At 70.6% G+C, this 56,315-nt stretch carries 51 protein-coding genes and 2 pseudogenes (2 of these 53 cut by a window edge); 35 read left to right on the top strand and 18 right to left on the bottom strand.

The genetic code is table 11. From position 1 onward, the window contains the following. The 3 genes in view from OG788_RS13160 to OG788_RS13150 are tightly spaced (at most 6 nt apart) and all read left to right on the top strand, a layout consistent with a single transcriptional unit that may run on beyond the window. Window positions 1-1,120, top strand: partial view of an ABC transporter substrate-binding protein gene (locus OG788_RS13160; protein ID WP_406370898.1) — the 3' portion only. 206 nt of this gene lie to the left of the window's left edge; the window shows 1,120 of its 1,326 coding nt (coding positions 207-1,326); its start codon lies beyond the left edge, outside the window; it ends in the stop codon at window positions 1,118-1,120. A gap of 6 nt (window positions 1,121-1,126) precedes the next feature. Further along, window positions 1,127-2,482 carry an ABC transporter permease subunit gene (locus tag OG788_RS13155; RefSeq protein WP_406370896.1) on the top strand — a complete coding sequence of 452 codons (1,356 nt, stop codon included), beginning with the start codon at window positions 1,127-1,129 and terminating at the stop codon, window positions 2,480-2,482. Next, entirely contained in the window at window positions 2,482-3,321 is an 840-nt protein-coding gene (locus OG788_RS13150) for a carbohydrate ABC transporter permease (protein WP_406370895.1), read from the top strand. The genes OG788_RS13155 and OG788_RS13150 overlap by 1 nt, the downstream gene beginning before the upstream one ends. Window positions 3,322-3,437: 116 nt before the next feature. On the opposite strand, the gene pgl is transcribed toward OG788_RS13150, so the two are convergent. Genes pgl through tkt form a run of 5 tightly spaced genes read right to left on the bottom strand, consistent with a single transcriptional unit; the run spans window position 3,438 to window position 10,049 of the window. After that, window positions 3,438-4,220 carry a 6-phosphogluconolactonase gene (pgl, locus tag OG788_RS13145; RefSeq protein WP_406370894.1) on the bottom strand — a complete coding sequence of 261 codons (783 nt, stop codon included), beginning with the start codon at window positions 4,218-4,220 and terminating at the stop codon, window positions 3,438-3,440. Further along, on the bottom strand, window positions 4,217-5,284 hold the full coding sequence (gene opcA / locus OG788_RS13140; RefSeq protein ID WP_406370892.1) for a glucose-6-phosphate dehydrogenase assembly protein OpcA: 1,068 nt from the start codon (window positions 5,282-5,284) through the stop codon (window positions 4,217-4,219). The genes pgl and opcA overlap by 4 nt, the downstream gene beginning before the upstream one ends. After that, window positions 5,281-6,804 carry a glucose-6-phosphate dehydrogenase gene (gene zwf, locus OG788_RS13135; RefSeq protein WP_351546345.1) on the bottom strand — a complete coding sequence of 508 codons (1,524 nt, stop codon included), beginning with the start codon at window positions 6,802-6,804 and terminating at the stop codon, window positions 5,281-5,283. Before zwf ends, opcA begins: the two co-directional genes overlap by 4 nt. A gap of 4 nt (window positions 6,805-6,808) precedes the next feature. Further along, complete coding sequence (tal, locus tag OG788_RS13130; RefSeq protein ID WP_356470355.1) at window positions 6,809-7,927, bottom strand: transaldolase; 1,119 nt, start codon at window positions 7,925-7,927, stop codon at window positions 6,809-6,811. A gap of 34 nt (window positions 7,928-7,961) precedes the next feature. Beyond that, window positions 7,962-10,049: a transketolase gene (gene tkt, locus OG788_RS13125; protein ID WP_406370890.1), complete on the bottom strand. Its 2,088-nt coding sequence runs from the start codon at window positions 10,047-10,049 to the stop codon at window positions 7,962-7,964. A 355-nt stretch (window positions 10,050-10,404) separates the two neighbouring features. Between tkt and OG788_RS13120 the strand changes: the two genes are divergently transcribed. The 4 genes from OG788_RS13120 to OG788_RS13105 all read left to right on the top strand — a co-directional run bounded on the left by OG788_RS13120 (window position 10,405) and on the right by OG788_RS13105 (window position 13,966). Then, entirely contained in the window at window positions 10,405-11,358 is a 954-nt protein-coding gene (locus OG788_RS13120) for a heme o synthase (protein ID WP_406376738.1), read from the top strand. Between the two features lie 144 nt (window positions 11,359-11,502). Next, window positions 11,503-11,859, top strand: coding sequence for a hypothetical protein (locus tag OG788_RS13115; protein ID WP_351546337.1), 357 nt, complete (start codon window positions 11,503-11,505; stop codon window positions 11,857-11,859). A gap of 144 nt (window positions 11,860-12,003) precedes the next feature. Next, window positions 12,004-13,110 (top strand): amidohydrolase family protein, encoded by a 1,107-nt coding sequence (locus OG788_RS13110; protein ID WP_356758005.1) that lies wholly within the window; start codon window positions 12,004-12,006, stop codon window positions 13,108-13,110. Between the two features lie 91 nt (window positions 13,111-13,201). Next, window positions 13,202-13,966 carry a nucleotidyltransferase domain-containing protein gene (locus OG788_RS13105; protein WP_406370888.1) on the top strand — a complete coding sequence of 255 codons (765 nt, stop codon included), beginning with the start codon at window positions 13,202-13,204 and terminating at the stop codon, window positions 13,964-13,966. Window positions 13,967-13,990: 24 nt separating this feature from the next. Here OG788_RS13105 and OG788_RS13100 read toward each other — a convergent pair whose 3' ends face one another. The 4 genes from OG788_RS13100 to OG788_RS13085 form a co-directional block, all read right to left on the bottom strand. After that, on the bottom strand, window positions 13,991-14,998 hold the full coding sequence (locus OG788_RS13100) for a COX15/CtaA family protein (protein ID WP_406370886.1): 1,008 nt from the start codon (window positions 14,996-14,998) through the stop codon (window positions 13,991-13,993). A 58-nt stretch (window positions 14,999-15,056) separates the two neighbouring features. Then, entirely contained in the window at window positions 15,057-15,827 is a 771-nt protein-coding gene (locus tag OG788_RS13095; RefSeq protein WP_406370884.1) for an ABC transporter permease, read from the bottom strand. Between the two features lie 228 nt (window positions 15,828-16,055). Continuing rightward, entirely contained in the window at window positions 16,056-16,976 is a 921-nt protein-coding gene (locus tag OG788_RS13090) for an ABC transporter ATP-binding protein (protein ID WP_406370882.1), read from the bottom strand. Between the two features lie 11 nt (window positions 16,977-16,987). After that, window positions 16,988-17,824, bottom strand: coding sequence for an aminoglycoside N(3)-acetyltransferase (locus OG788_RS13085; RefSeq protein ID WP_406370880.1), 837 nt, complete (start codon window positions 17,822-17,824; stop codon window positions 16,988-16,990). A 161-nt stretch (window positions 17,825-17,985) separates the two neighbouring features. On the opposite strand from OG788_RS13085, the gene OG788_RS13080 reads away from it, so the two are divergent. Genes OG788_RS13080 through OG788_RS13045 form a run of 8 tightly spaced genes read left to right on the top strand, consistent with a single transcriptional unit; the run spans window position 17,986 to window position 24,620 of the window. Next, entirely contained in the window at window positions 17,986-18,729 is a 744-nt protein-coding gene (locus OG788_RS13080; protein ID WP_356757995.1) for a metalloregulator ArsR/SmtB family transcription factor, read from the top strand. Next, a complete protein-coding gene (sufB, locus tag OG788_RS13075) occupies window positions 18,726-20,150 on the top strand; it encodes a Fe-S cluster assembly protein SufB (protein WP_356757994.1) in 1,425 nt (474 codons plus the stop codon). Before OG788_RS13080 ends, sufB begins: the two co-directional genes overlap by 4 nt. A 58-nt stretch (window positions 20,151-20,208) precedes the next feature. Then, window positions 20,209-21,390, top strand: a complete 1,182-nt coding sequence (gene sufD / locus OG788_RS13070; RefSeq protein WP_406370878.1) for a Fe-S cluster assembly protein SufD — start codon at window positions 20,209-20,211, stop codon at window positions 21,388-21,390. Beyond that, on the top strand, window positions 21,390-21,713 hold the full coding sequence (locus OG788_RS13065) for a bifunctional 3-phenylpropionate/cinnamic acid dioxygenase ferredoxin subunit (RefSeq protein ID WP_261703358.1): 324 nt from the start codon (window positions 21,390-21,392) through the stop codon (window positions 21,711-21,713). The genes sufD and OG788_RS13065 overlap by 1 nt, the downstream gene beginning before the upstream one ends. Before the next feature lie 7 nt (window positions 21,714-21,720). Beyond that, window positions 21,721-22,494 (top strand): Fe-S cluster assembly ATPase SufC, encoded by a 774-nt coding sequence (gene sufC / locus OG788_RS13060; protein WP_351129415.1) that lies wholly within the window; start codon window positions 21,721-21,723, stop codon window positions 22,492-22,494. Further along, complete coding sequence (locus tag OG788_RS13055) at window positions 22,491-23,747, top strand: cysteine desulfurase (RefSeq protein WP_351546307.1); 1,257 nt, start codon at window positions 22,491-22,493, stop codon at window positions 23,745-23,747. The genes sufC and OG788_RS13055 overlap by 4 nt, the downstream gene beginning before the upstream one ends. Before the next feature lie 16 nt (window positions 23,748-23,763). Next, window positions 23,764-24,228, top strand: coding sequence for a Fe-S cluster assembly sulfur transfer protein SufU (gene sufU, locus OG788_RS13050; protein ID WP_151470345.1), 465 nt, complete (start codon window positions 23,764-23,766; stop codon window positions 24,226-24,228). Window positions 24,229-24,281: 53 nt separating this feature from the next. After that, entirely contained in the window at window positions 24,282-24,620 is a 339-nt protein-coding gene (locus OG788_RS13045; protein WP_266765628.1) for a metal-sulfur cluster assembly factor, read from the top strand. Between the two features lie 123 nt (window positions 24,621-24,743). Here OG788_RS13045 and OG788_RS13040 read toward each other — a convergent pair whose 3' ends face one another. Then, window positions 24,744-25,706: an AbfB domain-containing protein gene (locus OG788_RS13040; RefSeq protein ID WP_406370876.1), complete on the bottom strand. Its 963-nt coding sequence runs from the start codon at window positions 25,704-25,706 to the stop codon at window positions 24,744-24,746. A 189-nt stretch (window positions 25,707-25,895) separates the two neighbouring features. Here OG788_RS13040 and OG788_RS13035 point away from each other — a divergent pair. Next, window positions 25,896-26,021 (top strand): annotated as a pseudogene (locus OG788_RS13035) (VOC family protein); the annotation flags it as partial. Here OG788_RS13035 and OG788_RS13030 read toward each other — a convergent pair. Further along, window positions 26,013-27,161, bottom strand: a complete 1,149-nt coding sequence (locus OG788_RS13030) for an oxidoreductase (RefSeq protein ID WP_406370875.1) — start codon at window positions 27,159-27,161, stop codon at window positions 26,013-26,015. The pseudogene OG788_RS13035 and the gene OG788_RS13030 sit on opposite strands and share 9 nt — an antisense overlap. 149 nt (window positions 27,162-27,310) lie before the next feature. Here OG788_RS13030 and OG788_RS13025 point away from each other — a divergent pair, with 149 nt between their 5' ends. From OG788_RS13025 to OG788_RS12995, 7 genes and pseudogenes are all read left to right on the top strand, one after another. Beyond that, a complete protein-coding gene (locus OG788_RS13025) occupies window positions 27,311-27,631 on the top strand; it encodes a DMT family transporter (protein WP_406370873.1) in 321 nt (106 codons plus the stop codon). Window positions 27,632-27,665: 34 nt separating this feature from the next. After that, window positions 27,666-28,211, top strand: a complete 546-nt coding sequence (locus tag OG788_RS13020; protein WP_406370871.1) for a TetR/AcrR family transcriptional regulator — start codon at window positions 27,666-27,668, stop codon at window positions 28,209-28,211. Between the two features lie 120 nt (window positions 28,212-28,331). Then, window positions 28,332-29,321, top strand: coding sequence for a 2,3,4,5-tetrahydropyridine-2,6-dicarboxylate N-succinyltransferase (dapD, locus tag OG788_RS13015; RefSeq protein ID WP_406370869.1), 990 nt, complete (start codon window positions 28,332-28,334; stop codon window positions 29,319-29,321). Window positions 29,322-29,681: 360 nt separating this feature from the next. Then, on the top strand, window positions 29,682-30,428 hold the full coding sequence (locus OG788_RS13010) for a hypothetical protein (RefSeq protein ID WP_406370867.1): 747 nt from the start codon (window positions 29,682-29,684) through the stop codon (window positions 30,426-30,428). Between the two features lie 271 nt (window positions 30,429-30,699). Next, window positions 30,700-32,253, top strand: a complete 1,554-nt coding sequence (locus OG788_RS13005) for an alpha/beta hydrolase (protein ID WP_406370865.1) — start codon at window positions 30,700-30,702, stop codon at window positions 32,251-32,253. 7 nt (window positions 32,254-32,260) lie between these two features. After that, window positions 32,261-33,016, top strand: a pseudogene (locus OG788_RS13000) (transposase). A gap of 46 nt (window positions 33,017-33,062) precedes the next feature. Next, window positions 33,063-33,485, top strand: a complete 423-nt coding sequence (locus tag OG788_RS12995; RefSeq protein WP_406370863.1) for a hypothetical protein — start codon at window positions 33,063-33,065, stop codon at window positions 33,483-33,485. A gap of 572 nt (window positions 33,486-34,057) precedes the next feature. Here OG788_RS12995 and OG788_RS12990 read toward each other — a convergent pair. Beyond that, window positions 34,058-34,567 carry a hypothetical protein gene (locus tag OG788_RS12990; protein ID WP_406370861.1) on the bottom strand — a complete coding sequence of 170 codons (510 nt, stop codon included), beginning with the start codon at window positions 34,565-34,567 and terminating at the stop codon, window positions 34,058-34,060. Between the two features lie 187 nt (window positions 34,568-34,754). Here OG788_RS12990 and OG788_RS12985 point away from each other — a divergent pair, with 187 nt between their 5' ends. The 4 genes from OG788_RS12985 to OG788_RS12970 all read left to right on the top strand — a co-directional run bounded on the left by OG788_RS12985 (window position 34,755) and on the right by OG788_RS12970 (window position 38,719). Then, window positions 34,755-35,324, top strand: coding sequence for a SigE family RNA polymerase sigma factor (locus tag OG788_RS12985; RefSeq protein WP_406370859.1), 570 nt, complete (start codon window positions 34,755-34,757; stop codon window positions 35,322-35,324). Further along, the gene (locus tag OG788_RS12980) at window positions 35,321-36,541 is read left to right on the top strand and encodes a WD40 repeat domain-containing protein (RefSeq protein ID WP_406370857.1); all 1,221 of its coding nucleotides are present in this window, start codon (window positions 35,321-35,323) and stop codon (window positions 36,539-36,541) included. The genes OG788_RS12985 and OG788_RS12980 overlap by 4 nt, the downstream gene beginning before the upstream one ends. 289 nt (window positions 36,542-36,830) lie before the next feature. Beyond that, window positions 36,831-37,388: a SigE family RNA polymerase sigma factor gene (locus OG788_RS12975; protein WP_406370855.1), complete on the top strand. Its 558-nt coding sequence runs from the start codon at window positions 36,831-36,833 to the stop codon at window positions 37,386-37,388. Beyond that, a complete protein-coding gene (locus OG788_RS12970) occupies window positions 37,385-38,719 on the top strand; it encodes a WD40 repeat domain-containing protein (RefSeq protein WP_406370853.1) in 1,335 nt (444 codons plus the stop codon). The genes OG788_RS12975 and OG788_RS12970 overlap by 4 nt, the downstream gene beginning before the upstream one ends. Window positions 38,720-38,949: 230 nt before the next feature. Here OG788_RS12970 and dapA read toward each other — a convergent pair whose 3' ends face one another. Next, window positions 38,950-39,915 (bottom strand): 4-hydroxy-tetrahydrodipicolinate synthase, encoded by a 966-nt coding sequence (dapA, locus tag OG788_RS12965; protein ID WP_406370851.1) that lies wholly within the window; start codon window positions 39,913-39,915, stop codon window positions 38,950-38,952. A 237-nt stretch (window positions 39,916-40,152) separates the two neighbouring features. Between dapA and OG788_RS12960 the strand changes: the two genes are divergently transcribed. Together OG788_RS12960 and OG788_RS12955 are read left to right on the top strand one after the other, a co-directional pair. Continuing rightward, window positions 40,153-40,287 carry a hypothetical protein gene (locus OG788_RS12960; RefSeq protein ID WP_406370849.1) on the top strand — a complete coding sequence of 45 codons (135 nt, stop codon included), beginning with the start codon at window positions 40,153-40,155 and terminating at the stop codon, window positions 40,285-40,287. Beyond that, the gene (locus OG788_RS12955; protein WP_356757969.1) at window positions 40,284-40,946 is read left to right on the top strand and encodes a hypothetical protein; all 663 of its coding nucleotides are present in this window, start codon (window positions 40,284-40,286) and stop codon (window positions 40,944-40,946) included. Before OG788_RS12960 ends, OG788_RS12955 begins: the two co-directional genes overlap by 4 nt. 203 nt (window positions 40,947-41,149) lie before the next feature. On the opposite strand, the gene OG788_RS12950 is transcribed toward OG788_RS12955, so the two are convergent. Then, complete coding sequence (locus OG788_RS12950) at window positions 41,150-42,250, bottom strand: YihY/virulence factor BrkB family protein (RefSeq protein WP_406370847.1); 1,101 nt, start codon at window positions 42,248-42,250, stop codon at window positions 41,150-41,152. A 237-nt stretch (window positions 42,251-42,487) separates the two neighbouring features. On the opposite strand from OG788_RS12950, the gene OG788_RS12945 reads away from it, so the two are divergent. Next, entirely contained in the window at window positions 42,488-43,126 is a 639-nt protein-coding gene (locus OG788_RS12945; protein ID WP_356754052.1) for a winged helix-turn-helix domain-containing protein, read from the top strand. A 19-nt stretch (window positions 43,127-43,145) separates the two neighbouring features. Beyond that, complete coding sequence (locus tag OG788_RS12940; RefSeq protein WP_351546244.1) at window positions 43,146-43,877, top strand: SRPBCC domain-containing protein; 732 nt, start codon at window positions 43,146-43,148, stop codon at window positions 43,875-43,877. A 77-nt stretch (window positions 43,878-43,954) separates the two neighbouring features. On the opposite strand, the gene OG788_RS12935 is transcribed toward OG788_RS12940, so the two are convergent. Then, a complete protein-coding gene (locus OG788_RS12935; RefSeq protein WP_406370845.1) occupies window positions 43,955-45,781 on the bottom strand; it encodes an endonuclease/exonuclease/phosphatase family protein in 1,827 nt (608 codons plus the stop codon). Between the two features lie 408 nt (window positions 45,782-46,189). Here OG788_RS12935 and OG788_RS12930 point away from each other — a divergent pair, with 408 nt between their 5' ends. From OG788_RS12930 to OG788_RS12920, 3 genes are all read left to right on the top strand, one after another. Further along, a complete protein-coding gene (locus OG788_RS12930; protein ID WP_406370843.1) occupies window positions 46,190-47,617 on the top strand; it encodes a hypothetical protein in 1,428 nt (475 codons plus the stop codon). Between the two features lie 214 nt (window positions 47,618-47,831). After that, window positions 47,832-49,289 carry an alkaline phosphatase PhoX gene (locus OG788_RS12925; protein ID WP_406370841.1) on the top strand — a complete coding sequence of 486 codons (1,458 nt, stop codon included), beginning with the start codon at window positions 47,832-47,834 and terminating at the stop codon, window positions 49,287-49,289. A 519-nt stretch (window positions 49,290-49,808) separates the two neighbouring features. Next, entirely contained in the window at window positions 49,809-51,389 is a 1,581-nt protein-coding gene (locus tag OG788_RS12920) for a TROVE domain-containing protein (protein ID WP_351546232.1), read from the top strand. A 211-nt stretch (window positions 51,390-51,600) separates the two neighbouring features. Here OG788_RS12920 and OG788_RS12915 read toward each other — a convergent pair whose 3' ends face one another. Then, window positions 51,601-53,085 carry an MFS transporter gene (locus OG788_RS12915; protein ID WP_406370839.1) on the bottom strand — a complete coding sequence of 495 codons (1,485 nt, stop codon included), beginning with the start codon at window positions 53,083-53,085 and terminating at the stop codon, window positions 51,601-51,603. A 136-nt stretch (window positions 53,086-53,221) separates the two neighbouring features. Between OG788_RS12915 and OG788_RS12910 the strand changes: the two genes are divergently transcribed. Further along, window positions 53,222-53,788: a TetR/AcrR family transcriptional regulator gene (locus OG788_RS12910; protein WP_406370837.1), complete on the top strand. Its 567-nt coding sequence runs from the start codon at window positions 53,222-53,224 to the stop codon at window positions 53,786-53,788. 352 nt (window positions 53,789-54,140) lie between these two features. Here OG788_RS12910 and OG788_RS12905 read toward each other — a convergent pair whose 3' ends face one another. Together OG788_RS12905 and OG788_RS12900 are read right to left on the bottom strand one after the other, a co-directional pair. Further along, window positions 54,141-55,346 carry a TerD family protein gene (locus OG788_RS12905; RefSeq protein ID WP_406376737.1) on the bottom strand — a complete coding sequence of 402 codons (1,206 nt, stop codon included), beginning with the start codon at window positions 55,344-55,346 and terminating at the stop codon, window positions 54,141-54,143. 105 nt (window positions 55,347-55,451) lie between these two features. Continuing rightward, window positions 55,452-56,315, bottom strand: partial view of a zinc-dependent alcohol dehydrogenase family protein gene (locus OG788_RS12900; RefSeq protein WP_406370835.1) — the 3' portion only. It continues 126 nt past the right edge of the window; 864 of the gene's 990 nt are visible here — the last part of the coding sequence; the start codon falls outside the window, past its right edge; the stop codon is at window positions 55,452-55,454.

Here is a 56,315-nt window from a genome sequence, read left to right as displayed (position 1 = left end):
CGCCAAGACGCGGTTCGTCTCCACCGGCGACAACGTCTCCACCGTGATCGGCAGCAAGATCGAGGGCGGCAAGGCCCCCGAGGTGGTGATGGTCCCGCAGGTCGGCGTGCTCCAGCAGTTCGCGAAGCAGGGCTGGCTCGAGCCGCTGTCCAAGAAGGCCGGGGCCGCGGTCGACGCCGACTACGCGAGCGTGTGGAAGAACTACGGCAGCGTCGACGGCACGCTGTACGGGCTCTACTTCAAGGCCGCTCACAAGTCCACCGTCTGGTACAGCCCCGAGGCTCTCGACCGGGCGGGCGTCGAGCCGCCGACGACCTACGACGCGATGCTGAAGGCCGGGCACACGGTCTCCGACTCGGGTCTCGCCGCCTTCTCCGTCGCCGGACAGGACGGCTGGACGCTCACCGACTGGTTCGAGAACATCTACCTCTCCCAGGCCGGGCCGGAGAAGTACGACGCCCTGGCCACCCACAGGATCAAGTGGACCGACCCGACGGTGGTCGAGGCCCTCACCACCCTCGGCAAGCTCTTCAAGGACAAGCAGCTGATGGCCGGGGGCCAGAAGGGGGCCCTGAACACCGACTTCCCGGGCTCCGTCGAGAAGGTATTCGGGCCCGAGCCCCAGGCCGGCATGGTCTACGAGGGCGACTTCGTCGCCGGGGTCGCCAAGGACCAGTTCGGCAGGAAGATCGGCGAGAACGCGAACTTCTTCCCCTTCCCCGCGGTAGCCGGCGGGAAGGCCCCCGTGGTCAGCGGCGGCGACGCGGCCGTCGTCCTCAAGGACGGCAAGAACCAGAAGGCCGCCATGCGGTTCCTGGAGTACCTGACGACCCCCGAGGCGTCCGCGGTCTGGGCCGGAGCGGGTGGCTTCCTGTCCCCGAACAAGAAGCTCGACCTCGCCGCCTACGGTGACGACGTCACCCGCGAGACCGCCAAGTCCCTCGTCGCGGCCGGGGATTCGGTCCGCTTCGACATGTCCGACCAGGCCCCGGCCGCGTTCGGCGGCACCAAGGGCGCCGGTGAGTGGAAGATCCTCCAGGACTTCCTGCGCAACCCGTCCGACCCGAAGGGGACCGCGGCCGAGCTGGAGAGCGCGGCGGCCAAGGCGTACAAGGGCTGATCGCGCATGACCGCCACGCTCCTGAAAGAGGCGAGCCCGCCGCCGGTCGCCCCGGCCGACCGCAGACGGCGGGCCCGGCGCCGCGGCCGGGTCGTCGCCCTCGCCTTCGTCCTGCCCGCCCTGCTCCTGCTCGGCGCGCTCGTCGTCTACCCCGTGCTGTTCTCCGTGGGCCGCAGCTTCTTCGACGCCTCCGGCACCCGGTTCGTGGGCGGTGACAACTACACCGAGATGTTCCGCGACCCCGCCACGATCAAGGCCGTCCGCAACACGGCGATCTGGGTGGTCGTCGCACCGACCCTGCTCACGGGCCTCGGCCTCGTCCTCGCCGTCCTCGTCGAGAAGGTGCGCTGGGCGACGGCGTTCAAGCTGCTGCTCTTCATGCCGATGGCGGTCTCCTTCCTCGCCGCGGGCATCATCTTCCGGCTCGCCTACGACGAGGACCCCGACAAGGGCGTGCTGAACGCCGCCGTCGTCTCCGTGCACGACGCCTTCACGGGAACCTCGACGTACCCGACCGCCCGCGCCCGCGACGGCCAGGGCCTCACCCGGGGCGCCGACGGCTCGTACGGCACGACCGCTCCCACGTCGCCGGGCCACACCGTCGCCCTCGGCCTGGTCGGCGTACTCCCCGAGGACCTGCCGCGGGGCGCGCGGCCCGCGTACGCCGCCGCCCGGCTCCCGGCCGCGTCCGACGAACTGCGCGGTGCCGTCTACCTGGACTTCACCCGCGGCGGGGGAGGGGAGCAGGGCAAGGCCGACCGGAAGGAGAGCGGACTGCCCGAGATGACGGTCGAGGCGGTACGGGACGGTCACGCGGTCGCGAGCACCAGCACCGCGGCCGACGGATCCTTCCGCTTCCAGGACCTCGGCCCGGGCCGGTACACCGTGCGGCTGCCCGCGTCGAACTTCGCCCCGCCGTACGAGGGGGTGTCCTGGCTGGGACCCGCGCTGGTCACGCCGGCCGTCATCGGCGCCTACCTGTGGATCTGGACCGGCTTCGCCATGGTGCTCATCGGCGCGGGTCTCGCCGCGCTGCCGCGTGACGCGCTGGAGGCGGCCCGGATGGACGGGGCGAACGAGTGGCAGATCTTCCGCCGGATCACGGTCCCGCTGCTCGCACCGGTCCTGACCGTCGTCTTCGTGACCCTCGTCATCAACGTGATGAAGGTCTTCGACCTCGTCTACATCATCGCCCCGGGCCCGGTGCAGGAGGACGCCACCGTACTCGCCACCCAGATGTGGCTGGTGTCCTTCGGCGGCGGCAACAACCAGGGTCTCGGCAGCGCGCTCGGCGTCCTGCTCCTGCTCCTGGTGATCCCCGCCATGGTCTTCAACGTCCGCCGTTTCCGAGGGAGTCATTGATGAACGCGCTCAGGCGAGGGCTCGGCAGCAGCCTGGTGCAGGCGTTTCTCGTCGTCGTGGGCCTGGTGTGGCTCACCCCGCTCGCGGGCCTGTTCCTGTCCTCGCTGCGGTCGGCCCAGGACACCGCGCGGGGCGGCTGGTGGACCGCGCTGAAGAGCCCCGGGCAACTGTCCTTCGACAACTACTCCGCCCTGCTGGGCAACGCGGGGATGACACAGGCGTTCTGGAACACCGTCCTGATCTCCGTCCCGGCGACCGTCCTCGTCGTCGTCATCGCCGCGCTCGCCGGATACGCCTTCGCCTGGCTGGACTTCCCGGGGCGCGACGCGATCTTCCTGCTGGTGGTCGCGCTGTTGGTGGTGCCGGTGCAGATCGGTCTGCTGCCGGTGGCCAAACTCTTCGGGCAGCTCGGGCTGTTCGGCACGATCCCCGGAGTCGTCCTCTTCCACGTCTCGTACGGCCTGCCGTTCGCGATCTTCCTGCTGCGCAACTACTTCGCGGAGATGCCGAAGGAGATGCTGGAGGCGGCGCGCATGGACGGGGGGACCGAGTGGCGCATCTTCACCCGGCTGGTCCTTCCGGTGGGACGGCCGGCCATCGCCAGCCTCGCCATCTTCCAGTTCCTCTGGGTCTGGAACGACATGCTGGTCGCCCTGCTCTTCGCCGACAGCTCCGCACAGCCGCTCACGGTCGAACTCCAGTCACAGATCCGGCAGTTCGGAAGCAACATCGACGTGCTGGCCCCGGGGGCGTTCCTGTCCCTCGTGGTCCCGGTGGCGGTCTTCTTCGCCTTCCAGCGGCACTTCGTCCAGGGGGTGATGGCGGGATCGGTGAAGTGACGGCGGACCCGCCGGTTCGCCCCTGTCCGTTCCCGGAGCTCCGCTCCGGGCCCCGCACGTCGAACGCCGGAGAAGCCGAGGATCGGCTTCTCCGGCGTTCGACGGAGCGACTCCGCTCAGGCGGAAGCCGGCGGATAGAGCGAGCGCGGCAGCTGGGACGCCGCTGCCGCGTCCAGGAGCCACAGGGTGCGGGACCGGCCGCGGGCACCGGCGGCCGGGGCCTGGATCTCGCCCGCGCCGGACAGGGCGATGGCGGCCGCCTGCGCCTTGTCCTCGCCGGCCGCGAGCAGCCACACCTCGCGGGCGGAGCGAATCGCGGGCAGGGTCAGCGAGATCCGGGTCGGCGGCGGCTTGGGCGCTCCGTGTACGCCGACCACCGTCCGCTCCGTCTCCCGCACCGCGGGCAGCTCCGGGAAGAGCGAGGCCACGTGGGTGTCCGGGCCGACGCCCAGCATCAGGACGTCGAAGGCGGGAACCGGACCGTGGTTCTCCGGCCCGGCGGCCTTGGCGAGCTCCGCCGCGTAGGCCTCCGCCGCCGCGTCCACATCGGTGCCGTACGGACCGTCGGACGCCGGCATCGGGTGCACCCGCGCCGGATCGAGCGGCACCGCGTCGAGCAGGGCCGCGCGGGCCTGTGTGTCGTTGCGGTCGGCGTCGCCCTCGGGGAGGTAGCGCTCGTCGCCCCACCACAGGTCGAGGTGCGCCCAGTCGACGGCGTCCCGGGCGGGCGCGGACGCGAGTGCCGCGAGGAGCCCGTTGCCGTTGCGTCCGCCGGTGAGCACGATCGAGGCGTAGCCGCGCGAGGCCTGCGCGTCCACGATCTTCGTGATCAGCCGCGCCGCCGCGGCCTGGGCCATCAGTTCCTTGTCGCGGTGGACGACGAGCTGCGGAGTGTTCACTCGGCGGCCGCCCTGTCCGCCGCGGCCTTCTTGGCGAGCGCCTTCTCGGCCACCCCCGCGGGCGACTCCTTGACGACCGGGGCCGCCTTCGTGGTGGTCGCGGTACCGCCCGAGGACCCGGCCTCGGCGGTGTCCGCCGCGGCGTTCAGCCGGTCCACGCCGTAGCGCAGCGCCGAGGCGTAGGTGTCGTCCGGGTCGAGGCGGCGCAGCTCCTCCGCCATCAGCTCGGCCGTGTCGCGGCGCTTGAGCGCCACCGCGCGGTCGGGCTGGCCCTGGATGGACAGCGTCGCGAGCGTGCCGTCGGCGCGGTCCAGGACGATCGGGCCGCAGCTCGTGTCCAGCCGGACCGCGGTGAGGCCGGGGCCCGAGGACAGCGAGCGCTTGACGGGGACGTCCAGTCGGTCCGCGAGCCACATCGCGAGCAGCTCGCAGCTCGGGTTGAACTCCTCGCCCTCCACCTCGACCGCGTCCACGTCGCAGGTGACCTGGTCCAGCGCCGCGGCCAGCATCGAACGCCAGGGCGTGATGCGGGTCCACGACAGGTCCGTGTCGCCGGGGGTGTAGGCGTCGGCGCGGGCGTTGAGCTCCCGTACCGGGGCCTCGGCGGCGTAGGTGTCGGTCACGCGGCGCTGGCCGAGCGAGCCGAGCGGGTCCTTCGCCGGGTCGAGCGGCGCGTTCACCGGCCACCAGACGACGACGGGCGCGTCCGGCAGCAGCAACGGCAGGACGACCGACTGGGCGTGGTTGATCACCTCGCCGTACAGGCGCAGCACCACCGTCTCGCCGGTGCCGGCCTCCGCCCCGAGCCGCACCTCGGCGTCCAGACGCGACTTCGTACGGTCGCGCGGCGAGCGGGAGACGCGCTTGATGACCACGAGGGTGCGCGAGGGGTGCTCGCGCGAGGCCTCGTTGGCGGCCTTCAGGGCGTCGTAGGCGTTCTCCTCGTCCGTGACGATGACGAGGGTGAGCACCATGCCGACGGCGGGGGTGCCGATGGCGCGGCGGCCCTGCACAAGCGCCTTGTTGATCTTGCTGGCCGTGGTGTCCGTGAGATCGGTCTTCATGGGCGACGCCAGCTCCGTCCGTCTCGCTCGAGCATTTCGTCGGCCTCGACGGGACCCCAGGTGCCCGAGGCGTACTGCGCGGGCTTGCCGTGCTTGTCCCAGTAGCGCTCGATCGGGTCGAGGATCTTCCAGGACAGCTCGACCTCCTCGGTGCGCGGGAAGAGGTTCGAGTCACCGAGCAGCACGTCGAGGATCAGACGCTCGTACGCCTCCGGGCTCGACTCGGTGAAGGACTCGCCGTAGGCGAAGTCCATCGAGACGTCCCGGATCTCCATGGAGGTGCCGGGCACCTTGGAGCCGAAGCGGACCGTGACGCCCTCGTCGGGCTGGACGCGGAAGACGATCGCGTTCTGGCCCAGCTCCTCCGTCGCCGTGTGGTCGAAGGGGGAGTGCGGGGCGCGCTGGAAGACGACCGCGATCTCGGTGACGCGGCGGCCCAGTCGCTTGCCGGTGCGCAGATAGAACGGCACTCCCGCCCAGCGGCGGTTGTCCACCTCCACCTTGATCGCGGCGAAGGTGTCGGTCTTCGACTTGGGGTCGATGCCGTCTTCCTGGAGATAGCCGACGACCTTCTCGCCGCCCTGCCACCCCGCCGCGTACTGGCCGCGGACCGTGCTCTTGCCCAGGTCCTTCGGCAGCCTGGTCGCGCCGAGCACCTTGGTCTTCTCCGCGGCGAGCGCGTCCGCGTCGAAGGAGGAGGGCTCCTCCATGGCCGTCAGAGCCATCAGCTGGAGCAGGTGGTTCTGGATGACGTCACGGGCGGCGCCGATGCCGTCGTAGTAGCCGGCCCGGCCGCCGATGCCGATGTCCTCGGCCATGGTGATCTGCACGTGGTCGACGAAGGACCGGTTCCAGATCGGCTCGAACATCGTGTTGGCGAAGCGCAGGGCCAGGATGTTCTGGACCGTCTCCTTGCCCAGGTAGTGGTCGATGCGGAAGACCTGGTCCGGGGCGAAGACCTCGTGGACGATCGCGTTGAGGTCCTCGGCCGACTCGAGGTCGTGGCCGAAGGGCTTCTCGATGACCGCGCGGCGCCAGGAGCCGTTCGACTGGTCGGCCAGCTTGTGCTTCTTCAGCTGCTGGATGACCACCGGGAACGCGGACGGCGGCACGGACAGGTAGAAGGCGAAGTTGCCGCCCGTGCCCTGTGCCTTGTCCAGCTCGTCGATGGTGGAGCGCAGCCGGTCGAAGGCGTCGTCGTCGTCGAAGGTGCCCTGGACGAACCGCATGCCCTGGACGAGCTGCTGCCAGACCTCCTCGCGGAAGGGCGTACGGGCATGCTCCTTGACCGCGTCGTGGACCTCCTGGGCGAAGTCCTCGTGGGCCCACTCGCGACGGGCGAAGCCGACGAGCGAGAAGCCCGGCGGCAGCAACCCCCGGTTGGCGAGGTCGTACACGGCGGGCATCAGCTTTTTGCGTGACAAATCGCCCGTGACGCCGAAGATGACCAGGCCCGACGGCCCCGCGATACGCGGGAGCCGTCGGTCTGCGGGGTCACGCAGCGGGTTGCTGCTCGACAAGGTTTCAGCCCTCCGAAGGGGCGAGGCGCTGGAGCTCCGCCTCGGTCGACTTGAGCAGGTCGTTCCAGGAGGACTCGAACTTGTCGACGCCCTCGTCCTCGAGGAGCTGGACCACGTCGTCGTAGGCGATCCCGAGCTTCTCGACGGCGTCGAGCTCGGCGCGGGACTGCTCGTACGTGCCGGCGATGGTGTTGCCGGTGATCTGCCCGTGGTCCTCGGTGGCCTCGAGAGTGGCCTCCGGCATGGTGTTCACGGTGTTCGGCGCGACCAGCTCGTCGACGTACAGGGTGTCCTTGTACGCCGGGTCCTTGACGCCGGTCGAGGCCCACAGCGGACGCTGCTTGTTGGCCTGCGCCCGGTCGAGGACGGCCCAGCGGTCGGAGGAGAAGACCTCCTCGTACGCCTCGTAGGCGAGCCGGGCGTTGGCGACGCCCGCCTTGCCGCGGGCGGCCTTGGCCTCGGGGGTGCCGAGCGCGTCGAGCCGCTTGTCGATCTCGGTGTCCACGCGGGACACGAAGAAGGACGCCACCGAGTGGATCTTCGAGAGGTCCAGGCCGCGCTCCTTGGCCTTCTCCAGGCCGGCGAGGAAGGCGTCCATGACCTCGCGGTAGCGCGCGAGCGAGAAGATCAGCGTGACGTTGACGCTGATGCCGAGGCCGATGACCTCGGTGATCGCCGGCAGACCCGCCTTGGTGGCCGGGATCTTGATCAGGGTGTTCGGGCGGTCCACCAGCCACGCCAGCTGCTTGGCCTCGGCGATGGTCGCCGTGGTGTTGTGCGCCAGGCGCGGGTCGACCTCGATCGAGACCCGGCCGTCCTGGCCGCCGGTCGCGTCGAAGACGGGGCGCAGGATGTCGGCGGCGTCGCGGACGTCCGCCGTGGTGATCATGCGGATGGCCTCTTCGACCGTGACCTTGCGGGCGGCGAGTTCGGAGACCTGCTGCTCGTAGCCGTCTCCGCTGCTGATCGCCTTCTGGAAGATCGACGGATTGGTGGTGACGCCCACGACGTGCTGCTGGTCGATCAGTTCCGCGAGGTTGCCGGACGTGATCCGCTTGCGCGACAGGTCGTCCAGCCAGATCGCGACGCCTTCCTCGGAGAGGCGCTTGAGTGCGTCTGTCATGGAAATTCCATCTCCTACGTGTCGTATGTCAGCGTCAGCTCTGGGCTGCGGCGATCGATTCCCGGGCGGCGTCGGCGACGTTCTCGGCAGTGAAACCGAATTCGGCGAACAGCGTCTTGGCGTCCGCGGAAGCGCCGAAGTGCTCCAGCGAAACAATGCGTCCGGAGTCCCCGACGAAGCGGTGCCAAGTGAGACCGATTCCCGCCTCGACCGAGACGCGGGCCTTCACCGACGGCGGCAGGACGCTGTCCCGGTACCCCTGGTCCTGCTCGTCGAACCACTCCACGCACGGCATGGACACGACCCGCGTGGGGATGCCCGCGGCCTGGAGCTGCTCGCGCGCCTCGACGGCCACGTGCACCTCGGAGCCGGTGCCGATGAGGATGACCTCGGGCGAGCCGCCCTCGGCCTCGAACAGCACGTAACCGCCCTTGGCGGCGTCCTCGTTCGACTCGTACGTGGGCACGCCCTGGCGGGTCAGCGCGAGACCGTGCGGGGCACCCTTGCCGAACACCTTGGTGTAGCGCTTGAGGATCTCGCGCCAGGCGATCGCCGTCTCGTTGGCGTCCGCGGGACGGACGACGTTGAGGCCGGGGATGGCGCGCAGCGAGGCGAGGTGCTCGACCGGCTGGTGGGTGGGACCGTCCTCGCCGAGGCCGACCGAGTCGTGCGTCCAGACGTAGGTCACCGGCAGGTGCATCAGGGCCGACAGGCGGACCGAGTTGCGCATGTAGTCGGAGAACACCAGGAAGGTGCCGCCGTAGACGCGGGTGTTGCCGTGCAGCGTGATGCCGTTCATCTCCGCGGCCATGGAGTGCTCGCGGATGCCGAAGTGGATCGTGCGGCCGTACGGGTCCGCCTCCGGCAGCGGGTTGTCCGCCGGGAGGAAGGAGCTGTTCTTGTCGATCGTGGTGTTGTTCGAGCCGGCCAGGTCGGCGGAGCCGCCCCACAGCTCGGGGATGACCGCGCCGAGGGCCTGCAGCACCTTGCCGGACGCGGCACGGGTGGCGACACCCTTGCCCGCCTCGAAGACCGGGAGCTTCTCCTCCCAGCCGGCCGGCAGCTCGGTCGCGGCGATGCGGTCGTACTCGGCGGCGCGCTCAGGGTTGGCGGTGCGCCAGGCGGCGTACCCCTTCTCCCACTCGGCCTTGGCCTGGGCACCCCGGTCCAGGGCCTGGCGGGTGTGGGCCAGCACCTCGGCGGCGACATCGAAGGACTTGTCCGGGTCGAAGCCGAGGACGCGCTTGGTGGCCGCGACCTCGTCGTCGCCGAGCGCCGAGCCGTGCGCGGCCTCGGTGTTCTGCGCGTTCGGGGCGGGCCAGGCGATGATCGAGCGCATCGCGATGAACGACGGCTTGTCCGTCACCTTCTTCGCGGCCTCGATGGCGTTGTAGATGGCGTGCGGGTCGAGGTCGCCGTCCGGCTTCGGGGCGACGCGCTGCACGTGCCAGCCGTAGGCCTCGTAGCGCTTGGCCGTGTCCTCGGAGACCGCGGTCTCGGTGTCGCCCTCGATCGAGATGTGGTTGTCGTCCCACAGCAGGACCAGGTTGCCGAGCTTCTGGTGCCCGGCCATGGAGGAGGCCTCCGCGGAGATGCCCTCCTGGAGACAGCCGTCACCGGCGATCGCGTAGATGAAGTGGTCGAACGGGGACTCGCCCTGCGGCGCGTCCGGGTCGAACAGGCCACGCTCGTAGCGGGCGGCCATCGCCATGCCCACCGCGTTCGCGACACCCTGGCCGAGCGGACCGGTCGTGGTCTCCACGCCGGGGGTGTGACCGTACTCGGGGTGCCCGGGGGTCCTGCTGCCCCAGGTCCGGAAGGACTCCAGGTCCGCCAGCTCCAGGCCGAACCCGGCGAGGTAGAGCTGGGTGTAGAGGGTCAGGGACGAGTGGCCGGCGGACAGCACGAAGCGGTCGCGTCCAACCCAGTCGGTGTCCGCCGGGTCGTGCCGCATCACCTTCTGGAAGAGGGTGTAGGCGGCGGGCGCCAGGCTCATGGCCGTACCGGGATGGCCGTTGCCGACCTTCTGTACGGCATCGGCGGCCAGGACGCGGGCGGTGTCGACGGCCCGCTGGTCCAACTCGGTCCACTCGAGGTCTGTTGTGGTCGGCTTGGTGCTCACCCTGGGTCAGGGCTCCTCTCCACATGTCACACATGTCGAATTGCCGGTGCACTGGGCGCCCCGGCCGTTGTCGAGCCTACCCCCGTAAGTACGTGCGTTTTTTCGAGTCATTCCAGACTGCCGGGACTCATCGGGATCCGCCTCCCGACTGGGCCGTTCCGTGTTCGACACGTGAATACGGAGCCGCTCGTCCGAGTGCTCAATCGAGTGGCGATCGGCTCTTCCGGCGGCGCCGCTCAACACGAGCCCACCCCCGCGAATGCCGGGGTCTGGGCAACGTCTACAGTGGCGTGGTACGCGCGAGCCTTTACGGGGAGTTCACACCCGAAGGCTTGCTGGGATGTCTCTGTCAGGGGTGTGCGTGACGGCCGTCGAATCCCGTCCAGCCGGTGTGCTCGGGACGAGCAGCAGCCGGGGCCAGCGGCCATTCGGGGCCCGTGTCAAGGCGTTCGTGGCGCTGACCAAGCCGCGGATCATCGAACTGCTGCTGATCACCACCGTTCCGGTGATGTTCCTGGCCGAGCAGGGCGTGCCGGACCTGACGCTGGTCCTCCTCACCTGCCTCGGCGGGTACCTGTCCGCGGGCGGCGCCAACGCGCTGAACATGTACATCGACCGCGACATCGACGCCCTCATGGAGCGCACCTCGCAGCGTCCCCTGGTCACCGGCATGGTCAGCCCTCGTGAGTGCCTCGCCTTCGGCATCGCCCTGGCCGTCGTGTCGACCCTGCTGTTCGGTCTCGCCGTCAACTGGCTGTCCGCCTGGCTGTCGCTCGGAGCGCTCCTCTTCTACGTGGTCGTCTACACGATGATCCTCAAGCGCCGTACGTCGCAGAACATCGTGTGGGGCGGTATCGCCGGCTGTCTGCCCGTGCTCATCGGCTGGTCGTCGGTCACGAACTCCATGTCGTGGGCGCCGGTCATCCTCTTCCTCGTCATGTTCTTCTGGACGCCGCCGCACTACTGGCCGCTGTCCATGAAGGTGAGGGAGGACTACGCGCGCGTCGGCGTGCCGATGCTGCCGGTCGTCGCGAGCAACAAGGTGGTCGCCCGCCAGATCGTCATCTACAGCTGGGTGATGGTCGCGGTCTCGCTGCTGCTCACCCCACTCGGCTACACGGGCTGGTTCTACACCGTGGTCGCGCTCGGCGCGGGCGGGTTCTGGCTGTGGGAGGCGCACGGCCTGCAGAACCGCGCCAAGTCCGAGGCGACGGGCGTCAAGCTCAAGGAGATGCGGCTGTTCCACTGGTCGATCACCTACGTGTCGATCCTCTTCGTGGCCGTCGCGGTGGACCCCTTCCTCCGTTAGACACGGCTACCTCCGTCGGACACGCCGCCGCTTGCCGGCGGGGGTGCCCGCTGCCCGAGTGGGGCCTAGAGCCCCGGGGAGCGTGGTCAAAGCCACGCACCCCTCCCGTCGCCGAACGATCTACCCGTCGGTAGCATCCTGGCCATGGCAGACACCCAGCAGATCGACGAGACCCCCGGCGCCGTCCAGGACCCCAAGGCCGAGCGCGCCGCAGCCAAGCTCGCCCAGCGGATCGCCGCCTTCTCCAAGGCGCACGGCGGGGCCGAGGCGCAGGTCGCCTACATCGGGCAGCGCGGCGCCCGCATCGTGCTCGTCGGCGAGGACGGCGGCTGGGGCGACCTCGTGGCGGAGAGCTACGAGATCGCCGAGAGCGCCGTGACGAAGGCCGGGATCACCGTCCACGAGGCGTTCGACGGCGAGTTCGCGGCCAAGGTGAAGACAGGCCCGTACGAGTGGAAGCGCATGGCGGGCATCCAGGTCGGAGGACCCTCGAACGACTGACGCTCTCCGGCGTGCGACGGGTCACCCGTCGCACGGACGGCCGACAACCATCGGCTGTTCGCACGGGGTGTGCGGGACCAACACCTGACACCCGGCTCAACCGTTAGGACCTGAAAAGGAACGGTCCAGTCGCGGGGAGTCCGGATGATCGAAACGCCGTCCCTGGTGGACCAGTACTGCCACGGCGTACTGCGGACGGAGCTGGGCCTCGGCACGTTCGAGGCCCACCTCGCCAGAACCGAGGGGCCCCCGGCCCCCGGCACCACCTTCTTCGACACCCAGACCGGGTTCGCCGTACGGCGCTGGTGTCCGCCCCTGCTCGGGCTCGAGCCGCACTGCACGCCCGCCCGCTATCTGGCCCGGCGCCGCGAGCTCGGCGTACTGGAATCGGGCCGCAGACTCCTGCGCGGCAGCGGCATCACCACGTATCTCGTCGACACCGGGCTGCCCGGCGACCTGACCGGGCCGGGCGAGATGGCCTCCACGGGAGCCGCCGGGGCGCACGAGATCGTCCGTCTGGAACTGCTCGCCGAACAGGTCGCCGACACCTCCGGAACGGTCGAGTCCTTTCTCGCCAATCTCGCCGAGTCCGTCCACGGGGCCGCCGCGACCGCCGTGGCCTTCACCTCCGTGGCGGGCGCGCGGCACGGTCTGGCACTGGCGCCCGAACCGCCGGGGCCCGGGGAGGTACGGGGCGCGGCGGGCCGCTGGCTGGCGGGCCGCCGGGTGGGCGGCACACTCACGGACCCCGTCCTGCTCCGCCATCTGCTGTGGATCGCCGTCGCGTCCGGCCTGCCCCTCCAGCTGCACGCGGGACTCGGCGAGCCCGGCCTGCGCATCGACCGCACCGACCCCGTCCTGTTCACCGACTTCGCCCGCGCCACGGCCGGCCTCGGCACCGACCTGGTCCTCCTGCACGGCTACCCGTACCACCGGCACGCGGCCCACCTCGCCGGAGTGTTCCCGCACGTGTACGCCGACCTGGGCGCCGCCCTCGTCCGCACCGGCGCGCGGGCGGCGGCCGTCCTCGCCGAGATCCTGGAACTGGCCCCCTTCGGCAAGCTCCTCTTCTCCAGCGGAGCACATGGCCTGCCCGAACTCCATGTGATCGGAGCACGCCTCTTCCGCGAGGCGCTCGCACGGGTGCTCGGCAACTGGGTCGCCGAAGGGGCCTGGTCGCTGGCCGACGCGCAGCGGGTCGCGGCTCTGATCGCGGCGGGGAACGCGCGGCGGGTGTACGCGCTGGAGTGAGGCGAAGCCCGCCAGGCGCCCGGCGGCGTGGTCGCGGGAACCGGCCGCGTGCCCCCTTCACCGGAGTGCCGGGCGGCTACAGACTGTGCGGATGACCGATGAAGCCACCGCCCGGTTGCTCGACCGCTTCCTCGCCGACCTGCGTGCCCTCGACCCGGTCGCCGTGTGGGCCCATGGGTCGCTGGCCGGCGGCGACTACCAGGAGGGGCGCAGTGATCTGGACCTGATCGCCGTGCTGGACGATCCCTTGGGGCTCGGCGCCGTACGCGAACTGGTCCGGCTGCACCGGCGGCTGCGTGCCGACGAGCCGCTGGCCGGGCAGCTGCACTGCAGCTATCCGACGCCCGGGACGGCGGCCGACGCCGGGACGCCGTACATCACCTGGGCCCACAACGGTCTGATGCGCCGGCCGGTCACCCCGGTCACCCGCCGTGAGCTGCACGCCTTCGGGCGCGTCCTGCACGGCGGACCGCCGGCGGACCTGCTGCCGCCTGTCCCGGACCCCGAGCTGCGCGCCTTCGTCGTCCGGGACCAGAAGGAGTTCTGGCGCCCCGCGGTGGACAAGGCCGCGCTGTGGACACGGGACGTGTGGGTCTGTCTGGGCACGATCACCTTCGCGCGGGCGACGGTGACGCTGCGGGACGGGCGGCTGATCTCCAAGCGGGAGGCCCTCGACCTGCTCCCCGGGCTCGGGGCGCCGGTGGAGGTGGTCGACGACATCAGGGAACGGCGCTACGGCAGTCCCGCGCCGCCGACACCGGAGTGGGCGGACCGCAGGGGCGAGCTGACCAGGAGCTTCCTCGGACCCGCGATCGACGGCCTGGTGACCGCCCACGCGGGGGCCACGCGCGCGTGAGCGCCGATTTCGCCGATTCGGGGGCTACGCGCGCGTGAGCGCCGACTGCGTCGCGGGACCCGGCACGTCCGCCACGGTCTCCGGACGCTCGCGCAGGGCCAGCAGAACACGCAGCACCCCGATCCACACCAGGCAGGAGCCGAGCATGTGCAGGGCGACCAGAGCCTCGGGCAGGTCGGTGAAGTACTGGACGTAGCCGATGACGCCCTGGGACAGCAGGATCAGGAACAGGTCGCGGGTGCGCCGCAGGGGACCCATGGGAGCGTCCACCGCCTTGAGGACGAACCACAGGGCGAAGGTCAGCGTGACGACGATCCAGGCCAGCACGGCGTGCAGCTTGGTGACGTTCTCCCAGCTGACGGCCATGCGGGCGACCTCACTGGAGTCGCCCGCGTGGGGGCCGGCACCGGTGACGACCGTGCCGGCCGCGATGAGCAGGCCTGCGGCGACGACGAGGAACCACACGAGCTGCCGCACCGACTTGCCGACGAGCGGACGCGCTGCCGCGTCGCCCTCGCGGGTGCGCTGCCACAGGAGCGCGGCGACGGTGATGAGCGCGGTGGAGAGCAGGAAGTGGGCGGCGACCGTGTAGGGGTTCAGACCGACCAGGACGACGATGCCGCCGAGGATCGCGTTGCTCATCACGATCCAGAACTGGGCCCAGCCCAGCCGGGTGAGGCTCCGGCGCCACGGCTTCTGCGAGCGGGCGGCGATGATCGCCCATCCGACGGCGGCGCACAGGACGTACGTCAGCATGCGGTTGCCGAACTCGATGGCGCCGTGGAAGCCCATCGCGCTCGTCGCCGTGAGCGAGTCGTCGGTGCACTTGGGCCAGGTCGGGCAGCCGAGGCCGGAGCCGGTGAGCCGCACGGCACCGCCGGTGACGACGATGACGACCGCCATGACGAGCGCGGACAGGGCCGCGCGCCGCACCGTCCGGGATGTCGGGGTCCAGCGTTCGGCGATGAAGGCGAGGGGGTTGCGCACCGCGCTGAGGGCGTCGGCTCGGGTCAGATTCGGCACGCGCACCATCGTAGGGGGCCGCTTGTGCACGCTTTCACGAGGGTCCGTCCCGCGGCAGTGCGTTCGGTCACTCCCAGCGGAAGAACCGGCCGGCCGCGCCGAGCCCCACGACCGCCCAGACGGCCAGGATCCCGAGGTCGGCCCAGGGCATCCCGGCGCCGTGCTGGAGCACGTCCCGCAGTCCGTCGGAGAGCGCCGAGATGGGCAGCAGACCGAGAACGTCCTGGACGCCCGCGGGGAACTTGTCCATCGGGACGATCACCCCGCCGCCGACCAGGAACAGCAGGAAGACCAGGTTGGCGGCGGCCAGCGTCGCCTCGGCCCTCAGCGTGCCCGCCATGAGCAGGCCGAGCCCGGAGAAGGCCGCGGTACCGAGGATCAGCAGGAGCAGGACGGCGAGCGGGTTGCCGTGCGGCGACCAGCCCAGCGCGAAGGCGATCACGGTCAGCAGGGTCACCTGAAGGATCTCCGTGACCAGGACCGACGCCGTCTTCGCGGTCATAAGGCCCCAGCGGGGGAGCGGGGAGGCGGCCAGCCGCTTCAGGACGCCGTAACGGCGCTCGAAGCCCGTGGCGATCGCCTGGCCGGTGAACGCCGTCGACATCACGGCGAGGGCCAGGATGCCCGGCGCGAGGAAGTCGACCGCCTCGCCCTTGCCGGTGTCGATGATGTCGACCGAGCTGAACAGGACGAGCAGAAGCGTCGGGATGATGACCGTGAGGAGGAGTTGCTCGCCGTTGCGGAGCAGCATCTTCGTCTCGAGCGCCGCCTGCGCGCCGATCATGCGGGGCAGCGGGGCGGCACCCGGCTTCGGGGTGTACGTGCCGGCGGTGGTCATGGACCCAGCTCCTGGCAGGTCGGTTCCAAGCTGTGCCTGCGTCATCAGCGCAGCTCCTTGCCGGTCAGTTCCAGGCTGTGTCGTCCCGGGGGACAACCCCCGGACCCCCGGCCGTTGCGAGGTCGAGCCCCGTTCATCACCGCAGCTCCTTGCCGGTCAGTTCCAGGCTGTGTCTTCCCGGGGGACAACCCCCGGACCCCCGGCCGTTGCGAGGTCGAGCCCCGTTCATCACCGCAGCTCCTTGCCGGTCAGTTCCAGAAAGACGTCTTCCAGGGTGTGGCGTTCGACCGAGATCTTCTCCGGCATCACGCCGTGCTGGGCGCACCAGGACGTGACGGTGGCCAGCAGCTGCGGGTCGACCTTGCCGCCGACGCGGTAGGCACCCGGTGTCAGCTCGGCCGCCGTGCAGTCCGCCGGGAGGGCCTTCAGCAGGGAGTTCACGTCGAGTCCGGGGCGGCCGCTGAAGCGCAGGGTGTTCTCGGCGCCGCCGCGGCACAGCGCCTCGGGGGAGCCCTGGGCGATGACCCGGCCCGCGTCGATGATCGCGACGTCGTCGGCGAGCTGCTCGGCCTCGTCCATGTAGTGCGTGGTGAGGATCACGGAGACGCCGTCGGAGCGCAGGTCGCGGACCAGGTCCCAGGTGGCGTGGCGGGCCTGTGGGTCGAGGCCGGCGGTCGGCTCGTCCAGGAAGACCAGCTCGGGGCGGCCGACGACCGCCATGGCGAGCGCGAGGCGCTGCTGCTGGCCGCCCGACAGACGCCGGTACGTCGTCCGGCCGCAGCCCTCCAGGCCCAGCCGCTCGATGAGCGCGTCGACGTCCAGGGGATGGGCGTGCAGTTTCGCGACATGGCGGAGCATCTCGTCGGCCCGGGCGCCCGAGTAGACGCCGCCGGACTGGAGCATCACACCGATGCGGGAGTGCAGCTCTCCCGACTGTCTCACCGGGTCGAGGCCAAGGACGCGCACCGTGCCGGAGTCCGGCTTCCGGTACCCCTCGCAGGTCTCGACCGTGGTCGTCTTGCCGGCGCCGTTGGGTCCGAGTACGGCGGTGATGCCCGCCGTGGCCACCAGGTCGAGGCCGTCCACCGCGGTCTTCGTGCCGTACCGCTTCACCAGGGCCTGGACCTGGACCACGGGCTCGCTTCGCATGAGGCGCAAGTCTAGGGACGTCCGCGCGACCCGGAACCGCCGGGGGCCGCATCCACGTACACGTCCCGCGGCCGGTGCAGCGGCAGCCACCGCTCCGCGTACGCCACCGCGTCGGCCACCGGGAACAGCCGCGCCCGGGCCGCGCCCACGGTGCCCCGTACGACGGGACGGTCCCGCTCGAAGTCGGCGCCCAGCTCCTCGAACAGCTCGGAGGTGATCGACACCTCCCGGACCTTCTCCCAGCCTGTCGGGGACGGTCGTCCGACCTCGACGACGGGCGAGGCGACGCGGTATTCGGCCAGGTGGAAGCTGGTGCAGGTGCTGTAGCCCGCGCCGAGCAGCAGGACGCGGGCGCCGCCGGCCTCCAGGCGGGCCAGCGGGCTGCGCTCGCCGAGCCGGCAGTCGGGCGCGTGCCCGTCCACGACCGCCGCCGCGCGCGGGCCGAGCGCCGCGAAAGAGGTCTCCGGGTGCGCGCTGCGCAGGGCGCCGGGCCAGGTGCGGACGGTCTCGGGTATCACGCCGACGCCGCGTGAGGGCGTCACGCGAGGGTCGTAGGGGGGCATGGTCGCCCGGATGGTCGGCCACCACTCCTCGGGTACCGGCGGACGGCTCCACAGCGCCGGATCGGAGAGGTCGCCGGACTGTGTCGGCACCACCAGGGTGCCGTGCGGACCGAGTGCGTCGAGCAGTCCCTGGACAACGGCCACAGGGCCGCCGTTCACCCAGCCGAGGGCACTGAGCGAGGAGTGCACAAGAAGCGTTTCTCCGGTTTGTACGCCCAGCGCGCGCAGGTCCCCGGCGAGGGTGTCCCGGGTGACGAGTGGGCCGGTCGGAGGGGGTGTCGACATGGTTCCGGAGTCTCCCCGAGAGCCTGCCCGGACGCCACCGAATTGATCGATCAAAGATCGTTTGCCCAGGTCACCTTAGGTATACCTAAGTGATGCAGCGCACCGACCCCTCCGGAGGGCGCGGCTTGTCAGGGCCTGAGGAATTACGCAACAATGGCGTTGTGAAATACGTTGGCGAGGCTCGGGAGACCCCCGCGGGGGCCCCGCAGGAGGAACTCGCGACCGGTGAGCGCTCGACGCGCAACCGGGTCGCGCGGTCCATCCTGGACCACGGCCCGTCGACCGTGGCCGACCTCGCGGGCCGGCTGGGGCTGACCCAGGCCGCCGTACGACGTCATCTCGACGCGCTCGTCGCGGACGACGTCGTGGAAGCACGTGAGCAGCGGGTCTACGGAGCGCGCACGCGCGGCCGACCCGCCAAGGTGTTCGCCCTGACCGACTGCGGCCGGGACGCCTTCGACCAGTCCTACGACAAGCTCGCCGAGGACGCACTGCGCTGGATCGCCGAGCGCGAGGGCGGGGACGAGGCGGTTCTCTCCTTCGCCCGCGCCCGGATCGCCGCGCAGGCCGGGGCGTACCGCGCGGCCATCGAGGCCGCGTCCCCCGAAGAGCGCACGGAAGCGCTGGCCAAGGCCCTGAGTGCCGACGGGTACGCTGCCACGGCGCGCAGCGCACCGGTCGGCGAGCAGCTCTGCCAGCACCACTGCCCGGTCGCCCACGTCGCCGAGCGGTTCCCGCAGCTGTGCGAGGCGGAGACGGAGTTCTTCTCCCAGTTGCTCGGCACGCACGTCCAGCGGCTGGCCACCATCGCCCACGGCGACGGTGTGTGCACGACGTTCATCCCCAAGATTTCGCAATCCACTCACAACGCATCTGCAAGCACCGCCGGGAGGAACCCCGCATGACGCTCCCCATCGAGGAGACTGCCCACCCTGAGCTCGAGGGTCTGGGTACGTACGAATACGGCTGGGCCGACTCCGACGTGGCCGGTGCCTCCGCCAAGCGCGGCATCAACGAGGACGTCGTCCGCGACATCTCCGCGAAGAAGAGCGAGCCGGAGTGGATGACCAAGCTCCGCCTGAAGGGCCTGCGCCTCTTCGGGAAGAAGCCCATGCCCAACTGGGGTTCCGACCTGTCGGGCATCGACTTCGACAACATCAAGTACTTCGTGCGCTCCACGGAGAAGCAGGCGGAGTCCTGGGAGGACCTGCCCGAGGACATCAAGAACACGTACGACAAGCTCGGCATCCCGGAGGCGGAGAAGCAGCGCCTCGTCGCCGGTGTCGCGGCCCAGTACGAGTCCGAGGTCGTCTACCACCAGATCCGCGAGGACCTGGAGGAGCAGGGCGTCATCTTCCTGGACACCGACACCGCTCTCAAGGAGCACCCGGAGCTCTTCAAGGAGTACTTCGGCACGGTCATCCCGGTCGGTGACAACAAGTTCGCGTCGCTGAACACCGCCGTGTGGTCGGGCGGCTCCTTCATCTACGTGCCGAAGGGCGTGCACGTCGAGATCCCGCTCCAGGCCTACTTCCGTATCAACACGGAGAACATGGGCCAGTTCGAGCGGACGCTGATCATCGTCGACGAGGACGCCTACGTCCACTACGTCGAGGGCTGTACGGCACCGATCTACAAGTCGGACTCCCTGCACTCCGCGGTGGTCGAGATCATCGTGAAGAAGGGCGCCCGCTGCCGTTACACGACCATCCAGAACTGGTCGAACAACGTCTACAACCTGGTCACCAAGCGCGCCGTGGCGTACGAGGGCGCGACCATGGAGTGGATCGACGGCAACATCGGTTCCAAGGTCACCATGAAGTACCCGGCCGTCTACCTGATGGGCGAGCACGCCAAGGGCGAGACCCTGTCCATCGCCTTCGCGGGCGAGGGCCAGCACCAGGACGCCGGCTCCAAGATGGTCCACATGGCGCCGAACACCTCCTCGAACATCGTGTCGAAGTCGGTGGCGCGCGGTGGCGGCCGTACGTCCTACCGCGGTCTCGTCGAGATCGGCGAGGGCGCCCACGGCTCGAAGTCGAACGTGCTCTGCGACGCGCTGCTCGTCGACACCATCTCCCGCTCGGACACGTACCCCTACGTGGACGTCCGCGAGGACGACGTGTCCATGGGCCACGAGGCGACCGTCTCCAAGGTCTCCGAGGACCAGCTCTTCTACCTGATGAGCCGTGGTCTGACCGAGTTCGAGGCGATGGCGATGATCGTGCGCGGCTTCGTCGAGCCGATCGCCAAGGAACTGCCCATGGAGTACGCCCTCGAGCTCAACCGGCTGATCGAGCTCCAGATGGAAGGCTCGGTCGGCTAAGCGCCGGCCGCCGTCCCCATCAAGCCACTCACGTAAGAAAGCGAGCAGACCGACAGCCATGGCTGAGGCTCAGAACATTCCGGTGGGCAGCACGACCGCCGGCCAGATCGCGGTGGCCGCCGAGTCGACCGTCGCCACGCGCATGAGCGCGCCCCCCTCCTTCGACGTGGCGGACTTCCCGGTCCCCCACGGCCGCGAGGAGGAGTGGCGGTTCACCCCGCTGGAGCGCCTGCGCGGGCTGCATGACGGCACCGCCGTCGCGACCGGCGAAGGCGTGCGGATCGACGTGCAGGCCCCCGAGGGCGTCACCGTCGAGACCGTCGCGCGTGACGACGCGCGGATCGGCAAGGCCGGCACCCCGGTGGACCGCGTCGCCGCCCAGGCGTACTCGGCGTTCGAGAAGGCCGGTGTCGTCACCGTCCCCAAGGAGACGGTGCTCACCGAGCCCATCCGGATCGCCGTGCACGGCGAGGGCGGGGTCGCCTACGGCCACCAGGTCATCGAGCTGGGAGCCTTCGCCGAGGCCGTCGTCGTCATCGACCACACCGGTGACGCGGTGCTCGCCGCCAACGTCGACTACGTCCTCGGTGACGGCGCCAAGCTGACCGTCGTCTCCGTCCAGGACTGGGACGACAAGGCCGTGCACGTCGGCCAGCACAACGCGCTGATCGGCCGCGACGCCACCTTCAAGTCGTTCGTGGTCACCTTCGGCGGCGACCTCGTACGCCTGCACCCGCGCGTCGCCTACGCGGGCACCGGCGGCGAGGCCGAGCTCTTCGGCCTGTACTTCACGGACGCCGGTCAGCACCAGGAGCACCGCCTCCTGGTCGACCACAACACCCCGCACTGCAAGTCGAACGTCGCCTACAAGGGCGCGCTCCAGGGCGAGGGCGCGCACGCGGTGTGGATCGGCGACGTCCTCATCGAGGCCAAGGCCGAGGGCACGGACACCTACGAGATGAACCGCAACCTGGTTCTGACCGACGGCGCCCGCGTCGACTCCGTGCCGAACCTGGAGATCGAGACCGGCGAGATCGTCGGCGCCGGCCACGCCTCCGCGACCGGCCGCTTCGACGACGAGCAGCTCTTCTACCTGATGGCCCGCGGCATCCCGGCCGACGAGGCCCGGCGTCTGGTGGTCCGCGGCTTCTTCGCCGAGCTGGTCCAGCAGATCGGTGTCGACGACATCGAAGAGCGCCTTCTCGTGAAGATCGACGAGGAGCTGGAGGCGTCGCTCTGATGCCCGGCACCTTCGTGCGCGTCTGTGGGCTGAGCGAGCTGGAGGAGAACACCCCGAAGCGGGTGGAACTCGACGGCACGCCGGTCTCGGTCGTGAAGACCGAGGGGGAGGTGTTCGCGATCAACGACATCTGCTCGCACGCGAACGTCTCGCTCTCCGAGGGCGAGGTGGAGGACTGTCAGATCGAGTGCTGGCTGCACGGCTCCGCGTTCGACCTCCGCACCGGCAAGCCGTCCGGCCTTCCCGCGACGCGCCCCGTCCCCGTATACCCCGTACAGATCGAAGGGGACGACGTGCTCGTCTCCCTCAACCAGGAGTCCTGAGGAACCCATGGCAACGCTTGAAATCCACGACCTGCACGTCACCGTCGAGGCCGACAACGCCACGAAGGAGATCCTCAAGGGCGTCGACCTGACCGTGAAGCAGGGCGAGACGCACGCCATCATGGGCCCCAACGGCTCGGGCAAGTCGACCCTCGCCTACTCGCTCGCGGGCCACCCGAAGTACACGATCACGAGCGGCACCGTCACCCTCGACGGCGAGGACGTCCTCGAGATGTCCGTCGACGAGCGCGCCCGCGCGGGCCTGTTCCTGGCGATGCAGTACCCGGTCGAGATTCCCGGCGTCTCGGTCTCCAACTTCCTGCGCACCTCCGCCACCGCCGTCCGCGGCGAGGCCCCCAAGCTGCGTACGTGGGTCAAGGAGGTCAAGGAGACCATGGAGCGCCTCTCCATGGACCCGGCCTTCGCCGAGCGCAACGTCAACGAGGGCTTCTCCGGCGGTGAGAAGAAGCGCCACGAGATCCTTCAGCTGGAGCTGCTCAAGCCGAAGATCGCGATCCTCGACGAGACCGACTCCGGCCTGGACGTCGACGCCCTGCGCGTCGTCTCCGAGGGCGTCAACCGCGTCCGCGAGACCGGCGAGGTGGGCACCCTGCTCATCACCCACTACACGCGCATCCTGCGCTACATCAAGCCCGACTTCGTGCACGTCTTCTCCGGCGGCCGCATCGTCGAGTCCGGCGGTGCCGAGCTCGCCGACAAGCTGGAGAACGAGGGCTACGAGTCGTACGCAGTCGACGCGAAGGGTGGCGTATCCGCGTGACACAGCTGCCGGGCCTCCTCGACACCGAGGCGATCCGCAAGGACTTCCCCATCCTGGACCGCCAGGTCCACGACGGTAAGAAGCTGGTGTACCTGGACAACGCGGCGACCTCGCAGAAGCCGCGCCAGGTACTGGACGCCCTCAGTGGCTACTACGAGCGCTACAACGCCAACGTCCACCGCGGTGTGCATGTGCTCGCCGAGGAGGCCACGGCGCTGTACGAGGGCGCGCGCGACAAGGTCGCCGCGTTCATCAACGCGCCGAGCCGCGACGAGGTGATCTTCACCAAGAACGCCTCCGAGTCGCTCAACCTCGTGGCCAACATGCTGGGCTGGGCCGACGAGCCCTACCGGGTCGACCACGAGACCGAGATCGTCATCACGGAGATGGAGCACCACTCCAACATCGTCCCGTGGCAGCTGCTGTCGCAGCGCACCGGCGCGAAGCTGAAGTGGTTCGGCCTCACCGACGACGGACGCCTCGACCTGTCGAACATCGACGAGGTCATCACGGAGAAGACGAAGATCGTCTCCTTCGTGCTGGTCTCGAACATCCTGGGCACCGTGAACCCGGTCGAGGCGATAGTGCGCCGCGCCCAGGAGGTCGGCGCCCTGGTCCTGATCGACGCGTCGCAGGCCGCGCCCCACATGCCCCTCGACGTCCAGGCCCTCCAGGCCGACTTCGTGGCCTTCACCGGTCACAAGATGTGCGGTCCGACGGGGATCGGCGTCCTCTGGGGCCGCCAGGAGCTCCTCGAGGACCTTCCGCCGTTCCTCGGCGGCGGCGAGATGATCGAGACCGTGTCGATGCACTCGTCGACGTACGCCCCGGCGCCGCACAAGTTCGAGGCGGGCACCCCGCCGATCGCGCAGGCGGTCGGTCTGGGCGCGGCGATCGACTATCTCTCGTCGATCGGCATGGACAAGATCCTCGCCCACGAGCACGCCCTCACCGAGTACGCGGTGAAGCGGCTCGCGGAGGTCCCCGACCTCAGGATCATCGGCCCCACCACGGCCGAGGACCGCGGCGCCGCGATCTCGTTCACGCTGGGCGACATCCACCCGCACGACGTGGGCCAGGTCCTCGACGAGCAGGGCATCGCGGTCCGGGTCGGTCACCACTGCGCCCGTCCGGTCTGCCTGAGGTACGGAATTCCTGCGACGACGCGAGCGTCGTTCTATCTGTACTCCACGCCGGCCGAGATCGACGCTCTGGTCGACGGCCTGGAGCACGTACGGAACTTCTTCGGCTGAGGGGCTGGCTGGGAACGTGAAGCTGGATTCGATGTACCAGGAAGTCATCCTGGACCACTACAAGCACCCGCACGGGCGCGGTCTCCGGGATGGCGACGCCGAGGTGCACCACGTCAATCCCACGTGCGGTGACGAGATCACCCTGCGCGTGAAGTACGACGGCGAGCGGATCGAGGACATCTCGTACGAGGGGCAGGGCTGCTCGATCAGCCAGGCCTCGGCGTCCGTACTGAACGATCTCCTGGTCGGCAAGGACGTGTCTGACGCGCAGAAGATCCAGGAGACCTTCCTGGAACTGATGCAGTCCAAGGGCCGGATCGAGCCCGACGACGCGATGGAGGAGGTGCTGGAGGACGCTGTCGCGTTCGCCGGTGTCTCCAAGTACCCGGCCCGGGTCAAGTGCGCCCTCCTCAGCTGGATGGCGTGGAAGGACGCGACGGCCCAGGCTCTGGGCGAGAGCGCCGAGAGGAAGACGGCATGAGCGACAACACTGTGACATCGGAGGAGACCGCTGTGACGGCGGACGAGACCGCTGTGGCGTCGGGCGAGATCCTGACGACGAAGCCGGCCTCCGAGGAAGAGGTCCGCGAGGCGCTCTATGACGTCGTCGACCCCGAGCTGGGCATCGACGTCGTCAACCTCGGGCTCATCTACGGCATTCACATCGACGACGCGAACATCGCGACGATCGACATGACCCTGACGTCCGCGGCCTGTCCGCTCACCGACGTCATCGAGGACCAGGCCAAGTCCGCCACGGACGGCCTCGTCAACGAACTGCGCATCAACTGGGTCTGGATGCCGCCGTGGGGCCCGGACAAGATCACGGACGACGGCCGCGAGCAGCTTAGGGCGCTCGGCTTCAACGTCTGAGTCCTCAGGGGCTACGGCACTTCGCACTTCGGTGCCTGGGTACTTCGGTACTTCGTTACCTCGCATGGGGCGGCACCTTCGGGTGCCGCCCCATCGTGCTTCTCCCGGCGGGACGCCCCGGTCTCAGGCCCAGCCCCGCACCAGGCGGAACGCCGAGTCCGCCCGGTAGAGCCTGCTGTCCTCGGAACGCTCCAGACGGAGCTGGAAGTCGCGGTGCCGCAGGAAACGGCCCGGGTAGTTGACCGCCTCCAGCATGACGGCGCCCGAGGAGGAGGACGCGCGGGGGCAGAAGGTCGCGTCCTTCCGGAAGAGGGCGGAGCCGTCGTAGCGGTCGGCGCGCAGGACGAAGTCGCGGTGGCGCAGGTAGGAGCCGTCGGTGGCGGCGAAGGAGTAGCAGGAGGATCTCGCCAGTCCCGCGACCACCTTGAAGCTGGCGGCCCGCCGGGTCGTGGCCGAGCTGTCCGGGCCCACCGGGTCGAGCCGGACCTTTCCGTCGCTCAGATGCCAGAAACGGTCGGGGTAGTTGACCGCCTGGACCGACGTCCGCGAGGAGGCCGGCGGGGGCGGGGAAGCGGCGCCGGAGGCGGCGGGCGCGGATGTTCCGGGGACGGAACGGCCGCCGGAGCCCTGATCCGACGGCCCGGGCGAGGCGGAACCGCTCGAGGCGGAATCCGATGAGGCCGAGCGCGTGGTCCCGGGCGAGGACAGCGCGTCCTTGCCCACCGGGGCCGTGGTCGCTCCGGCGGGCGCGGTGGGGGCGCCGGGGATGAAGGGGTTCGCCGTGTCGGCCAGGGTCCTGTTGTCCGCGCGATTCTGTGATGGATCGTCAGGACGGTTGCTCTGTACGGTGATCACGGTCACGGCGGCGATGGTCACGGCCACCGCGAGCCCTCCGGCCAGCCAGAGCCGGCGCGTCCCGGGCAGCCTGCCGCCCTCGTCGCCGGTCCTCTCCCAGGGCGCCCTGGGTACCGGAACGAGATCGGTGGTCACCGGGTAGGGCGCGCCGTGCGGGGTGGGGCGCCAGGGCGTCAACTCCCGGGAGGGGCCGGGCCGGTCGGGCCCGGACCCGGGCGTCACTTCGGGCATACGCGTTCCTAAGGGGGAGGGTGAGCGCGCGAGAGGGCGACGCGAGGTGAGGAAGGTGTGGCACACGGAGCGGGAGCGGTCATGGAGACCCGGTGTGCGACTGGTGAAACAGTAGTGGAACCGGTGACTTCTGAGCAGTCGTTTCCCGGAGTGATGCCGGTGAATTACCCGGCAGTACAGAGGAGTTGGCGGATCCTCGCGCTCGGGGTGCGCCGGGAGGGCGTGGGACGGGGCGAGGACGCCGGCTGGGTCGTCCTCGCCGATCCCGAGGGCGACGAGTTCTGTGTGCTGAGGCCGAAGGTGTCGCTAGTGGACCGAGCCGGGCCCACCCGGAGCGCCCGGCGCCTCCGGCCCGCCGTGCGTCTCCGGCCCGCCGTGCGTCTCCGGGACCCCGGCCACGCGTATCAGTACGTCCGCCAGGCCCTCCCGGCGGATGCGCTGGTCGATGTACAGCAGATTCGTCACCAGGGGCATGAACACCATGGAGAACAGCTGGGTGAAGATGCCCGCGATCACCGTGAGCACCAGGTAGGGCCCTAGGTCGGGCACGGACTGGCCGAAGGTGTCCGCGAAGTCCGTGTGCGGCGGCGTCGACGGGTCGTACGGCTGCGGGCTCGGCATGGCGAAAATGATCGGCAGTCTGACCACGAGCGACGCGATGACCACGATCAGGCCGCCGAGCAGCGAGATTCCGAAGGTGCGCCACCACGCGCCGCGCATCAGCCGCACCGAACGCCGCATCGCGGTCAGGGGAGAGGCGGCCTCCAGCACGGCGGCGGCCGGGGCGAAGCTGAACAGGACGTACAGCCAGACCGTCAGGGGCACCGAGAGCAGCAGGAGCAGGAAGGCGACCCCGGCGGGCAGGAACGGCTCGGAGGCCAGGGACGCGAGCAGTGCCATGGCGAGCAGGGCGAACAGCGCCATCGGAATCAGCATGATCAGGCTCATCAGCAGCGTCACGCCGAGCACGGACGGCGTGCGCGGCCAGGCGCGTCGCCAGACGGCTCCGATGCGGGCCCGCCGCCCGAGGACGGCCTCGTGGAGCGTCGCCGCGGACGAGGCCTGCATGAAGGCGTTGGCCACCAGGGTGGCCAGCATCCCGACGACCCACAGGGCGCCGAACGTGATCAGTACGGGTCGGGCGTCGGCCCACTCCGCCGTACCGGACCCCTTGAAGAGCCGGTGCAGATGGTCCGCCTCCGAGGTGTAGGCGATGCTCCCCAGGCCCACGGTCAGGGCCACCAGGACCAGGCAGGCCAGCGCGGCGAGTCCGAACAGCGGTCGCGCGTAACGGCGCATCGTGACGAAGGCGCCGCCGAGGACCGTGTCCACTCCGAGCGGGGCGAGGGGGATCACCCCGGGCTTGGGAGGTGGCGGTGGCGGCGGCATCCAGCCCCAGCCGCCCGGAGGACCTCCGTACGGCCCCGACGGTCCCCACCCAGAACTGTCCGACATGCCTCGTGCGCTCCATTGCCTTCGGGAATCTGTGCGATTCCGGCCCCCACTGTGATCGCGAACGATATCCGGTGGGGTGCATGGTGCCCATGGGGTTTGCGGGATCGCTTTATGTACGGGCGTACGTATCGATGTGTACACTCGTACGCATGGGATACGCACTGCTCGCCGGAGCCATCGCGGCGGAGGTCGGCGCGACCACCGCGATGAAGTACACGGAAGGCTTCAGCAGGCTGTGGCCGTCGCTGCTGACCGTCCTCGGGTACGTCGTCGCCTTCGCGCTGCTCGCGCAGACCCTGAAGACCGTCTCGGTCGGCACGGCCTACGCGATCTGGGCCGGCGTCGGCACCGCCGCCATCGCGGCGATCGGCATGCTGTTCCTCGGCGAGGGACTCACGGCCGCGAAGGCCGCCGGGATCGTGCTGATCATCGGCGGAGTCGTGCTGCTGAACCTGGGCGGGGCGCACTGATGGCCGCGTCCGGCGCGGCGGACGGCGGCCCCTGATGGCGCGCCGGTACGACCCCGAGCGGCGACAGCGGATCATCGACGCGGCGATCCGCGTCGTGGGGGCCAAGGGCATCGCCGGGCTGAGTCATCGCTCCGTCGCCGCCGAGGCCGACGTGCCGCTCGGCTCCACCACGTACCACTTCAGGACCCTCGACGAACTCATGGTCGCCGCCCTGCGCCAGGCGAACGAGGGCTTCGCCAAGGTGCTCACCGCGCGCGGCGCCCTGGAGGACACCCGTGCCGACCTGGCCGCCGAGCTCGCCGGGCTGATCGGCGAGTGGCTGGCCGGTGACCGGACGGGCGTGGAGCTGGAGTACGAGCTCTACCTCGCCGCCCTCCGCAGACCCGCCCTGCGTCCGGTCGCCGCCGAGTGGATCGACGGCCTCGTCGAACCGCTGACCCGGCGGACGGACCCGGTCACCGCGCGGGCGCTCGTCGCCCTGCTCGACGGGATCTGCCTCCAGGTGCTGCTGACGGGGACGTCGTACGACGAGGCGTACGCGCGCGAGGTGCTGGCACGGGTCCTGCCGCCCGGTACCTGAGACGTCCCGCGTACCGGTTCGCCCGGTACCTGAGACGTCCCGTGTGCTGGTTCGCCCGGTACCTGAGACGTCCCGCGTACCGGTTCGCCCGGGCGGCCCCCGCCAAGTTAGGTTTCACCCATGACCGACACGACTGCTTCTCGTACCACCGGCGCCGTCGCCGCCGGGCTCGCCACCCTCACCGCCGACGGCACCGTTCTCGACACCTGGTTCCCCGCCCCCGAACTGTCCGCCGAGCCCGGCCCGGCCGGTACCGAGCGACTGTCCGCCGAGCGCGCCGTGGAACTGCTCGGCGAGGGAGCCGCGCAGGCGATCGGCCCCGACGCCCGCCGTGGCGTCGAGGTGGTCGCGGTCCGTACGGTCATCGCGTCCCTGGACGACAAGCCGCTCGACGCGCACGACGCGTACCTGCGCCTGCACCTTCTCTCGCACCGGCTGGTCAAGCCGCACGGCCAGAACCTGGACGGCGTGTTCGGGCTGCTCGCCAACGTCGCCTGGACCTCGCTCGGCCCGGTCGCCGTCGACGACGTCGAGAGGGTCCGGCTGAACGCGCGCGCCGCCGGTCTGCACCTCCAGGTGACCTCCATCGACAAGTTCCCGCGCATGACGGACTATGTCGCGCCCAAGGGCGTCCGCATCGCCGACGCCGACCGGGTCCGCCTCGGCGCGCACCTCGCCGAGGGCACGACCGTCATGCACGAGGGCTTCGTGAACTTCAACGCGGGCACGCTCGGCACCTCCATGGTCGAGGGCCGTATCTCCGCCGGTGTCGTCGTCGGCGACGGTTCGGACATCGGCGGCGGCGCGTCCACCATGGGCACCCTCTCGGGCGGCGGCAACGTCCGCATCACCATCGGCGAGCGCTGCCTCGTCGGCGCGGAGGCGGGCGTCGGCATCGCCCTCGGCGACGAGTGCGTGGTCGAGGCCGGGCTCTACGTCACCGCCGGCACGCGCGTGACGATGCCCGACGGAGACATCGTCAAGGCCCGCGACCTGTCCGGGGCGTCGAACATCCTGTTCCGCCGCAACTCGGTCACCGGGACCGTCGAGGCGCGCCCGAACAACGCGGTCTGGGGCGGCCTGAACGAGGTCCTGCACAGCCACAACTGATCCTCGGCGGCCGTGACTTGCGGCCGCCTGACCGATCAGCGCCCTGACCTGCTGCTGCGCTGTCGGCAGTTGTCGACGCTGGTCATCGTTGAGCGCCCTTCCACGGCCCCAGGACGGCCCGGGAGGGCGCTCGTGCGTTGACACCTGCCTTGTAAGTTCGGGCAGGGCTCGATGCAAGGGCAGCCCCTGTGCGCACGAGCCCCGCACATGGTTGCTGGCCGCCACCACTGTCCGTGGGCGTTGATGTCAGTGGTGGATGTCAGCGGAACAACTTCGTCACCGGGCAGACTTGCAACGGCTCGCCCGGCCGGTCGGCCCACCGGCGAAAGTGTGCTTGCGGCAGTCTGTTTGGATACGGAGATGACGACGAGTTCCCCTGTTCCCCGTGCAGGCGACGCCGATCCCGACCGCCTGAAGGCCCTGCTGGAACGTGCGGCCACCGGCCGGGACAGTCAGGCTTGGAGCGACCTCTGGACGGAGCTTTACCACAACGGCTCTCTGGATGTCGCCCATCCGATGGTGCTGCGCACGCTGGCCGACATGGCAGCGGCTGACAAAGCCGACACGGCACCCTCCGCCCTCCACCTGGCCGGCGCCCTTCTCGCCAAGGCCGACCAGCGGTACGAGACCCGAAGTCTGCGGCACGAATATGCCTCGGAAGTCGCACGCCTACTGGACGCCGCAAACCGGTGGCGGCAGGTCGCCGCCAACCGGAACGACTATTGCTATCTGGTTGAGGCCGTCCTGCACCTGGAGGGCGACATCCCCTGGGCGGAGGACTTGATCTGGGGCGTCGTCAGCGAGGAATACGAGATCGAGTGCCCCGATGCCGACGGGTGCGCGTCGATGTGGGTGATTCTCGGCGAGCGCGGCTTCTTCAGCACGGCAGAGGACTACGCCCTCTCCGACAACGTCGAGACCTTCCCTCTCCATCCGGCCGATCCCCGCACCCTGGACGGTCTCGGCCGGCGCCTCTACGACCTTGCCCTAGCCGACGGCCACGAGGAAGTCGCGCGAGCCCTGACCTATGCCTTCGGCGAGGCGACCTGCCCGGAGTGTGAGCAGCGCTTCTCCGTCGTCGGGCAGGTCGTCGCCTGTTCCACCTGAGAGCTGCGTCGGAGTGGTGGGTCCGCCGGTTGTCGGGCCTGGGCGGCGCCCGCACACCGGTGGTCGAGCCGTGTCCCCGTCCGCCACCGGCTGTCCGGCCGTGACGAGCCCGCCGCCCCGGACATCGCGCGCCGGGCGTCCGGCCGTGCTGTCGGAGGCGGCTTGTATCCTGCACGCATTCGACGATCGGACGATCGGACGATCGGACGATCACGGATACGGGCATGCGGGCACGGGGCGGGCGTGCAGGGGCGGGAGTGCGGGGATTTCGATGAGTGACGCACATCCGATACGAAGCCGCAGACCGGGCCTCTCGGTCGGCGCGCGCATCATCGCCGTGGTCGTCCTCGCCGCGATCGGGGCCGTCAGCGCCTGGCTCCGGCACGACACTCCCGGCCGGAGTGCGGAGCCGCGTACGGAGTTCACCGCGAACAACCCGCCCGTCGGTCTGCCCACCGCGCTCACCACCGGCCAGCACCTCCACTGGTCCAACTGCACTTCGCCGCCCACCGCGCGCACGGGCTACGACTGCGCCACCATGAAGACCCCCCTCGACTACCGGAAGCCGGACGGCAGGACGATCGACGTCGCCCTGATCCGCCGCAAGGCCACCGGCCCGAACGCCCGGCGCATCGGCTCGCTCGTCCTCAACTTCGGCGGACCCGGCGTGTCCGGCGTGAGCGGACTGCCCGAATTCCTCAACGAGTACGAGCCGCTCCTCGACCGCTACGACCTGGTCTCCTTCGACCCGCGCGGCGTCGGCGCGACCATCCCCGTGCGATGCGGGAAGACCGCGGACGACACCGGCTACGACGGGGCCGACGCCTGCGCCGAGCACTCCGGGGCGCTCCTCCCGTACATCGGGACCTCGCACACCGCGCGCGACCTCGACCTGATGCGCTACCTCCTCGGCGACGAGCGGCTGCACTACTTCGGCGTCTCGTACGGAACGGCGCTCGGCGCGGTCTACGCCCACCTGTACCCGTCGCACGTCGGACGGCTCGTCCTCGAAGCGTCCGTCGATCCGACCGAGGACCTCGACGAGAAGCAGGTGTCGCAGGTCAAGGCGGTCCAGGCGGCGTTCGACCGGTTCGCCGCGCACTGCGCGGCCCGTATCCGCCACTGTCCGACCGGTGACGGGCCCGAGGAGGCCACGCGGCGCATGGCGCGCCTGGCCGACCGTCTGGAGAAGAAGCCCGCCCCGGCCGGCGCCGGAAAGAACCTCGACGCCGACGACTTCGCGTACGCCGTCAGCGACCATCTCGACCTCGGCACGGACGGCTGGGCGCCGCTCGCCAAGGCCCTCACCGCGCTGATCGACCACAACGACGGCCGTCCGCTGAGCAAGGGCGCGGACGACATCGGCTCCGCCGACCGCGCGGCGACCCCGCGCGACAACAGCCGCGCCGCCCTGACCGCGATCACCTGCGCGGACTCCAGCCTGCGCCCCGGCTTCGAACGCCTCGACCGGGACGAGGCCCGCGTCAAAGCCGCCTCACCCACCTTCGGCGCGGCCTGGTCCATCGGCGTCTACCTCTGCTACGACTGGCCGTTCGACGGCGAGCGCGCCACGCTCCAGGTGAACGCCGACGGCGCTGCCCCCGTCCTGGTGGTCGGCGGCACCGGTGACCCGACCACCCCCTACCCCGGCGCCCGCCACATGGCCCGCGCCCTGGGCGACGGCGTCGGCGTCCTCCTGACGGCCGAGGAGGAGGGCCACGGCACATACCCGCAGAACCGCTGCGTCACGGAGACGATCGACCACTACCTCCGCACGGGCCGCACCCCGGCCCCGGGGACGGTGTGCCGGGGCAGCATGTCCTGAGGCTCGTATGAGTCTGCTGCATCACGATGTCCGGCGGGAAGCGTTCGCGGCGTCACACTTCCGGGACGACTTCTTCGACTGCCTGCCCGTGCGCGGGGACACGCTGTTCGAGCTGACCGACGCGTTGCTGTGCGCGGACGGGCCGGTGACCACGCCGGTGGACCTCACGCTGACGGCCGAGCACCGGCGCGGGCACGGTGCGATGTACGACGCGCTGAACAGCGGGGACGTGGATGTGCCGCGGCTGCGGCGGGTGCCGGCCGGGCTGCCGCAGCCCGAGGCCGCCGACGTCCGCCTGGTCCTGGCGGTGCACGTCACCCACTGGCTCCGGCCGGACGCACCGACTGGCCGGGACCGCTCTGCCACGTCTACGGCCGCAGCGGCCGGTCCTCGGACCCGGTTCGTGCCCGGCTGGCCCTACCCGTCGTCGCCGCGCTGGAGCCGGGCCGGACCTCGTGGTGGACCGGTGGACCTGGCTGGTCATCGCGGCCCACACCCAGCTCCGCCTCGCCCGGCCGCTGACCTCCGCCACCCCTGGGAGAAGCCGGCCGAGCCCGGCCGGCTCACACCCGCCCGGGTCCGCCGGGGGTTCAGGAACCTCCGCCCGACCCTGCACTGCCCGGCCCGTGCGCCGAAACCGTCGCGGCCAGGCCCCGGTCGCCCGCTCGGCTCGAAGAACAAGCAGCCCGCCCCCCGCTACGACGTGGGCAAGACCGTCAGACGCCCGGGCACCCTGATCGAACGTGATCAAGCCCGGCTGTGAGGCCATGATCTGGGTCTGTCAGTGGCGCGGGGCAGAATGCACTCCCGTGAGCCTCCACTACGAAGTCGTCTTCACGTGCTTCCTCCGGGACGACACGCCCGACACGGTCCTGGCAGCCCTGCGATGGCACCTCGGCCTGGCCCCCGAGCGTCCCGCAGAGCTCGACGCGGAGGAGCACTCGTATCCACTGCTCTCCCCGGATCCGGACAGTCGCCTGCCAGGAGGCGATTTCGTGTCCCTACGACGCCAGTCCCGAGGCTTCACGCCCGGTGGTGAGCTCCACGCATGGGGACTGTTCAGCCGCAACCTCTGGCTCGACGACATGATGGGTGACCTCTACACCGTCCTGGACCTGCTCGCACCCCACGTCGAAGAACCTGGCTACAGCGGGTACTTCCGCGAGGAGTTCGACACCGAGCCGACCGTCTTCACGTTCCGAGACGGCACCTTCGGGCCACTGAGACTCTGAATCCAGTTCAGTCCCTGAACGCCGAAAGGGTCAAAGAACAAGCTCAGGGGCGCCACGTGACCCCACACCCACCGCACAGGTCGAAGGCCCCTGACCAGGAACATCAGTCGGGGGCGGTCATCACCGTCAAGGTCACCGAGCATCGGCACGAAGCTGTCGCCCTACTCCGTCAACACCTCGGTGATCGCGTGACCGTGCGCACCTGCCGCCCGGACACCTCGCTTTCTCGTCGGCCTCGGCCTGCCGAACCTCCTGCAGCCGTCGCCCCCGGCGAAATTCCGACGTCCTCTTGGACGCGGGGGAGAGCATCAAGGCCCTGAGCGAGTACTTGGGTCACCACGACCCGAGCTTCACTCTGCGCACGTACACGCACTTGATGCCGAACAGTGAGACACGCACCCGTGCCGCCGTGGCTCGCGTCTTCCGGGACCCGGACAGCACCGGGGACGGCCCCGAGACGGCCCCGGGGGAAGGCTGACCCCCTGACCTGCAGTGCGATTAGAACAGCCACAACTGATCATCGGCTCCGTGCCGAAGCCAGGGCCCTTCCGCCATCGTGGGAGGGCCCTCGGCTATGCCGGGGTGCCGAGCGTCCTGGCGAACTCCCTCAGGGCCTCGAAGTCGGCCTCCCGCAGGCCGAGTCGGGGGTCGACGTGACGGAGCAGAGCGGGCGCGTGATGGTGGGCGGCGACGAACGCCTCGTCGGCCGGGCTCTGTTCGTCGTCCACCCAGGCGAAGGAGCGGCCCGCGGCGTGGGCCACGATGCGTTCCGTCTTCCAGTGGACGCCGTCGGGGCGCTCGGCGAACAGGGCGCCGGTGAAGTCGACGTAGGGGAGCTCGGGGAGGCCGATCACGGGAGCGATCCAGCGATTGGCGGCGTCCATCCAGGTGGTGGCCCAGCACAGGTCGTAGCCGAGCGCGAGCAGGGCGCGGCCGTGGCCGGGATGGAGCCAGACGCGCAGCGGCCGGCCGGGTTCCAGGGCGACCCGGATCGTCGTGTACCCCTCGGGCCGACGCTCCTTCTGGGCCGCGTACGGGTTGAGGGGGCCGTCGACGTCGAGATACAGCAGCGGTCGGCTCACCTCGACAACGTACGGTAGGAACGGCGTGGAGTCGCGGGAGATTCGCACCCCCGGCGGGGCCCGGGAAGCGCCGCACACACGGGTCTGAAATCTTTCTCACCGCGGCAGGCATAGAAGCGGACGTGCGCGGGCGTCACCAGGTGCACAGAGGCCGGGCGCAGGGTCCGCCGCGGAAGAGAAGGTGACGATGGATGCCGAAGGGCAGGAGAGTTTCAGAGAGTTCGTGGCGAACCGGTCGTCCGCGCTGCTGAGGACGGCCGTGCTCCTCAGCGGCGGGGACCGGCACGCTGCCGAGGACCTGCTGCAGACGGCGCTGGTCAAGGCGGCGGGCCGCTGGAACCGGATCGACGAACCGGAGGCGTACGTACGGCGGATCCTCTACCGGCAGCAGGTCAGCCGCTGGCGGCTGAAGTGGCGGAGGCGTGAACTCAGCGTCGCCGAAACGCCGGAGACGCGCACCGCGACGGGTACCGCGGCGGACGCCACGTCGGCCGCCGAGCTGCGCCTCGTGATGCGTGGGGCGCTGGCCCGGCTCACCGACCGGCAGCGCACCGTGCTCGTGCTCCGCTACTTCGAGGATCTGCCGGAGTCCGAGGTGGCCCGGGTCCTGGGGTGCTCCGTGGGGACCGTACGGTCCACGACGCATCGCTCGCTGGCCCGGCTGCGCACCCTCGCACCCGAATTGGAGCTGCTGGGTCCCGCCGGGGCCGAGCGGCAGCCGTCCCGTGACTTCTCGCCCGTGGAGGTGCGTCCGTGAACGTCGACGACCTGGTGCGCGACGCGTTCCAAGACGAGGCCGCGGACAGCATGCCCGCGCCCCTGTACCTCGCCGACCGTGTTCTGTCCGTCCGGCGCCGCAGCCGGACCCGCAGGCTCGCGTCGCTCGCGGCGGCCACCGCCGTCGCGGTCGCCGTCGCGGTTGCCGTCCCTCTCCTCGGCCGGGCCGGGCACGAGGCGCGCCCCGCGAGCGAGACGAACAAGAGCGACATCATCGGGCACCCCGACCAGTCGCCGCCGAAGAACCTGATCGCGGCGGGGGACACGGTGCTGTCCGCCTTCTTCGTGCGCGAGAAGGTCGAACAGCCGAACGGCGACATCGTCTTCCGGCGTGTGTACGGGCTGCTCGACCAGAAGACGGGCACGTACGAGAAGGCCGAGTGGGCCTACCTGGACGTGGCGCCCGGCTCCCGGACCGCAGCCGTCCTGGAGGGCGAGCTGCCTGCCAAGCGCGTCGGACTGCTCGACCTGATCACCGGCAAGGTGGACCGCTGGATCGCGCTGGACCAGGGGGTCGCGAGCGTCGCCTTCTCTCCGGACGGCACGAAGCTCGTGGCGACGACCTACGCCAAGAACCCCGACCGCAGCTTCGCGGACCACCCGCAGATCGTCGACGACAAGAAGACCCCCGGACCGGTGTCGAGCCGTACGGGATTCACCGTCGTGGATGTGGACTCAGGCAAGGCGGAATGGCACGAGGCCCCGTTCGAAACCGATGAAATGGGATGGCCGGGCAACTCCCGCGAGGACTTCGCCTGGAGCCATGACGGCACACTCGTCTACGCGAACACTCCGTTCAAGCCCTTCCGCCAGTACTACGGCCTGAACGGCGACCGGGCCGACTGGCCGTCGGACGAGAAGGTCGCCGTATCGGTACAGGCGGGCGTCTCGCCGGACGGGAAGCTCGCGGCCGGCGATTTCGCGGGCCACGGGACCACGGTCGCCGCCGCAGTCCTGGACCCGCGCACCGGCAAGCAGATCACCACGGTACCGGTGCAGCAACTCCTCGCCTGGGCCGACAACAAGCGCCTCATCGGCTGGGGCTGCGAGCCCAAGAGGTGCTCCGGCAAGGGTGAGTTCCGCAATCAGTTGCTGCTCGTCACCATCGGTACCGACAAGGTCGTACCGCTGAGCGGCTTCCGCAAGGCGAGCGACGACTACCCGGGCCGCTGGACCCCGGTCTTCAGCTCGCGCTGAGCAGTCCCTCGTACGCCTCCGGCAGCCCGTCGACCGCCTCGCGGCCGGCGGGCCGCAGGGGCGCGGACCGGCTTCCGCGGGCAGACCGGGCGGGTCCCAGGACGTGCCCGGCAGCCCGGCGGACATCATCAACTCGACTGGAAGGGGGGCCTATTGGCGGTGAAGGGACGCGGACATCCGGACGGGGCGAAGGGATCTTTCCCGTCTCAGGCATAGCGGGGCGGTGCCGGACACGTCACAAGGAGTACAGGGGTCGGGCACAGGGTCCGCCGGGGAAGAGAAGGTGACGATGGATGCCGCAGGGCAGGAGAGTTTCCGGCAGTTCGTGGCGAACAGGTCGTCCATGCTCCTCAAGACGGCCGTACTGCTGAGCGGTGGGGACCGGCACGCGGCCGAGGATCTGCTGCAGGACGCCCTGATCAAGGCCGCCGATCGCTGGAACCGGATCGATGACCCCGAGGCGTACATACGGCAGATCCTGTACCGCCGGCAGGTGAGCCGCTGGCGGCTGAAGTGGCCACGCCGGGAACTGAGTGTCGCCGAGCCCCCGGAGGCGACGTCGGGCGGGGACGCCCCGGCCGCCGCCGAACTACGCGTGGTGATGTGCGGCGCGCTCGCCCGCCTCACCCCGCGGCAGCGCACCGTCCTGGTGCTGCGCTACTTCGAGGATCTGCCGGAGATGGACGTGGCCCGGCTCCTGAGCTGCTCGGTCGGCACCGTCCGCTCCACGACGCACCGCTCGCTGGCACGACTGCGTGTCCTCGCCCCCGAACTCGCCGCAATCGGCCCGGACCACTCCGAAGCCCGGCCGTCCCGTGACTTCTCGCCCGTGGAGGTGCGTACATGAACGTCGAAGAACTGGTACGCGACTCGCTCCGGTGGAAGGCGACCGAACAGCCGCCGCTGGGACCGAACTTCGCCGACCGGGTGCTGACCGTCAGGCGGCGCCGCCGGAACCGTACGTTCGCGACCGTCGCCGCGGCCACCGCCGCCGTCGTCGCCGTCGCCGTGGCGGTACCGCTGCTGGGCCCCGGCAAGGACGACGCGGGCCTCGCGACCGAGATGAACCGGAGGGACTCCACCCCTCACCCGGCCCCGTCGGGGCCCGAGGGCCCCACAACCGGTCCGGACCAGTCGCAGACCAGGGACGTGACCAAGCACGACGGGCGCCTCGCGAGCGAGATGAACCGGAGCGACATCATCGCCCATCCGGACCAGTCGCCGCCGAAGGACCTGATCGCCGCGGGGGACTCCGCGCTGGCCGCCTACTACACCCGGGCCAGGGTCGAGAAATCCGCGACGGTCGCGGTCTACAACCGCACCTACCACCTTCTCGACCAGAGGACCGGGAAGTATGTGAAGTCCACCAAGTGGTCGTTCGTCAGCGTGGCCCCCGGGATGCGGACCGCCGCCGTCCTGGAGAGGGAGCTCCCGGCCCAGCGGATCGGTCTGCTCGACCTGCTCACCGGCAGGATCGAGCGCTGGATCCCGGTGGACCGGGGAGTCGCGTCGGTCGAGTTCTCCCCCGACGGCCACCAGCTCATCGCGACGGCGTACGGCAAGAATCCGGATCTCGTCTACAAGGTGGACTACGACGGCAACGGGGACGGCAAGAAGAACGACTGGACGACGCACTTCGGCGACGCGCACCGGACCGGCTTCTACATCGCGGACGTGGACTCCGGCGAGACCTCCTGGAGCGAGGTCCCCGACATGGAGGACGTCGACACCCGCCAGGACTTCAGGTTCAGCCGCGACGCCAAGCTCGTCTACTCGGGGCTCACCACCGAGCCCCACGACCAGTTCTACGACCTCAAGGGCAACAAGGTCGCCAAGCCCGCGATCGAGAAGTACGTGCACTGGTACTACGACGCGCGCCTGTCCCCGGACGGCAGGCTCGCCGCCGGTGAGTTCGCGGGCGGGGCGAAGACGACGGCGTCGGAGATCAACGACCCCTACACCGGCAAGCGGGTGGCCAAGGTGCACGGGCAGAACCTGCTCACCTGGGTCGGCAACAAGCGGCTGATCGCCTGGGACATCGCGCCCGGCACGAACGAGTTCCACAACCAGCTGATGCTCGTCACCGTCGGCAGCGACAAAGTCGTCCCGCTCAGCGGCTTCCGCAAGGGCGACGACGCTGCGGGCGGCCGCTGGACTCCGGTCTTCGCGCATCGCTGAGCACTGGCCGCTGAGGCCTTGAGGCGCTGAGGCGCTGAGGCGCTGAGGCGCTGAGCATCGGGCGCAGGGCGCAGGGCGCAGGGCGCCGGGCGTCGGGCGTCGGGCGCCGGGTGTCGAGTGCCGGGCCTCGGGCGTCGGACGTCGGGCCTTGGGCCTAGGGGCGGGACCGCGTGGAGGCGGGTCCTCGCCGGTCAGGACGGAAGGGGGCGGACGGGGGTCGGCCCCACCCGTCAGGACGCCTCGGCCGCCAGCCGTTCGTACGCCGCCAGCAGCCCGTCGACCGCCTCGCGGTCGACGGGCCGCAGCGGCGCCCGCACCGGGCCGGCGGGCAGACCGAGGGAGCCGAGCAGCGCCTTCGCGGTGACCGCGCCGGGCAGACCTGCCGACATCATCGACTCGATCAGAGGAAGCAGCTGCCGCTGGCGGCGAGCGGCCCCGACGGTGTCCCCGCCGTCGAACATGTCCAGGATCGACCGGAACTGACGGGGTGCCACATTGGCGACCGTGCTGATGTACCCGGCCGCGCCGATCGCGTACAGCGCGAGGACGTACTCGTCGCAGCCCGCGTAGTACGCCAACTCCGTTCGTGCCAGCACCTTCTGGGTGCCGAGGAGGTCGTACGCGCAGTCCTTGACCGCCACGATCCGCGGATGCTCCGCCAGCCGGATCATCGTCTCCGGCTCGATCCGGGTCCCGGTGCGCCCCGGGATGTCGTACAGCACGAGGGGCAGCCCCGAGGCGTCCGCGATCTCCCGGAAATAGGCCTCGACCGCGTCCTGAGGAGGCCGGCTGTAGTACGGCGCGACCACCAACAGCCCGTCCGCGCCCGCCTTTTCGGCCGCCAGGGCCAGCTCCACGGTGTGCCGGGTGTCGGCCGTCCCGACGCCCGCCACGATCGCCGCCCGGTCACCGACGGCCTCCCGCACCGCCCGCACCAGCGCTGCCTTCTCGGCGTCCGTCGTGGTCGGCGACTCGCCCGTCGTCCCGGAGAGCACGAGCCCGTCGCAGCCCTCGGCCACCAGCCGCTCGGCGAGCCGCTGCGCGCCGTCGACATCCAGTGCGCCCGCCTCCGTGAACGGCGTGATCATCGCGCACAGGGCACGGCCGAAGGCAGGGACGGACCACGTCGCGCGCGGGGTGGCCGGAGAGGCGGCCACGGTGGCGGTGGTCGGGGGAACGGTCCTCGGAACGGTCATGGAAGTAGTCTCGGCCGCCCCACTGTGAAGCTCCACTTAATTCTTCTACGAGATACAGGCAACGGATGCTACGCATTTCGGGGTGGAGTCGAGGGCGGAGACGAGGACGGAGTCGAGGACGGGGACCGCCGCGGGCCGGCCGGGTCCGCCGGAGCCGGGTCGAGGCACTGGTGCCAAACCGGCCCGTCATGGGTCACCATGGCGAGGACGTAAGTCGTCGGCAGAGCGGGAGGCGTCATGAGGCTCGGCAAGGCACTCGCCACCGGAGTCGCGGAAGAGCAGGCCCACGCACACGAGGACGCGTTCGAACTCCCCGAGATCATCGAGGAGTCGGAGGCTTCCGTGCCCGAAGAGGTTCCGGCCGGACGATGAGGCTGCGGCTCCCCGAGGAACGTCCGACGGAGCCGCCGACCGGATACAAGATCGCCCACCCGGTGCTGTCCCAGGACGGCACCCGGGCCGGGTTCACCGGCGTATCGCTGGGCGGCGCGCTGCCGTACGGAGTGCTGGACGAGGCGCGCTGTGTCTACGGACGGCGGCACCGCGCGCCGCACCGCCGCTGCGACTGCGGCTTCCACTGCGTGCACGACTCCGCCGCCGCCGAGGCGATGCTGTGCACGGCCGAGCACCGGGCGGCCGTCCTCCTCGAAGTCGCCGTCCTCGGCGCCTACATCCGCTTCGAGCGGGGCTTCCGCTACGCCCGTCAGCGGGTACGCACCGCCACCGTCGGCCCCTGCGCCTGCGGCGCCGTGGCCGGAGCGCTGGCCGACGCGGGCTGGGGACGTCCGGGCTGGCGCGCGCTGACGGCCGCCTGCGCGGGATGCGTTCGGGGCCGTACGTCCCTCTCGCTGGCCTCCTTCGCGCGGCTGGCCGGTGAGGGCCTGCGGGTCCGGGCCGCCGACGGCGCCGTGGTCGCCACGGCCGGCCTCGGGGTCTCCGAGCTGGTCGCCGAGGCGGCGCTCCTCCAAGCCCGACTCGATTGGTTCCAGAGCCAGTTGGCCCGTCTGGACGACCCGGGTCCGCAGGGATAGCCCGGGCGGCTCCGGGTACCCGTGCCTTCGCGAGCGAGCGAGCGAAGGCGGGGTCCTCCTCGCCGTGAGCCCGCTCCGAGGGCGGTACAACGGCCGTCGAGGGCGCCGTCGAGGCCCGTCCGCGGAGTTGGAGGGGAGCGATGCGGCGGCGAACCGGTGTCCGGTTCGCCGCCGCATCGTGTGCCGTCCTCCCCGTCCGCGTGTCACACCCGCTCGGCGGCGTCCCGCTCGGCTCCCTCGCGCATCGGCGTGATTCCCGTCTCCACCTTTTCCCGGGCCGCGCGCAACGCCCGCAGGCGCGGGGGCCACTTGCGGGTGTCGCGGGGCTCGACGTAGGGCTCCTCGGACGGGAGCCTGCCGTGGGTGATGGCCCGCTGGCGGGCGAGTTCCGCGTCGAACTCCAGGCCCAGGAGGATGGCCAGGTTGGTGAGCCAGAGCCACACGAGGAAGATGATGGCGCCCGCGAGCGTGCCGTACGTCTTGTTGTAGGAGCCGTAGCCGGCGGCGTAGACGGCGAATCCCGCGGACGCGGCCAGCCAGATCACCGTGGCGACGACACTGCCGGGGCTGAACCAGCGGAAGCCGCGGCCGGAGACGTTGGGAGCGGCCCAGTACAGCAGGGCGATCATCAGCTCGACGAACACCAGCAGGACGGGCCACTTGGCGACCGACCACACCGTGATGGCCGCGTCGCCGAACCCGATCGCGGTGCCGGCCCGCTCGGCCAGCGGTCCGGTGAACACCACGATGATCGCGCTCCCGGTGAGGAGCAGCATCAGCGTGAGGGTCAGCGCCAGCCTCAGCGGTGTGATCTTCCAGACCGGACGGCCCTCCGGCAGGTCGTACACCGCGTTGGACGCACGGATGAACGCGCCGACGTACCCGGACGCGGACCACAGCGCCATGAGCAGTCCGACGAGCGCGAGCACGCTGCCCGTACCGCCGCTGTCGCCCAGTTGTGTCACCGCGTCCCGGAGGATCTCGCGGGCCGGGCCCGGCGCCAGGTCCCCCACGTTGTCGAGGAGCCTGTTCGTGACGCGCTGTCCCATGACGCCCAGCAGGGACACCACCAACAGCAGGGCGGGGAACAGCGACAGCACGCCGTAGTACGTCAACGCGGCCGCGCGGTCGGCGAGTTCGTCGTCCCGGAACTCCTTCGCCGTGCGCCACGACACGGCCCACCAAGCCCGCGCGGGCAGCCGGGCGGGGCGGACCTTCTCGGCGGACCCCGCCGTCCGGGTGTCCGTGCCCGTGCCCGTGTCCGGAAGAGCCTGCCGCTTCGATTCCGGTCGCTTCTCGTCCATGACCGGCGTGTTGCCCGAATCCGGCCGATGAAGCCCCCCGGAGGCAGCCGGGCCGCGGAATCTCGGCCCCTGGCCCCTTGGCCCCCCGGCCCCCTCGCCCCCCTCGCCCCCCTGCCTCCTCGCCCCCCGACCTCCTCGCGACCCCGGCCCCTCGCGACCCCGGCCACCGCAGGACGGCGATTAACCGACGACTCGTGTCGTCTGGACAAAAAAAGTTTTCGGTGGGACGGTGGAGTCATGTTGGACGTGACCGTGATCGAGGACGCCGAGGCCGCCGCCGTGTCGCTGGACCCCATAAGGGCCCGGCTGCTGGCCGAGCTGGCCGTGGGACCCGCGTCGGCCGCCATGCTGGCCGGCCGGGTCGGCCTGCCCCGGCAGAAGGTGAACTACCACCTCAAGACGCTGGAGCGGCACGGCCTGGTCGAGCTGGCGGGCGAGCGCCGCAAGGGCAATGTCACCGAGCGGCTGATGCGCGCGACGGCGGCGTCGTACGTCATCTCGCCGCTCGCGCTGGCCGCCGTGCAGCCGGATCCGGACCGCTTCCGGGACCAGCTCTCCGCCCGCTGGCTGCTCGCGCTCGGCGCCCGGCTCGTCCGGGACGTCGGCTCGCTCATCACCGGCGCCGCGAAGGCCCGTAAGCGGCTGGCGACGTACGCCCTCGACGGTGAGGTGACCTTCGCCTCGGCCGCCGACCGGGCCGCGTTCATCGATGAGCTGACGGCCGGGGTCGGCGCGCTCATCCGCAAGTACCACGACGGGGACGCGGACGGCGGGCGCCCGCACCGGATCGTCCTCGCCGTGCACCCCACGCTCAGACCCGAGGCTGCCGGACCCGAAGCCGTGGAAGCCCCCGCGGACGGCGAAGCCGCCCGCTGATCACCCAGGAGTCATGATCATGCCCAAGGAATTCGAGATCGCCCGCGAGTACGAGGTCGACGTCGCGCCGGACCAGATGTGGGACGCGATCACCAGCGGCAGCGGCGGCTGGCTGTGGCCCATGGAGTACGAGCCCCGCGAGGGCGGGGCCGGCCCCTTCGGCAGCACCATCACCGCCTGGGACCCGCCGCACCGGCTGACCGTGCGCAGCGAGGACGTCGGGTTCCCGACGCAGAGCCTCAACCAGATCGACCACACCATCGAGGCCCGTGACGAGGGCCGGCGTTCCTGGGTGCGGTACGTGCACAGCGGCATCTTCACCGACGACTGGGACAACCAGTACGACGGAGCCGACAAGCACACCGACTTCTACCTGCACACCCTGCGCGAGTACGTGACCCACTTCGCGGGCCGCCCGGTCGCCTTCGCGACCTTCGAGGGACCCGGCGCGTCCACGGCCTCGGACGCTTTCGCCGCCGTCGGACGGGCGCTGGGCCTCACGGACGACACCGCCGAGGGCGCGCGGGTCCGGGCCCAGGGACCCGGCGGCGAGGTCTTCGACGCCGTCGTCGACTACCGCAACCCGTACTTCATCGGGCTGCGCACCGACAACGCGCTCATCCGCTTCTTCGGGCGCAACCGCTGGGGCGCTCCGGTCGGCATCAGCCTGCACGACTTCGCGCCCGACGCCGACGCCAAGGGCAATGAGACCGCCTGGAAGAGCTGGCTCGACGGAGTCTTCGCCGGCTGACCCGCAGGCGGGACTCCGCGCAGGCGAAGAGCCCGGCCCCCCGGACGACGGGGCCGGGCTCTCGCGTACCCGAGCGACTACGGACGGAACCGCAGCACCTGCGGGTCGTGGTCGCTGATCTGGTCGGAGAACTCCGAGTTGATGTGCACGCTGTCGTACTCCAGGCCGCAGTCCTTGCGGATCGACGGGCTGACCAGGATCTGGTCGAGGACCTGGGCGTTGCCCTGGTAGTCGTACGTGTAACGCTCGCTCTTGGGCAGCGACTTGATCGCCGACCAGAGCTCGCCGTCGCCCTCCAGGATCTTGGCCGTGTCGGAGAACTCGAAGTCGTTGATGTCGCCGAGCGTGATGACGTCGGCGTTCTTCTGCGACTTCAGGATCTCGTCGACGAAGGCGTTCACCGCGGTCGCCTGGGCGTGCCGCTGGACCTCAGAGCTGCGCGCCGGGGGCTGGAACTGTGCCGTCAGCCCCTGGTCGCCGCCCTTGGAGTTGAGGTGGTTGGCGATCACGAAGACCGTGTGGCCGCGGAAGACGAACTCGCCAGCGAGCGGCTTGCGGCTGCTCTTCCAGGCCTCGTTCGCCGGGTCGATGCGGCCGGGCGACGCGGTGAGCTGCGCCTTGCCGTGCACCTTCGTGACACCGACGGCGGTCGTGGAGTCGCCGCCGGCGCGGTCGGTGAAGGAGACCCGCTCGGGGTTGAAGAGGAAGACCTGGCGGATGTTGCCGCCGGGCTCGCCGCCGTCCTGGTCGTTGACCGGGTCGATGGACCGCCAGTCGTACGCCGGGCCGCCCGCCGCGACGATCGCGTCGATGAGCTTCCGCACCGTCTGGTCGGCGGAGACCGTGCCGTCGTCCGTCGCGCCGTTGTTGTCCTGGATCTCCTCCAGGGACACGATGTCGGGCGACTTGAGGTTGTTCACGATCGCGGACGCGTGGGCGTCGAACGTGGCGTCGGCCGGGTCCAGGTTCTCGACGTTGTACGTCGCCACCGCCAGCTCGCCGTGCGACTGCTTCCGCGTCGTCTCGCGCTCCAGGCCGCCCTTCTCCAGGGTGCCCAGCTGGTTGGCGACGAGGGTGTAGCCGCCGAACTGGTTGTAGTCGAGCGGGCCCGCGGTGGTGCCGCCGAGCTTGTCGCCGACGTTCGCGGTCGGGAAGTCGGCCGTCGCGCCCAGGGACTGGATCTGTATCCGGCCCGTGTTCTGCGAGGTGTACGAGCCGTACACCGTGCCGCCGCGGTGGGTGGCGTGCTCGCGCGGCTTCACCGTGACCCACAGCTCCGAGTACGGGTCGGTGGCGGTGACCACACGGGCGTCGGCGACCTGGACGTTCATGCCCTCGAGGGACTCGTAGTAGTCCAGGGCGTACTTCGCCGGCTCCAGGGTGAGGCCGTTGACCGAACCGCTCGCGGCGGTGTCGCCGGCGGGGGCGTAGGCGTTCGGCACGGACCTGGCGTCGACGACCGTCGCGGCCGGGACGGCGTTGCCGCTGGAGACGACGGTGACCGTCGGCTTGGTGATCTCCGTGACCGACTGGTTGCCGCTGGAGGCGCCGCCCGGGACGTACTCCGAGACCGTGCCCGTCACCGCGACCGAGTCGCCGACGGCGACCTTGGGGGCGGAGCTGGTGAAGACGAAGACGCCCTCACTGGTGGCCGGGTCGGCGTCGGGGGCGGAGTCCTGGAGCCAGAAGCCCTTGGACGAACCGTAGGTCCGCACGCCGGTGACGATGCCGGCCACGTCCGTGACCTTCGCACCCGCGAGCGGGGAGGTCCGGGTGGTGCCCTGGATGTCGTGGATGTGGACGGTGTCCGCGTGGGCCGGTGTGGTGAGCACCACGGCGGAGATGGTGGAACAGACCGCGGCGACGGTCAGCGCGCCGATGCGCGCGGTTCTCTTGCTCGGCAAGGGAATCCCTCCGGGGACGTTCATGAGCGCCGGGACGAGGGTGGACTGTGGGGGGAGCGCGACCTGCGTGCGGGCCGGTGACGCGCGTAGAAGTGGACGGACCGCACGGCCGTTGAACTTCTACGCGCGTCAATCTCGTGTGTGGTGAGGGGAGTTGTCAAGGTTTCAGCGGTGTACGAGACCTGTTGGACACATGAACCGGGCGGCATGGGTGGAAATCCGTCTAGGCTGAGCCGTTGGCACGGACTTCCCGGGCCGCCTTCGGATTCCCGATTCCGCCGGCGCCCCGCGGGATGCGATGCCCGCCGCGGTCGACGGTGCCCGCCACCGTTCGGCGCGGCGTCGGGCGGAACCCCGCCCGAACCGCTTGCCCTGCTTGTCGTGGTTGTTCGGAGGAGAACTCAGCCGATGTCAGACAGCTCTTCCCTGCCGCCCGTGCGGCTGCTCTCCGAGGCGCAGTTGGCGCGGGACGCGCTCGCCGCGCCGCTGCTCTCCCGCGCCGCGCGGCTGGCCCGCTGGGCAGGCCCCGGCACCCGGGTGGGGGCGGGGGGTGAACTCGTCGAGGAGCAGCTTCCCGAGGCGGCCGGCGTCCTCGGCCTGTCCGGCGACGACGCGGCCGCCTTCGCCGGTGAGGCCTGGCGGGTGGCCGTCGACACCGGGCTCGTCGAGATCGTGGACGAGGAGGAGGGCACCGTCGAGGCGGGCGAGGACCTCGCCGTGCTCACCTCCGGCGCCCCGCAGGACGTCCTCGGTGTCTGGCTCGGCGCGCTCGACACCGTGCTGGCCGACGCGAGCGTCCCCGACCTCGACGATCTCGTCGAAGCCATGGGCGAGGACGGCGAGATCGACCTCTCCTCCCTGGACTGGGACCCGGAGGCGGAGGCCGAGTTCCTCGACGGGGTGCTCGGCAACCTGTATCTGCTGACCGTCGGCGAGAACGCGCTCGGCGAGGTGCCGGTGCCGCTGCCCGCGCTCGCCGCCTCGATGATCGTGCCCGACGACATGGGAGAGCCCACCAACGACGTCCTGGAGCAGGTCTCGGACGCCATGATGCGGCTCGACGACCAGTTCCGGCTGCTGGAGCCCATCGGCCTCGTCGACTTCCAGCCCGTCGACGAGGCCCTGATGGCGGACGCCGACGAGGAGCCGGCCGCCCCCGTCGACGACCTGGACGTATCGCGGTACGGCGTGGTCCGCCTGACGCCGCTCGGTCTGTACGGGCTGCGCGCCCGGCTGACCGAGGCGGGCTTCTCCGCCCCCGCCGTGGGCGAGCTGGCGGACAAGGGCGCGGACACGCTCCTGGACGGCACGGCCGGCTTCCCCGCGGCCGCCGCCCAGGCCGAGATCGAGCAGTGGCTCGCCCGGCGCGAACCGCTCTCCGCCGCCCGGGAACTGCTCTCCGCGGCACGCGGAACGGACCCGGGCGCCCCGCTGCGCCGCCTGCACTGCCAGCAGGCGCTCTCGTTGGTCGGCATGGAGGCCGAGCCCGCGCTGCGCGAGGTCCTCGACAACGCCGAACTGGGCGGTCTCGCCCGCGTCTGGCTCTCCGAGAACGACGCGCCCGACGTGCCCCCGCCGTCCGAGGCGATGGTCTTCTGGCTCACCATCGACACGGTGGCGGCACAGCTGGCCGCCGAAGGGAACTCCACCGAACTCCAGGCCCTGGTCGAGGGGCTGGCCCAGCAGCACAGCGGCTTCTTCGACTCGGCCTGGCGAGTCGATCACCCCGCCGCCCCGGACGTCCTGGAAGCCATGGGCCGCCTGCACCCCGACAAGAAGGTCGCCAAGGAAGCGCGCAAGGCGGCGTTCAAGGCGCGGTCGCAACAGGGAGGGTGAGACGCCGGTGACCCCGGGCGCCCGGCGCCCGGACGGACTGTTCCCCGGAGGCAGGCGTTCCCCTGCGCCGGTCGGGTGGATTCACGCAAGCGGGACCCCTGAAGTCGGCGGGCGTTCAACTCGCGTTCAGACGGGGGCGGGACCGTGTGGCCGCAACCGAGGCCGCCACCCGCCCCCCACGACAGTCCGAGTCCACCGTCACAGGAGACATCACATGTCGCTCACCCGCAGGGACTTCGCCAGACAGTCCGCGATCACCGGTGCAGGCGTGGCCCTGGTCGGCAGCGTCGGTGCCCTCGCCACCGCACCCAACGCCCTCGCCGCCACGGAGACGGACACGGAAGGCGCGGCCGGGGAACCGGCGGCCGCCGGGCACGGCGGCGTCGGCTACGGTCCGCTCGTCACCGACCCGAAGGGCCTGCTCTCCCTGCCCGCCGGGTTCTCCTACCGCGTCATCACCCACAGCGGCAGGACCAAGCTGGAGTCGGGCGAGTTCACGCCCTCCAACCACGACGGAACGTCCACCTTCGAGGGCCCGCGCGGCGCCACCCTCCTGGTCAACAACCACGAGCTGGCCGGCCCCCGCGCCAACTGGCCCTACCCGGTGCCGCTCACCGAGGGTCTCGTCTACGACCCCGCCGCCGCGGGCGGCTGCACGGTCGTCGAGGTGCGCCGGGACAAGGTCGCCGAGTGGGTCGGCATCGCCGGCACGGCCACCAACTGCGCAGGCGGCAACACCCCTTGGGGCACCTGGCTGACCTGTGAGGAGACCGAGGACAAGGCCGGCACCAACGGCTTCACCAAGGACCACGGCTACGTCTTCGAGGTCGATCCCGAGGACCGCCGCCGCAACCGGAACCCCAAGCCGATCAAGGCGCTCGGCCGCTACGCGCACGAGGCCGTCGTCGTCGACCCCAAGCGTGACCGCCTCTACCTCACCGAGGACGCCTCGAACCCCAACGGCCTGCTGTACCGCTGGACGCCCCCGCAGGGCTTCGAGCACGGCCACGGAAAGCTCCGTACCCTCGCCGACGACGCCGGATCGCTCCAGGCCTTCAAGTGCTTCGACTCCGGCGGCAAGTTCGTCGACGACCTCTCCCGTGCCACGAAGATCGGCACCGTGTACGGCGTGGACTGGGTCGACGTCACGGACCGTGACGCCAGGACCGTGTCCGTCCGCAAGCAGTTCACCGCCGGCCAGGTCACCCGCGCCCGCAAGCTCGAAGGCATGTGGTGGAGCGACGGCGGCGTCTACATCGTCTCCTCCTACGCCCGCACCGAGAGCCCCGGCCAGGCGCACGACGGAGCGGTCTGGTTCTACGACCCCAAGCGCCGCACCCTGACGCTGAAGGTCCTCATCGGCGTGAACCCCGACCCGTCCGTCGACGGGGCCTTCGACGGCCCCGACAACATCACCGTCTCCCCGTACGGCGGCCTCGTCATCGCCGAGGACGGCGAAGGTGTCCAGCACCTCTTCGGCGCCACCGAGAGCGGCCGCACGTACCCGATCGCCCGCAACGAGCTCAACATCGGCACCGCCGAGGCCCCGGAATACAGCGAGTTCACCGGCGTCACCTTCTCGCCCGACGGCAGGACCCTCTTCGCCAACATCCAGGTGCCGGGCATCATGCTCGCCATCACCGGCCCCTGGAAGCGCCAGAAGCGAGGCTGAACTCCCGCCGTTTCCGCGGCGATTTAATTCGCTCGCCCGACGCGCGGCCGCCCTCCTAAAGTGATGCCTGTCCAGGTGCGAAGGCAGGACCTACTTCCACTCATAATGGGGCGGCCGCGGGTTCGAGTCCCGCCACCGGTACAACGCGCCGGTGTAGCTCAGGGGTCAGAGCACCTACGTCGGTTCCGCCGACCTGAACTCTGGACACCACAACTTCATGCACCTCCCGGTGCGCGGGCCGCGGCTACTTCTCTCTCAAAGAAACCACGCCGCAGCCGACTTGATCTCGGGAGGCGCAGCTCATGGTGGGTGCCCGGTGCGCAGGCAACGGTTACTTCATTTGGGATCAGAGGGTTGCGGGTTCAAATCCCGTCATCGACTTTCGGGTCGGTGTAGCTCAATCGGTAGAGCATCTGCGCAAGTCCGTCGCCGACTTCCGACCTCGGGCACCCTCCATTTGCTGTGCCTCCCTCCGAAACACGACGTCACCGTCGTACAACGAATTCGGGGGAATTCACCATGGCACGCTTCAACACCAAGGCCGCGAAGGCCCAGCCCACTTCCCGCGTGACGTCCACCGGCCGTGTACTGCGGACGCACCAGGGCGGCCGGGGCCAGGAGCGCGACGCGCGCTCCGAGCTCTTTCTTCTGGCGATCGCCAATTTCGTGTCGCAGCAGACCTTCTACGAGGCCGGCGCGGCTCGCGACGACCGGTTCGCCAAGCTCGTGCGCGAGCTCGCCGTCTCCGACCCGTCCTGGACCGCCGCCCTGCTCGGCTGGCTCCGCGGCGAGGGCAACCTGCGCACCGCCTCGCTCGTGGGCGCCGCCGAGTACGTGAAGGCACGCCTCGACGCGGGCGCCACCGACGGCCCCGCCAACCGGCAGGTCATCGCCTCCGTGCTGCGCCGTCCGGACGAGCCGGGCGAGCTGCTCGCCTACTGGACGTCCCAGTACGGCCGCAACGTGCCCAAGCCCGTCAAGCGGGGCGTCGCCGACGCCGTACGACGTCTCTACAGCGGCAAGTCGCTGCTGAAGTACGACACCGCGTCCAAGGGGTACCGCTTCGGCGACATCCTCAACCTCGTGCACGCGGCGCCGGACCCCGGCAAGGCGTGGCAGGGCGACCTGTTCCAGTACGCGCTGGACCGGCGTCACAACCCGGACACGGCCGTCGTCCCCACGTCGCTGCCCGTGCTCGCCGCCCATCGCGATCTGATGGCGCTGCGGCCGGACGAGCGGCGCGCGGTCGTGACCGGCGCGGACGGCGCTCAGCGCCTGGCGGACGCCGGCATGACGTGGGAGGCGCTGGCCGGCTGGCTGCAGGGACCGATGGACAAGGCGGCCTGGGAGGCCGTGATCCCGTCCATGGGTGCGATGGCGCTCGTCCGCAACCTGCGCAACTTCGACGCGGCGGGGGTCAGTGACGAGGTGGCGGCCCAGGTCGCCGCGAAGATCAGCGACCCGGCGGAGGTCGCGCGCTCGCGGCAGTTCCCGTTCCGCTACCTGGCCGCCTACCAGCACGCCCCGTCGCTGCGCTGGTCGTACCCGCTGGAGCAGGCGCTCGGCCACTCGCTGGCCAACGTGCCCGCGCTGCCCGGCCGGACGCTGGTGCTCGTGGACCGCTCGGGCTCGATGTTCTACTCGCGGCTGTCCGACCGCTCGGAGCTCAACCGGGCCGACGCGGCGGCGATCTTCGGCACGGCGCTCGCGCTGCGGGCGGCGGACGCTGATCTCGTCGAGTTCGGCACCAGCAGCAAGCGGGTGAAGTTCCGCAAGGGCGAGTCGGTGCTCAAGGTCATCGAGCGGTTCGGCGACCTCGGCGGCACCAACACCAGCGAGGCGGTCCGCGCGCACTACAAGAAGCACGACCGGGTCCTCATCGTCACCGACGAGCAGGCCACGTACAGCCACTACGGCGACCCGACCGAGCAGGTCCCGGCGCACGTACCGGTCTACACCTGGAACCTCGCCGGATACCGCGCGGGGCACGGCCCGTCGGGCAAGGCGAACAGGCACACCTTCGGAGGGCTCTCGGACGCGGCGTTCCGGATGGTGCCGCTTCTGGAGCAGGCGAGGGACGCGGACTGGCCCTGGGCCTGAGGGAGGGCTGCGGACTGGCCCTGGGCCTGAGCGAGGGCTGCGGACTGGCCCTGGGCCTGAGGAAGGGACGCGGACTCGCCCTGGGCCCGCGCGACGACTGCGGCTTCCGGGCCGCGGCGACGCGTATGGTCCCTGGACCTGATCGGCAGATGCGGCCCGCACTCGGTGCGGGCCGCACGCTTGTGTTCGCCGGGTCCGGCGAGAACAGGTCCTAGACGGCGCGCTCGCGTTCCTTGCCCGTGATCACGAGCGCCGACAGCAGCAGGGCGGCCAGGGCGATCAGGGAGCCGACGCCGAACGCGCGGGCCGAGCCCTCGACGAGGATCTCCGACCGTGAGCCGTGTGCCTGCCGGGTCGCCGTGCCGAAGACCGTGACGAGAACGGACAGGCCGAGGGTGCCGCCGAGCCACTGGAGGGTCTGGAGCAGTCCGGATGCGGCACCCGCCTCGCGCGGCCCGATGCCCGCGAGAATGGTCGCGTTCAGCGGCAGGAAACTCAGGCCGACGCCCAGCCCCATCAGCAGCAACGGGCCGAGCAGCCCGGACAGATAGCCGTCGCCGGGGTCCAGCAGCCACAGCCGGCCCGCCGCCAGGGCGATCAGCGCCATGCCGGTGAGCAGGACCGGCTTCGCACCGAAGCGCTGGAGCAGCCGCGGCACGAGACGCACGGTCGTGAACATCATCAGAGTCATCGGCAGGAAGGCGAAGCCGGTACGCAACGGGCTGTATTCCAGGGCCTGTTGGCTGATGAGGGTGAGGAAGTAGAACGCGCCGAACATGCCCGCCGGCAGCAGCAGGACACCTGCGTAGCCGCCCGCGCGGTTGCGGTCGGCGAAGAGCCGCAGCGGCATGATCGGCTGCTCCGCGCGCCCCTCCACCAGGGCGAAACCGACGAGCAGGGCCGCCGCCGCGCTGAAGCCCAGCATCGCCCGGGTGTCGCTCCAGCCCTCCTCCGAGACCCGGATGAACCCGTAGACCAGTGAGGTCATACCCGCCGTGCCGGTGAGTGCCCCCGCCGCGTCGAACCGGCCCGCGTGACGCGGCGTCTCGGCGGCGACGCGCGGGAGGGCGGCGGCGACCGCGATGCCGATCGGCACGTTGATCAGCAGGGACCAGCGCCAGGACGCCCACGAGGTGAGCATGCCCCCGAGGATCAGGCCGATCGACGCGCCGATCCCGGCCATCGAGGAGTAGACGCCGAGGGCGTGGTGGCGGCGCGGGCCCTCGGGGAAGCTGGTGGTGATGAGGGCGAGAGTGCTGGGGGCGATGAGCGCGGCGCCCACGCCCTGGAGCGCGCGGGCCGCGAGCAGCCAGGAGCTCTCGGTGGCGATGCCGCCGAGCAGGGACGAGGCCGCGAAGAGCAGGGCGCCGGCGGTGAGGGTGCGGCGGCGGCCCGCGATGTCGCCGATCCTGCCGCCGAGGAGGAGCAGGCCGCCGAACGCGAGTGTGTAGGTGTTGAGGACCCAGGACAGGCCGGTGGGGGTGAAGTCCAGGTCCCGCTGGACGTCCGGCAGCGCGACGTTGACGACGGTGGAGTCGACGCCGACCATCAAGTAGGCGGCCACGATGACGAGGAGGGTGGTGGCCGGGCTGGTGCGGTGGGGTGGTTTCGAGGGTTTCGGGGGCCCGTCGGCGGGGGGCGGTCCGGCGGTGGGGGGTGGCGTGGACGGGGTGGACGGCGTGGACGGGGTGGACATGGAGTGCTCCCGGTCTGGCGTCCCCGGTACGGTGCGGGTGGGCAGCACGGACTGCCCGCCGAGATAAGCGGGGACTGTCTCCGTTTAACCCTCGCTAAGATACGGAGAGGGTCCCCGGTTCGCAAGGAGTATCTGAATGGCCCAGGTCAAGCCGATGCGGGCGGACGCGCGGCGGAACTATGAGCGGCTTCTCGCGGAGGCTGCGGTCGCGTTCGCCGAACACGGGGAAGGCGCGTCCCTGGACGACATCGCCAAGCGGGCGGGCGTGGGATCCGGGACGCTCTACCGGCACTTTCCTACGCGGCAGGCGCTGCTGGAGGCCGTCTATGTGGACGCCATCGAGGCGATCGCCGTGCGCGCGGACGAGATCGCGGCGGAGCTGGCGCCGGGTGCGGCCCTCGTGGAGTGGCTGAACGAGCTCAGCGAGGGGATGATCCAGGTCCGCGGGCTGAAGGCGCTGCTCGGGTCGGCTGTCGCGGACGGGAGCTCCGAGGTGCTGACGCGGTGTGGGGCCTCGGTGAAGGCGGCGGCGACGCGGCTGGTCGAGGCGGCTCAGCGGGACGGGGCCCTGCGGGCGGATGTGGAGCCGATCGAGGTGCTGCGGTTGGCGCACGGGGTGGCCAGTGCGTCGGAGCTCGCCAATGGTGACGGGGCGTATATCCGTCGGTATCTGTCGTTGTTGACTGAGGGGTTGCGGGCGTAGGCGTCCGGGCGTTCCGGGTGCGGTGCCTGTGTCTGGGCCTGTGCCTCTGCGGTTTCCGGTGCGGGTCCGGTGGGTGGGTCGGGGCCGTGCCGGTACATCCCAGTCCGTCGCCGCTGGATCAGACGTCAGTTCTCAACGGGAGCCGCTGCTCGATCCGGACGTAAGCGACGGACATCAGGGATGTACCGGCACGGCCCCTCCCGTGCGTGGACGGCCGCGGCTGATCCGTGGCTCGGGTGCGTGGACGGCCGCGGCTGATCCGTGGCCCGGGTGCGGACGGCCGCGGGTGATCCGTGGCCCGGGTGTGGACGGCCGCGGGTGATCCGTGGCCCGGGTGCGGAGCTTCAGCCGGTCAGAGGGACTGGGCGGCCGGCTTCACCATGCCTCGGACGGTGCGGGACTTGACGAAGTCGCCCATGGCGGTCATTTCCCATTCGCCGGAGAACTGCTTGATCAGCTTGGCCATCATGACGCCCGTCTGGGCCTCGGCGTTGGTGAGGTCGAAGCGGACGAGTTCCTCGCCGGTGGCGGCGTCGAGGAGGCGGCAGTAGGCCTTGGCCACCTCGGTGAACTTCTGGCCGGAGAAGGAGTTGACCGTGAAGACGAGGCCGGTGACTTCCTGGGGGAGGCGGCCCAGGTCGACGGTGATCACCTCGTCGTCCCCACCGCCCTCGCCCGTGAGGTTGTCGCCGGAGTGCTTGATCGCGCCGTTCACGATGGAGAGCTTGCCGAAGTAGCAGCTGTCGATGTGGTTGCGCTGCGGGCCGTACGCGATGACCGAGGCGTCCAGGTCGATGTCCTTGCCGCGGAACGCGGGCTCCCAGCCGAGGCCCATCTGGACCTTGGCGAGGAACGGGCTGCCGCCCTTGACCAGGGAGACCGTCTGGTTCTTCTGGAGGCTGACCCGGCCCTTGTCGAGGTTGATCTTGCCGGAGGCGGCGGGCGGCGCCGGGGGGACCGGGGGAGCGGCCGGGGCCGGCGGGGCCGTGAGGCGGGGGTCCACGTGCGGGGCCGGGGGAGTCACCGGGGGCTGCGCCGCGGGGGCGGGCTGGGCGGCCGGGGCGGGTTCCTCCACGCTCACACCGAAGTCGGTGGCGATGCCCGCCAGGCCGTTCGCGTAGCCCTGTCCGACCGCTCGGGCCTTCCACGCGCCGTTGCGGAGGTAGACCTCGACGATCACCAGGGCCGTCTCGGTGCCCAGCTGGGGAGGCGTGAAGGTGGCCAGGACCGTGTTGTCGTCCGCGTTGCGGATCGTCGCGGTGGGCTCGATGCCCTGGAACGACTGGCCCGCGGCGTCGGGGCTCGCGGTGACGACGATCTTCTCGATGCCCGGGGGAACCGCGGTCGTGTCGACCGTGATCGCGTCCGGTGCCGTGCCGCCGCCGGAGCGGTAGGTCACGCCGGGGCCGGAGGGCTGGTTGTAGAAGATGAAGTCCTCGTCGGAGCGCACCTTGCCGTCGGCGGTGAGCAGCAGGCTCGACACGTCGAGCCGCACCGGGGCGGTGACGTCCACCGTCACGCGCGAGACGGGGAGAGGGATGTTCGAGCCGGGCGTCATAGCTGTCATGACTGGGGTAACGAGCAAAGGCGCTTTACCGTTCCCTTACCCAAGAGTGAGTTGCGGGGGCGTATGATCTTTCGCCCCCGCCGCTCGGATCGGCGTTCAGGGCACTACGACGATCTTCCTTCCCACGCCGCCCGCGAACCGTTCCAGCGCCTGGGGATAGTCGGCCAGCGGGAGGCGGTCGCTGATGAAGACCGAGGGGTCGAGGACGCCCGCGGCGAAGAGTTCCGCCGCGCGTTCGAAGCTGTGCAGGACGGCCATCGAGCCGGTGATGGTGATCTCCTGGTTGTAGACGCGGTACGGGTCGATGGTGACCCGGGTCGCGTAGTCGGCCACGCCGAACTGGAGGAAGGTGCCCGCCTTGGCCACCCGGTCCAGTCCGTCCTGGATCGCCGCCGCGTTGCCCGTCGCGTCGACGACCACGTCCCAGCCCTGGGGGCGGTCCAGTTCGTCGGCGTTCGCCGCGGACGCGGAGACGCCGAGCAGCCGGGCGGTGGCCAGCCGTTCGGGGTTCACGTCGACGACGTCCACGCTCGCCGCGCCGGTGCGCTTGGCGAGCTCCAGCATCATCAGGCCCATCGTTCCGGAGCCGTAGACGAGGACGTGGGCGCCGAGCCGGGACCGCAGGACGTCGTAGCCGCGGACGGCGCAGGAGAGCGGCTCGATCAGGGCCGCGTCCTGGGTGCCGACGTGCTCGGGGAGCTTCACACAGTTGGCGACGGGGGCGGTGGCGTACTGGGCGGCGCCGCCCGCGGTGGTCACGCCGATCGCGGCCCACCGCTCGCAGAGATTGTTGTGGCCCGTACGGCAGTACCGGCATTCGTGGCAGTACAGGGAGGGGTCGACGGCCACCCGGTCGCCGACCGTGAGCTCGGTGACCCGGGTGCCGACGCCGACCACCCGGCCCGCGAACTCGTGGCCCGGCACGATCGGCAGCTCGGGCGCGAACTCGCCCTGGAGGAT

Source organism: Streptomyces sp. NBC_00647, from assembly GCF_045207245.1.
Classification (GTDB): Bacteria; Actinomycetota; Actinomycetes; order Streptomycetales; family Streptomycetaceae; genus Streptomyces.
Note: the sequence above shows the minus strand (reverse complement) of the source record. Positions and strands in the feature narration are given on the sequence as shown.

Excerpts from the sequence above, each read along its gene's own strand:
- OG788_RS13155 (WP_406370896.1), top strand. The coding sequence starts at position 1,127 with ATGACCGCCACGCTCCTGAAAGAGGCGAGCCCGCCGCCGGTCGCCCCG.
- OG788_RS13150 (WP_406370895.1), top strand. The coding sequence starts at position 2,482 with ATGAACGCGCTCAGGCGAGGGCTCGGCAGCAGCCTGGTGCAGGCGTTT.
- opcA (WP_406370892.1), bottom strand. The coding sequence starts at position 5,284 with ATGAAGACCGATCTCACGGACACCACGGCCAGCAAGATCAACAAGGCG.
- tal (WP_356470355.1), bottom strand. The coding sequence starts at position 7,927 with ATGACAGACGCACTCAAGCGCCTCTCCGAGGAAGGCGTCGCGATCTGG.
- OG788_RS13115 (WP_351546337.1), top strand. The coding sequence starts at position 11,503 with ATGGCAGACACCCAGCAGATCGACGAGACCCCCGGCGCCGTCCAGGAC.
- OG788_RS13110 (WP_356758005.1), top strand. The coding sequence starts at position 12,004 with ATGATCGAAACGCCGTCCCTGGTGGACCAGTACTGCCACGGCGTACTG.
- OG788_RS13105 (WP_406370888.1), top strand. The coding sequence starts at position 13,202 with ATGACCGATGAAGCCACCGCCCGGTTGCTCGACCGCTTCCTCGCCGAC.
- OG788_RS13100 (WP_406370886.1), bottom strand. The coding sequence starts at position 14,998 with ATGGTGCGCGTGCCGAATCTGACCCGAGCCGACGCCCTCAGCGCGGTG.
- OG788_RS13095 (WP_406370884.1), bottom strand. The coding sequence starts at position 15,827 with ATGACCACCGCCGGCACGTACACCCCGAAGCCGGGTGCCGCCCCGCTG.
- OG788_RS13090 (WP_406370882.1), bottom strand. The coding sequence starts at position 16,976 with ATGCGAAGCGAGCCCGTGGTCCAGGTCCAGGCCCTGGTGAAGCGGTAC.
- OG788_RS13085 (WP_406370880.1), bottom strand. The coding sequence starts at position 17,824 with ATGTCGACACCCCCTCCGACCGGCCCACTCGTCACCCGGGACACCCTC.
- sufB (WP_356757994.1), top strand. The coding sequence starts at position 18,726 with ATGACGCTCCCCATCGAGGAGACTGCCCACCCTGAGCTCGAGGGTCTG.
- sufD (WP_406370878.1), top strand. The coding sequence starts at position 20,209 with ATGGCTGAGGCTCAGAACATTCCGGTGGGCAGCACGACCGCCGGCCAG.
- OG788_RS13065 (WP_261703358.1), top strand. The coding sequence starts at position 21,390 with ATGCCCGGCACCTTCGTGCGCGTCTGTGGGCTGAGCGAGCTGGAGGAG.
- sufC (WP_351129415.1), top strand. The coding sequence starts at position 21,721 with ATGGCAACGCTTGAAATCCACGACCTGCACGTCACCGTCGAGGCCGAC.
- OG788_RS13040 (WP_406370876.1), bottom strand. The coding sequence starts at position 25,706 with ATGCCCGAAGTGACGCCCGGGTCCGGGCCCGACCGGCCCGGCCCCTCC.
- OG788_RS13030 (WP_406370875.1), bottom strand. The coding sequence starts at position 27,161 with ATGTCGGACAGTTCTGGGTGGGGACCGTCGGGGCCGTACGGAGGTCCT.
- OG788_RS13025 (WP_406370873.1), top strand. The coding sequence starts at position 27,311 with ATGGGATACGCACTGCTCGCCGGAGCCATCGCGGCGGAGGTCGGCGCG.
- OG788_RS13020 (WP_406370871.1), top strand. The coding sequence starts at position 27,666 with ATGGCGCGCCGGTACGACCCCGAGCGGCGACAGCGGATCATCGACGCG.
- dapD (WP_406370869.1), top strand. The coding sequence starts at position 28,332 with ATGACCGACACGACTGCTTCTCGTACCACCGGCGCCGTCGCCGCCGGG.
- OG788_RS13010 (WP_406370867.1), top strand. The coding sequence starts at position 29,682 with ATGACGACGAGTTCCCCTGTTCCCCGTGCAGGCGACGCCGATCCCGAC.
- OG788_RS13005 (WP_406370865.1), top strand. The coding sequence starts at position 30,700 with ATGAGTGACGCACATCCGATACGAAGCCGCAGACCGGGCCTCTCGGTC.
- OG788_RS12985 (WP_406370859.1), top strand. The coding sequence starts at position 34,755 with ATGGATGCCGAAGGGCAGGAGAGTTTCAGAGAGTTCGTGGCGAACCGG.
- OG788_RS12975 (WP_406370855.1), top strand. The coding sequence starts at position 36,831 with ATGGATGCCGCAGGGCAGGAGAGTTTCCGGCAGTTCGTGGCGAACAGG.
- OG788_RS12970 (WP_406370853.1), top strand. The coding sequence starts at position 37,385 with ATGAACGTCGAAGAACTGGTACGCGACTCGCTCCGGTGGAAGGCGACC.
- dapA (WP_406370851.1), bottom strand. The coding sequence starts at position 39,915 with ATGACCGTTCCGAGGACCGTTCCCCCGACCACCGCCACCGTGGCCGCC.
- OG788_RS12960 (WP_406370849.1), top strand. The coding sequence starts at position 40,153 with ATGAGGCTCGGCAAGGCACTCGCCACCGGAGTCGCGGAAGAGCAGGCC.
- OG788_RS12955 (WP_356757969.1), top strand. The coding sequence starts at position 40,284 with ATGAGGCTGCGGCTCCCCGAGGAACGTCCGACGGAGCCGCCGACCGGA.
- OG788_RS12950 (WP_406370847.1), bottom strand. The coding sequence starts at position 42,250 with ATGGACGAGAAGCGACCGGAATCGAAGCGGCAGGCTCTTCCGGACACG.
- OG788_RS12945 (WP_356754052.1), top strand. The coding sequence starts at position 42,488 with ATGTTGGACGTGACCGTGATCGAGGACGCCGAGGCCGCCGCCGTGTCG.
- OG788_RS12940 (WP_351546244.1), top strand. The coding sequence starts at position 43,146 with ATGCCCAAGGAATTCGAGATCGCCCGCGAGTACGAGGTCGACGTCGCG.
- OG788_RS12930 (WP_406370843.1), top strand. The coding sequence starts at position 46,190 with ATGTCAGACAGCTCTTCCCTGCCGCCCGTGCGGCTGCTCTCCGAGGCG.
- OG788_RS12925 (WP_406370841.1), top strand. The coding sequence starts at position 47,832 with ATGTCGCTCACCCGCAGGGACTTCGCCAGACAGTCCGCGATCACCGGT.
- OG788_RS12920 (WP_351546232.1), top strand. The coding sequence starts at position 49,809 with ATGGCACGCTTCAACACCAAGGCCGCGAAGGCCCAGCCCACTTCCCGC.
- OG788_RS12915 (WP_406370839.1), bottom strand. The coding sequence starts at position 53,085 with ATGTCCACCCCGTCCACGCCGTCCACCCCGTCCACGCCACCCCCCACC.
- OG788_RS12910 (WP_406370837.1), top strand. The coding sequence starts at position 53,222 with ATGGCCCAGGTCAAGCCGATGCGGGCGGACGCGCGGCGGAACTATGAG.
- OG788_RS12905 (WP_406376737.1), bottom strand. The coding sequence starts at position 55,346 with ATGACGCCCGGCTCGAACATCCCTCTCCCCGTCTCGCGCGTGACGGTG.